Origin of the sequence: Acinetobacter courvalinii (genome assembly GCF_014635545.1) — a bacterium.
GTDB lineage: Bacteria > Pseudomonadota > Gammaproteobacteria > Pseudomonadales > Moraxellaceae > Acinetobacter > Acinetobacter courvalinii.
This window is the reverse complement of record NZ_BMDA01000001.1, coordinates 202,739-260,409: the sequence shown is the minus strand read 5'-3', so window position 1 is coordinate 260,409 and position 57,671 is coordinate 202,739. Positions and strand designations below refer to the sequence as shown.

Here is a 57,671-nt window from a genome sequence, read left to right as displayed (position 1 = left end):
TACCGAAAAGATTGGAGTCTTTCCAAGAAAGTTCTGATCGGTATGGTGGTGGGTATCATTTACGGCCTGGCGCTCAAAACCATTTATGGTGACGGTCAGATCATTGAACACTCAGTCGCGTGGTTCAACCTGGTAGGTAATGGTTATATCCAGCTGTTACAGATGGTGATCATGCCACTGATTTTCGTTTCAATCGTCAGTGCCGTAGTGAAATTGCATCAGACCACGTCGCTTGGAAAAATTAGTGTTCTGGTGATTGGTATCCTGTTAGCCACCACGGCAATTGCCGCACTCGTAGGCGCCACTATTACCAACCTGTTTGGTTTAACCGCTGAAGGTCTGGTACAAGGCACTCAAGAAGCTGCACGTTTAGCTGCGATCCAAAGTCAATATATTGGGCAAGTCACAGATCTCGACGTACCAAAACTTCTGCTTTCCCTACTTCCTCAAAATCCATTTGCTGATTTAACCGGTATTCGTCCTACTGCCATTATCAGTGTGGTGATTTTCGCTGCATTTTTAGGTGTTGCCGCTTTAAAGCTGATGGATAAAGACACGGTCAATGGCGAAAGAATCAAACATGGCATCGAAGCATTACAAGCTTTGGTGATTAGCCTTGTGCGTCTGGTGATGCAATTCACACCTTATGGTGTGCTGGCATTGATGGCCAAAATGGTTGCCACTGCCAATCTTGCCGATATCGTCAAACTTGGCGAGTTTCTGGTGGCCTCTTATCTTGGTCTTGCGATCATGTTTCTGGTTCACGCACTGATTCTGGTCTTCGTACGCATCAATCCGGTCGATTTTTTCAAGAAAGTCTTTCCGGTATTGAGCTTTGCCTTTATTAGCCGTTCAAGTGCTGCCAGCATTCCGCTGAATATTGAAGCGCAAACCAAGCAATTGGGTGTACCCGAAGGCATTGCCAGCTTTTCGGCTTCATTTGGCGCGACGATTGGTCAAAATGGTTGTGCAGGTTTATATCCGGCAATGCTTGCCGTCATGGTTGCGCCTACCGTCGGTATCAATCCGCTTGATCCCTTATGGATTGCCCAACTGGTGGTTGTGGTCACACTGAGTTCAATCGGTGTTGCTGGTGTGGGTGGCGGTGCAACCTTCGCGGCTTTAATTGTGCTGCCTGCGATGGGTTTACCGATTACCTTGGTGGCCTTGCTGATTTCAATCGAGCCATTGATTGATATGGGCCGTACCGCATTAAATGTGAACGGTTCAATGACGGCGGGTACAGCAACCAGTCAGTTATTGGGGGTCAGAAATCCTGACGCTGCGGATGATGCCTAAATTATCCTGAAAATAAAAAAGCCAACTTTTTATAGTTGGCTTTTTTATGGCTGGTCTACTTAAAGTTTTAATTGCTGCACGATTGAACCATCCTGTTTTGCAACTAAGAATTCACACAGCTGAATTCGCTCTTTGGTCTGATTCAAACCTCGCTCGACTCCAACCAGCTCTTTGGTACGTGGCGCAAAGAAAGTGTTGAGCTGTGTTGCTTGCTGTTGGGTACATGCCGCGCCACTAAACAAGGCCGGAAAACGTCCAGCAGAAGACTTGCCCAAGCGATCAAACACTGCCTCATGATTGTCCTCAAACCATGCCCATAAACCGCCTTGTTCTCCGCTATAGTTATTGATGGCGTTAATCACGGTACGTACTTCACCGACTTTCACCCGCGGATCTAAAACCAGTTGCTGTGCCAATGGACGTGTTTCAGTCTGGTTGGCTGAACCTAAAGCAGACAGAATGGCCAGACGTTGTGTCGGTTGGGTGACACGTTGTAATTCCCCAGCTAAACGATCAAACGCAGGCTTGCCCTTTTCTTGCAAACGGACTGCCAGAATCGTCGGTAATAACTCTGGCGTCAGCTGAGCAAAATTCAGTTGCTTCTGTTCAAATAAAGCATCAGATTGCTTTAACAGTTGCTGGCGTACTTCTGGTACCTGAATATCCAGTGCAAGGAACTGCGCCAACTCACTCCGCCATAAACTGTCTTCGGCAGACTCACCGGATTTACTGCTATAGCCCAATTGCTTCAACTTGGGCAGATATAAATTGTTGAGTGCTTTTCTAAAATGTTCACGTTCCGTCGCGGTTTTTAACACATGCCGATGAATCGTACTCAATTGCGGGAATAATGCAGTACTGATTTGCCGGCTGTCTGAAGCAGCAAATTTCTTGGCGACATCTACCACTGCCAATAAATTAATATCACCATGATTAAACGCGGCCGAAACTGCATAGGCATAGGCCAATTGTTCGCTGTTGGATAATTTCCCTGTCGCAGCAGTTAAACGTGCCAACTCTTTTTCCGGCAAACTGAACTGGTAATAGCCTGCCGCGCCGGCATTTGGAATATACCAGCTATTCACGGTTGCGCCTTTGAGCTCAATTTTGGCATGGGCCTGATCAATCAACTCACACTGAACTTTACTTGCACCATTCGGCACCTCGTAACGTACACATAAAGGTACGCCCCAAAGACTGTTGGCATCACCTTTAGAACCCACAGGGAGATAACGCGTTTGCTGCACATTTAAAAAGACTTTGTTCCCTTGTTGTTGTAAAGAGGTATTCAGCAAAGGTACGCCCGGTTGATCAATAAAACTTTTCATTGCCTTGGCAAAGCGCTCGCCTTGACCCGACTGCTCTGCTAACGCGCTGATTAAATCGTTGGCGGTAGCGCTGCCATATTGATGCTTTTTAATATAATTGCGCACCCCTTGTTTAAATTTTTCTTCTCCGAGATAGCTTTCAAACATATTTAAAACCGCCGCGCCTTTTTGATAGGTGATTCCGTCAAAAGCGGTTTGAATATCAGCATTGCTTAAAATCGGCTGGCGGATACGGCGTACACTGACCAGACTATCGCTTTTCATGGCACCCGCAGTATCAACGACACGTTCCAGATCTGCATTAAATTCAGGGTGCAATTGTTGAGTGATTTTACTTTGCATCCACGTCGCAAAAGATTCATTCAACCACAGGTCATCCCACCACGGCATCGTTACCACATCCCCGAACCATTGATGCGCCAACTCATGTGCATTGACATTAAATGAACTTTGTACAAATGACACAGGAGAGTCTTTATCCAGCAGCATCAGATAATCTCTGAAGGTGATCAACCCCGGATTTTCCATCGCCCCAGCAGCAAAGTCAGGTGCAGCAAGTAAGTCCAGCTTGTCGAACGGATAAGCAAAGGCAAAATAATTTTCTAATGTTGTTAAAATTGCTGGCGTTTCAGACAAGGCATGCTGCATTTTTTCAGCCTTGCCATCAGGTGCCAGTCCACGTAATTTGATCGCTTCTTTACGCCACGCTGTTGCACCAATATCAGGGCCTTGTTGTACTTGCCATGGTCCAACTGCCAGTGCCAGTAAATAGGTTGATAAGGGTTTTGTTGGAGCAAAACTGAGGGTTTTCCAACCTGATTTTTCGGTCTGTTCAGCAACCTGATTGGTATTGGCGAAGCCCGAATATTTACTTGGAATGGTTAAACGAATATTAAAGGGCGTTTTAAAACGTGGTTCATCAAATGAAGGAAAAGATTGACGCGCACTGATCGCTTCCATTTGAGTCATGACATAAGGTTTACCCTCAAATTCAATTTTATAAATACCATCCAGTTGCTGGTCATAATCGGCATTAAAATCCAGTACCAAGCTGTACTGACCTGCAGGTACAGCCTTGGCAAATTTAATTATACTCACTCCATCGACTTCTGACGCCTGCTCATATTGGGCCGTGGTTTTCTGCCCAGCTGCCGATAAGATATAGGTGTCTTTTACCGACAAGGATTTACCATGAATCCAGACATGATCGGTGGCTTGGGTCAGCTTTAAATGAATGGTGGTTTTACCGGTATAACTTTTTTGTGCAGGGTCAATTTTAAAATCCAGATCATAAGATTCCGGTATGGCCCATTCAGGTAATTTGCCGATAGGAATCTGTTCATTGCTGTTTGATGCAAAAATCTGTGTGGCAGATAAAGAAAGTAATGTTGTCAGTAGCAATTGTTTTTTAAATGAAGGTTTGACCAACATAGGAGATCTGTCCTCTGTAGTTTTTAAAATAAAAAGATGCAGCAAATGCTGTACCACTTCGCTGCATCCGTACATCGTTGTTAGAATTTGTAGTTAAACTCCAGCCAGGCCTGACGGCCGAATGGTGAATAAGATCCTACTGGATAATATGGCCAGCCGCCTGTGTCATCGTGTTTCACTTTGTCAAACAGGTTATTCACAATGATTGATGCAGAGGCTTGAGATGAAATTTGATAGCTTCCACTCCAGTTCACTAAATAAGTCGGGCTTAGATAAGCCGTTTGATTACCGTTTGGAATCTTGCCATAACGGTTGACGAGCACCGTTGATGACCAATCACCACGACTCCAGCCCAGACTGGTGTTAAAGCGGTCGCGCCAATCGGGAATGGTCAAATCTTTTAAATAGTTATCTTTCTCGCCATCTTTGGACTGTTGATATTCACGTTCAAGCACACGGCTATAATTCACAGTCCACAGGAAGTTACCCAGACGCTCTGTTTTCCAGCGCCATTTACTGGTGAAATCAATCCCGCGGGTATGATCTGAAGCCGCATTGATCGGAACAATGTTGATATTGTTGATCACATTTGGATCAACCACGGCATTTGCAGGGTTGCGCTCAACTCGTGCTAATGCATCGATACATGGCGCAGAATTGATATCTTGCGTACCTAAACGACACGCAGCTTCTTGACGTAGAATTTTATCTGGGCTGAGATTGGTCACCAGATTATCAATTTTGATATCCCAGTAGTCGACAGAGAGATCAAATTTATTACTTGGTGACCAGACGAAACCTGCCCCATAAGATTTACCCTCTTCAGGTTTTAGATCTTTATTGCCTGTTAAGGTGTAATTGGCACCCGGCGAATAATCTTTAAAACTACATTTATCTATAGGCTGGCCTGTTTGACTGCAACGTAAATAATCGGTGGTACTTGGAAAATATCCCTTCTGTTTATTTAAAAACAGATAATTCATATCTGGAGCGCGGAAACTGGTCGCATAGTTACCGCGAACCAATAAGGTTGGATGAGGCCTAAATTCTAGTCCCGAACCGAAGGTGAACTTATCAATACTGTTATCTGACAAGGCATAGCGGTCGTAACGTCCAGATAAGGTTAAATTTAATGGCTTGGCTAAAGGTAAGAACAACTCTGCACCCAAGGCTTGACGGGTACGTGCCCCACCATATTCACCACTGGAGGTCGCATTATAAAATTCACCATTTTCCAGCGCTTTATCCGGTTTAATAGAAAAACCTTGACGACCAATTTCTGCCACTGCCGCAAGCTTGGCAGTTCCGGCAGGTAATTCAAACACGTCGCCATTGGCACTCAGGGTTAAACTTTGTGCCCATGACTTATCCTTTTCCTCAGTTGTGCCTGAAATAGCTCTAAATTCACTGGCGCTCAGTGGTCGACTGATACGATCTAAATGCGGTGAATATATCGGAATGCCATCGGCATCTGTCCCCAATTGCCGGCCTAAGAAATATTCATCAACATTTGAACGGACCAGGCCTTGTTTGCGTAATTGACTGGTATAAATCGAGCCATTATAGGCTGCTTCATAGCTCCAACTGCTGTCCCCAATATCACCACGGATACCAAAGTTTAAATTGGAGGAGAGTTCCTTCCATTTTTTATTGGCTTGCTCAACGCCACCGAGTTCTTCTGGCGCAAAACGTCGCGTCCAGATTTCATAATTTCCTGTGTCTTGATTGAGGAAATAGCCACTACTTGCACCTAAGGATGTCCATGTCGGTCCACGGGTATTGTTTTCAATTTGATTGGCCCCAATCAAAACATCTGCGAATAACTGAGTTTTCTCATTGAGTTCATAATCCAGACCGAGATAACCATTCTGGCTGCGATTCTTGGTCTGTACTGTCCAATAGGTCGGTCGGGCCAAACCACTGGCACAATTATCGGCTCCCGCTTTTCCAATATTTTTTACTGAACCTTTAAATAGTCCATCAAATGCGTCACACCCACCAATAGAAAGATACTGGCCAGTGTTAGCATTTTTACGCCCAACAATCGTGTCGGGCTTTTCTCCCCGACGGGTTCGGCTGGTCATAAAGTCCCGGTCCGCTGCCCAGATCGGTTCACGTCCACTCAGCTCAAGTCCGTACACCAGATTGAGCTTATCCAGTGTTTTACTGCCACTCAGTTGCAGGCGTAGGTTCTCCCCACCTTCTTTGGTCCCACCTGCCTTGATATTGAATTGTGTGCCATCGGTTTTCTTTTTCAGGATGATATTCACGACTCCCGCAATCGCATCCGATCCATAAATCGCGGAAGCACCACCATTTAAGATCTCAATCCGGTCAATAATCGCCGTGGGAATATTGGCTAAATTGACAAAATTGACCGCACCGTCATAGGGGACAGGATAGTCAGCAACACGATGCCCGTTAATCAAGGTTAAGGTATGGTTCGGCCCTAGCCCGCGTAAACTGATCGCATTGGCTGCTGGCGTAAAGGTATTACCATAGTCAGCCCCTTGTACAAAGCCGGTATTTTGGGTCAGGTTATTTAATGCGTCGAAAGCATTGCTATAGCCGTGTTTTTCAATATCGGCCGCAGTAATCACCGTCACACTGGTCGGACCATCTTTTTGAGCTTTGGAAATACGTGAACCTGTCACTGCAACGCGTACCACTTTATCCGACTTTGTCTGGGTTTGTGGTTTTTCTACATTGGTCTCAGCATAGCTTTCTAATGGATGAAGGCATGCAAAGAAGACAAAAACAAAACAACCTTTGTTTTTCACGGCCCCAAGATATTTCAAGTAATTTAGATACATATTTATGGATGCATAAAATGAAGACCGACCTAATATATCCACTTTTATTTAGTTGATTTATACTCATTTTTTCTAGTGATATGTAGGATTAAGATATACCAAAAGGTTCATTCCTTATCATAAAAACTCAAAATAAATTAAAGCCTTTTTCCATAAAAAATTGGAGTGAACACAACATACCAGATTGGCAAACCAGCAAAATTTTTAAAACTCTGATCGAACAACAAAAATCTTTGTTTATTTTCTGATAACATAGCTCACAACTTGTGAATCATGGATCACAAAAAGCCAATCCACCCAGACAACTGACCTCACCCAAAATTTCAATCATTAATGCTATAACTCATGACTATGAATATCCAACAGGCGCTGAACCACATTACCAAAAACATTCATCTGACCCAGTCTCAAATGGAAGATGTCATGCGTAGCATCATGCAAGGCGAAGCAACTGAAGCCCAGATTGGTGCGCTGATGATGGGCCTGCGCATGAAAGGTGAAAGTATCGATGAAATGACGGCGGCTGCACGGATCATGCGTGAATTTGCCATCAAGATCGATGTCAGTGATCTGCCTCATCTGGTGGATATCGTGGGTACGGGGGGTGACGGCCAAAACCTGTTTAACGTTTCTACCGCTTCAAGCTTTGTGATTGCGGCCGCTGGGGCTACCATTGCCAAACATGGTAACCGTGGTGTGTCGAGTAAATCAGGTTCTTCAGACCTGCTCGAACAGGCCGGTATCCATCTTGACCTGGACATGCAACAAACCGAACGCTGTATCCGTGAAATTGGCGTCGGTTTCCTGTTTGCACCGAATCATCACAAAGCCATGAAATATGCCGCAGCACCCCGTCGTGAATTGGGGATCCGCAGTATTTTCAACCTGCTTGGACCATTGACCAATCCGGCGGGTGTCAACCGCTTTGTAATTGGCGTCTTCTCCGATGAATTATGTCGCCCGATTGCCGAAGTATTAAAACAGCTGGGTGCAGTGCATGTTCTGGTGGTGCACTCTAAAGATGGTCTGGATGAAATCAGTCTGGCTGCACCAACCACTGTTGCTGAACTGAAAGATGGTGAAGTGACCGAATGGACACTCAATCCGGATGATGTCGGTATTCCTTCTCAAACCTTGTCAGGTTTAGTGGTCAATAGTTCAGAAGAAAGCTTAAAACTGATTAAAGATGCATTAAGCCGTGACAAATCAGAGATTGGCGAAAAAGCTGCAAATATGATTGCATTGAATGCAGGTGCAGGAATTTATGTGGCAGGGATTACCAAAACCTATAAACAAGCGGTTGAGCTGGCTCAGGATATTCTTTATGGCGGACAAGCGCTCGAAAAAATGAGTATCCTGGCTGAATTTACCAAAACATTGAAACAATATCAGGCAGACTAAGGACTTCTCATGATCGATATTCAAAATACCATTTTAGGTAAAATTGTTGACCGCAAACATGAGGAGCTGGCAGCACGTTTAAAACAACGTAGCTTGCACGATGTTGAACAATGGGCAAGACAGGCAAGCCCTGTGCGTGGTTTTGCCAAGGCCTTGCAACATAAACGTCCAGCCGTGATTGCTGAAATAAAAAAAGCATCGCCGTCTAAAGGTGTGATTCGGGCGGATTTTAATCCGGCAGAAATTGCCCAGCAGTATGAACAGGCAGGCGCTGCTTGCCTGTCTGTATTAACGGATGTGGATTTCTTTCAGGGCGCCGATGAAAATATTGCCATTGCGCGTCAGCATTGTGCCCTGCCAGCTTTACGTAAAGACTTCTTGGTTGATCCTTATAACGTGGTTGAAGCACGTGCTTTACAAGCCGATTGTATTTTATTGATCGTGGCCTGCTTATCCGATCAACAGCTGGAAGAAATGTCGAAAACGGCCTTTGAGCAACAGCTGGATGTGTTGGTTGAAATGCATGATGAATATGAATTAGAACGTGCTTTAAAGCTGTCTGAACAGTGTATTTTGGGTGTCAACAACCGTAATCTTAAAACCTTTGATGTAGATTTAAATACCTCATTGCGTTTAAAGAAATTATTGCCTGCTTCTCGTATCTTGGTCACTGAAAGTGGCATCGCTACACCTGCAGATGTAGACATGATGCAAGCCCATGACATTCATACTTTCCTGGTCGGTGAAAGTTTTATGAAACAGCCTCGACCAGATCAGGCGTTTAATGAATTATTTGGACAACCTGTGCAAATTTAAGTGAATCAGGCTCAAGGTAAAATTCTACCTTGAGCCTCGATCTCTCTATGTATAACAAGAATAAGTGGACTACTTTTTCTCACTCAATGACCATCCAAATGCACTACTGATCCAGTTAGAAAACTCATTTGCCAGATGCCATTGATGTCCTGAAATAACGGTTGGTAAAATCAACAAAGGATATTCAACCGTTAATTTAGCCCTAAAACCATTTCCTTCGTTACGAAATTGATGCCGAACTCCACCAATGGCCAGGCCTTGACGTGATCTTGCAACACCTGCGATTTGCAAAGGAAAATCTGGATCAATATCAGAACGTAAGCTGGATAAGTTTTTGTAGTCGATATAGAAATGGGCCGCTAAAGGTGAACCGCCATTGGTTTCAATCACTTCATGCACACCATGTGCCGTTGAAATAAGGTAATGATCAGGCGTTCCAGCCAGCATCGCGTCTTCATCATTCTCTTTAGTACACGTTTCAAACCATTCAACAAACTGTTCTGCCTGCGCATTTTCTACAAATATTTCAGTCACACTTAATCGACGATAACCAAATGATAAACGGGCAATCAAATCCGCAAAAAAATCTGAAATTCTTAACTCATTTTTCAGACATGCTTTAATTCCCTCTTGCCCCAGTTCGCTCTTTCTTTTAAGTAAAAGCTGTCTGAGCACAATTAAATCATTGCTGTTAGAGCTGAGTCCCAGTTTTTTTAATACCAGACGAGCCCGTCGCGTTTCCCATTTAAGAATCGCGGTATTTGCTATGTTCTGACCGTTTATATAAACATGAATGTTAGAATACATTGGAAAATCACCCTTTAACCCACTAAAGCAACTATAGTTGCTTTAGTGGGTTGTATAAAGAACTAAATGCAGTTTTGGATGAATAGTCAGATGCCAAATACAGAATCAGAAGTCAAAAAACAAAGACGTCCCGGAGGACGTGCTGAAAAAATGGTGACAGCAATACATCAGGCAACTTATCAATTATTGCTGACAACAGATTATGAAAATATTGAAATATCAGACATTGCAAAATTGGCACAGGTCAATAAAACAACGATTTATCGCCGTTGGCCAACTAAAATTGAACTGATTCTGGATGTTGTATCCACACGAATCAAAGCCGATGTGGCGTTACCCAATACAGACAGTACCTTAAATGATCTATGTTCATTTTTAAAAACGATCCTCATTACCCTCTATAGCCCTTTTACTTTTAATATTTTAAAAGCCACCTTGAATTCTTCAAATGAACATGTGCAACAAGCCCGAAAGGATTTCTGGCATGAGCGTTTCTTATTAGCCGCCCCTCTGATTGACCGTGCCATTCAACGAGGTGAATTGTCTGCTTCAACACAGGTTCGTGATTTTTTTGAGCTCGCCGCCGCACCTATATTTTATCGAGTTTTCATTACTGGAGATGCGATATCAGATCAGGATATCGCTTTTTTTGCTCAAAGAGCGATGTCTTATTATCATCCGTGAGGAACATTAGCTTACAGCTTGATAGCACAAAAATATTATATTGAGGGTCTCGAAAGGTTTTACGATTTATCTTTTTAACTCATACAGTGACCATGCATACAATCGGTTCAAATTATCTCGGTTTCAGACTATAATTTCACACCTCTCTGGTATCTTGCCTATTGTTCTAAAATTATGAGTAAACATGATTCATCGCTTTCTAAAGATCAGTTTAATTTACTGAAAGCCTTTAAAAAGCAAATCTCTAATCCTCAATCCAGCGCGATTGCGAAGCAAGCCGAATCAAAAAAAGCTCAAGCTGCTGAAGAGCTGGAAGATACAGAACTGTTTAAAAAAGCCCTGCTTGGGGTCAAACCCATCGACAATAACAATATTGCCGATACCAAAGTGACACGTAGCAAAAAAGTTGATGCCCAAACGCTGGCAAAACGTGCTGCGGCAGAAGGTGGTGCCGAGCAAGAGCTGACCGAAATTTCAGATACCCAAGCGATCTTGAACCCGGTTGCAAGTCAGGCTGCTTTAAGCTATCGCATCGCCACCTTACAGCACAAAGTATTTGAAGACTTAAAAGCCGGTAAAATCCGTTGGTTTGAAGCAGTGGATCTACATGGCTGTACCGTTGAACAGGCGCGTGCAGCGGTTCTGCAAATCATTCAAATGGCCAAAGACGAAAACCAGAATGTCATCAAGATCGTGCACGGTAAAGGCCCCGAAGCGATTTTAAAAACCTATGTCAACGGCTGGCTCAGACAACACCGTGATGTATTGGCTTTTGTCAGCGCACCTGAAAATCAGGGGGGGACAGGAGCAGTTTTAGTCTTGCTCAAACGTGCTGAAAAGAACCCTAAATTCAAACAGTAATCGGCATTTATATCAAAATTAAGATTTTTAATCGTTTTCTGATACAATTGCCGTTTTTGTTCAACCCACCTAAGTGAACATTGTTATGTCTATGCAGCAATCGTACGCAAATATCTTAACTGCCGTTGGCGAAGACCTGAATCGCCCGGGCTTACAAGATACACCGATGCGTGCGGCGAAAGCTTTTTCTTTTTTAACTTCTGGTTATAGCAAAACGCTTGAAGAAGTTACGAATAGCGCACTCTTCCCTTCCGATAACCATGAAATGGTATTGGTTAAAAATATCGAATTTTATTCGCTTTGCGAACACCATTTATTGCCATTTTATGGCCGTGTGCATATCGCCTATTTACCTGAGGGTCAGGTACTGGGCCTATCAAAATTTGCCCGTATTACTGAAATGTTTGCACGTCGCTTACAAGTTCAGGAAAACCTGACCCAGCAGATTGCCGAAGCTGTTGCTCAGGTGACTCAGGCACGTGGTGTTGCCGTGGTGATTGACTCTGCACATATGTGCATGATGATGCGTGGTGTGGGCAAGCAAGAATCGACTACACGTACGGTTTCTTTTATTGGTGATTTTAAAACTGATAAAGACACACGTCGTGAGTTCTTGAGCGCTGTACCAGAAAGCTATTAATCCGGATTCTGCATATGTCATCCATTCAGCTCGCCGGCTTCGGTCATTTAATACAAAGTGAAGCCAGCATTGATTATCCTCGGCCAGATCGTCTGGTTCAGGGTAATCCTGAACGGCTCACCTATGGCCTATATGAACATCCGCATATGGACTGTGGCATCTGGCAGTGTGAAGTCGGTGCCTGGAAGATTCAATTTGCTGAAAACAAGCAAGAATTCTTTCAGATCATTGAAGGCATTGTGCGTATCCACGATGCGAAAACCAATTCTTTTATTGAAGTCACTGCGGGAAATGCAGGCATTATTCCACCTGCATTCGCCGGAACATTTGAAGTGGTGGAAGCTGTGAAAAAATACTATGTGATTGTAGAAGTCTGATCAGATATTTTCGAAAATACCTCTGGAAAACTTTGATATTGCGTCATTTCATTCAGGTCGATTTGATAAAGTTTACATAGAATTAAGGCCTCAAAGCGCCACTTTCCAAATAATGCAATGTGATGAAAAAACTTCTTTGACCAATATTTGCCTTGTTGCTGGTCCCGTTCGATCTGCTCTACATACTTCCCTATACTTGAAGCATCTACGCCTGTATTTAGGAGCTGATCGAGCTGTTGAAAGGGATAACTGACCGCGTAATCAGGACTAATTGATTCCACCTCAAGATAAGGATAACTGATCAGGTCAATTAAACAATCTGAGGGATAACCCAGCAATCCATCAATGAGTTTTACTATGTCGGTTTCATCGCCATAACAGATTGCACAGCACAGCAATAACAAGGCATGTGCATAGTCAGTGGCGAGTTGAATCGCAGTGATACCAGTCGAATGTCCCTGCTGTTGAATCAGAGAACGTAAGTCTGCATAGGCCAGCCAGAACGCATAGACAGACTGATAAATATTGCGGATCTGGTCAGCTGCCAGACCAAGGTCATAGCCGAGACGAATCAAATACGTTATCTCGAGACAGAAATTTTTAAAATAGATGTCCAGTTCTAATAATTGATAAATATCGATAGCTACTGAGGAAGAAGAATCAAAGAATAAATACTCGTTCTGTTTATATTCAATGATTTGCTCTTTAATACTATTCCAGTGATCTAAACAACCTGACTGTAGCACTCGCCAGTTCTGTACATCAGAAACCACGCCGTTTAGCGCTTCAAGGAGTTGTTGTAATTTTTCAAATTCATTAGCTTAATCAATATGATACATGATTAGAAAAACCGTATATAAGCTAAACCTACTTTATTCCAGTCTTTATGATCCTGCTGTTCAAAATCCCAATTCAAACGCATAGCATGATTGGCATTTAAACTATATTGAAGCTGGGTACCGACTCTTAGATTCCACTGACTTAAATCTTGCCAATAGGGTAATTCTACCTGTACCACACTGTTGATATTGTCTGACCATACATTCATACACCCCACTGTAGGCCCGACACCAACGCGCCAGCCTTTATCCAGCGCTTTGCCGCCTTGAATATGACTTTGCAGCTGACCATAGCATATATGTCGACGGTCATAATCTGCCAGACTATAGCCGGCTTGCATATTCAGGTTCATCACGCCATGTTGTTTATCTTCGCTAAACTGTCCGTTTTCAATGGCTTCCTGTTTCCAGCCCAGATTAAATCCCCAGCTTAAGGGCGATTTAAAAGGTTGAACCGGATTATATGAATTGACCGATAAAAAATCTAAGTGCTCAACTTTAAGCTTGTCATCGCGATACTGCACGCTACCATCCAGAAACAGTAATTGCGTACCTGTGCGATAGCCTGCTTGTGGATCAATCAAGTCGTGATAGGCCTGACGATGCCCAAGTTCGACAAAGCTCTGGCCTTGTACTTCACCTACATTGACTGAAATATTGCGTGCATGATGCCCTTCAACAGGCTGTTTCTGTGGTCGGGTCGGTTCCTGACGTTGTTTATCCACCTGAATCTGACTACGCTCAGCAAGGAGCTGGCGCAGTTGCGGTTGGGCAAAATCAGTATCAACTTTACGGCTAATAAATTGCAGATATAAATCGTCATAGGCCATTTCCAGAATTTTGGCCTGCTCAGACTGACTGTAATTTTTGAGAATTGGCTGTGTCTGTTCGACCTCGGTAAAAGCGACTTTATGTGCAACATTGGCCAAAGCTGTGCCATGCTGTTTGGCTTGAGCAAGTAACTGGGTTTCCAGCGCAGGTCGATAGACCACCTCTTTGACCAGATTTTGCTGATCCACAACCTTCAAGGTTTCAATCGGAATCGCAGCATAATTAAACTGCTGTTTTAAATTTAAATTCGGACGTACCAGATCAATCAAGCCAAGCAAACGGTAAGCACAGTTATCGCTGACGAAATAGTAGGGAAAACTGACGTGCTGCATTTCCCAGATATGCTCGACCAGAAAGCGGGTTTCTTCTGGTGTCAGATTGAGTTCATATTCCCACAAGTCACGGCTTTCAAAATCACCATACTCTTTCACTTTGCGGTAATACGGCATTAATGAATATTCACCGGGATACTGTCCAGTTAAACCTTTCCATGCATAGGACCAGTTGTCCTCACCTTTCACGGTTGCGGCATAATTGACTGCGTATGACACCAGATTGAGCTGCTTCTGGTCTTTTGGGTCTAGACGTAACAAGGTATGCCCAAACATCGAACTGGGATTTCCCATAAAATCCGTTGCGTAAATCAGGGTAGCTTTATGCGGTTTAATTTGATTAATCCATTCATCAAATTCCACACAATTTACTTTTGGCAGTTGTTGAGGGTCAATCTGAAGCTGCTGCATCAACCAATGGCTGCGTGCAGGGAATTTACAGCGGATCGACTGATTATCTGCAGCTTGCTGAAACAAGGCTTTGATATCAGCTTGTAATTCGCTATTTAAATTTGTTTTGCCATCTTTGGCATAAAAATAACCAGCATAACTGACTTCACTATTTTGTTTTTGATCGGCATACATCAGACGTTGCCATGTAATGTTTTGATCTAATTGTTTTTGTTGAGCAAGGTCCAAATATTGCTGTAAATCCGTTTCAATCGAGGCATGTGCAAAATGACACATTAAAGACGCTATCGTAAAAGTTATTAATTTCATTCAGCAGCAAATATTTTAAGTATAAGGAAAATAACGATAACAAAACCCTGCCATCAAGACAGGGTTTTATCATGCAGCAAATTAAACGTATGCTTTTAACACCGCATCTTTTGCCATTACACTTTGTAAAGAGTCTAATACCTGAAGGGTATTTTTGTTTTTGCTTGAGTAGATTTCAGCAAAGTTTGCTTTAGATACTGCAAAGAAACGTGCTTTATCATTGGCTTTGATCTGCATTAACTCAGCAAGTACATTCAGGCTCTCACCTTGACCAACTGACATATCACGCGCTAAAGATTCAGCATTTTCATTTGTAAACGTGACCACCTGAGCAGTCACTGTTCCACCCTGACGGCAACCTAAAGTACCAAATGTGATACCGAGTAACTGGTTAGTAAAGATACCATTAGTGGTAGCCGCAAGAATTTTCGGCACTACACCTTTTTGACCCGCCCAAACCTGTGTACCCACACCACAACCTACATCGTTATCAGCCATTGCTACACTTGAACCAGCGGCCAATAATGCAGCTAATGCAATTTTCTTTAACATAGGAACGATCTCCAGCATAAATTATTTAAATATTTGTTATCACTATTGTGTTGTGTAATTGTTTTACACACAAATTAAAATAACCAGCTTGGCTTGTTTTAGCAAATAAATTTTGAAATATATGTGAAATATTCATAATAAAATTTCAAATAATTGAAGATAGTGCCTTTAATTCAGCTGCCACGTCCCATTTTTATCACGATTACCCAAAATTTTTAACACTAAAACCAGACTGAGTAATAATAATAAATACCAAGATCCTAACTTACCCCAACCCACCATATGCCATGCATCCACCTGACTTGGATACAGCCAGATTTGATAGAAAGTACTAATATTTTCAGCAATCCAGATCAGGAATGCCAACAGCAGCAGAACCGGTAACATCGGCACTTTAAAACGATGTTGATGGAGCTGGAAATATAGTCGGGTCTTCCAGAAAATCAGCACACTCCAGATAAATAAAGCCACCCGGATATCTGGAATAAAAAACTTGGTCATAAAGTTTAAATACGATAAAACCGCCAGACACAACATTGTGCTAAAACGTGGCAAATCTGCCATTGAAACCTGATATAACCGTAACGAGCGTGCAAAAAAACTGCCCACAGCCGAATACATAAATCCTGCGAAAAGCGGCACAGTCCACAATTTAAATACGGCAGGCTGCGGATATTGCCAGGATGCAATTGCAGGATGGGTCAGAAAGATTTCCATCCCCATGGCCATGATATGAAACAAGGCAATGACCTTGGCTTCTGCCCATGACTCCAGTTTTAAATAGATCAGACAGACCTGAATGAGCAAGGCGTAAAACAGCAAATAGTCATAGCGAAAGAAGCCCCAGTATTCATGACTTCCCATCGGTGCCGTGACTGCAAATGCAATCAGCAGCAATAACCCAAATAAGGCAGCCGAAGCTGCCTTAGTGATAAAACTGAGTGGTAATACAATCAACTGCACGAAACTGATCCTAGCCTGTTTAACTTTAAATATCTGTTCAATATCAGCCTAGATATTTCGCACTGTATTCATGTACGGTATCCACAAAAATCTTCGGACGTGCCGGATCAACCCACTGGGTAATACCATGCCCCAGATTGGCGATATAACCTGTTTTCTCGCCATTGGCATAAGCATCATCCAGCATGGCCTTGACCGATTTCTCAATTGAAGCCACTGAACCATATAGTACCGCCGGATCTAAGTTACCTTGTAAGGCAGCACGTCCTGCAATAACATCACGTGCAGTGTAAAGTGGTGTGGTCCAGTCCAGTCCAAATGCATCTGCACCCGTAGTCAGCATATTTTCCAGCCACTGCCCGCCACCTTTGGTGAAGACAATAATCGGAATACGGCGACCGTCTTTTTCTCGCTGCAGCCCGGCAATGATTTTGCTCATATAGTTTAAGGAAAACTCAACATATTCCCTATGCGCCAGTGCACCGCCCCAACTGTCAAAAATCTGGATTGCCTGAGCACCGGCATCAATCTGTGCATTGAGATAATCAATCACTGAATCTGCCAGATGATCCAGTAATGCGTGCAAAACTTCTGGCTGCGCATACATCATATTTTTGGTAAAACGGAATTCTTTGCTTGAACCACCTTCAATCATATAAGTCGCTAAAGTCCAGGGACTGCCAGAAAAACCGATTAACGGTACCTGACCGCCTAAAGCAGAACGAATGGTCGAAACTGCATTCATGACATAGGCCAAATCGGACTTGGCATTGAGTTTAGGCAGATTGGCAACGTCTTGTTCAGTACGTACTGTTTTATGAAACTTTGGGCCTTCCCCTGTTTCAAAATATAAGCCTAAACCCAGCGCATCAGGAACCGTTAAAATATCCGAAAATAAAATCGCCGCATCAAGTTCATAACGACGCAATGGCTGTAATGTCACTTCACAAGCAAATTCAGTATTCTTGCATAAAGATAGGAAATCACCGGCCTGCGCACGTGTTTCCCGATATTCTGGTAAATAACGTCCTGCTTGACGCATCATCCATACGGGCGTGGTGTCTACAGGTTCACGTAATAAAGCTCGTAAAAAACGATCATTTTTCAACGTTGTCATTACCAATCTCTAAATTTTCATATATCGCGCATGATAACAAAGTTAGCCTGGAATTTATAATTTGAATGCCATACAAAATTTCAGGCTTAAAATAAATTTTCGCTTTGACACAAAACTGCTACTGCAAGCGCGCTCATTTTCTGTAATACTTGCAATATCTTATATCTCAATATGAATAATTCATAAGGTTGAATTACATGTTTGTTCGCTCATTACTCGCTATGAGTTTAAGTTGTATTCTTGCTAATGTTGCTTTTGCTGCTCCAACAACTGAGCAACCATTAAATCCCAAAAAAATTGCTGGTTCAGTACAAGATCCGATTGATCCTCTCGCCCTTGAGCGCCCTGCTTCAGCTGTTGCAGCTCAACCCGCTTCGAGTGTCGTCGCCCAAGCCGCATCTGAACCTCAGGTGAATACTGGCGCTGCTTCAGCTGTTTCGCAAAAATTAGAAAATACACCTGACTCAAGCACTACGACTGCTGCTCCTGCGGCGAAAGTTTCATGGACCCTGGATAGCATGAATAATGCTGAATGGCCTGAAAGTTTACCTAAAGGCCAGCTTCCAGCCTATGCCCGTGCGCACGTCATGCTCAACAATGCACATGCTTCACCGGGTGCCATTGATGGTTCAAATGGTAAAAATACCTTAAAAGCGATTGCATCATTCCAGCAAATGAACGGTATTACCCCTACAGGTCAATTAACCAAAGAAACCTGGGATGCACTGGTTGCCAAGCAAACCAAACCTGCTTATGTAGAATACACGCTGACCGAAGCAGACTTTAAAGGCCCGTATGCGGATTCAATCCCGTCAGACTATGCCTTACAGGCAAAAATGAAAGGCTTGTACTACACCCGTGTGACAGAAATGCTGGGTGAAAAATTCCACATGGACGAGGCTTTCTTGAAGAAGCTAAATCCTACTGCAACCTTTAAAAAACCAGGTGAAAAAATTATTGTGGCTAATGTCCGCAATGACTTGCCTGAAGATATTCATTTGATCGTGGCGCATAAAGGTGCACGTCAACTGTATTTATTCAACAGCAATAACCAGATGATTGCTTCATTTCCTGCAACAATTGGCAGTACTGATACGCCTTCTCCGGCAGGTACCTATAAAGTAGTGGGCGTAGCGAAAAACCCTTGGTATAGCTACTCACCATCAAACTTTGTACAAGGTAAAAACCTTAAACCGCTTTCTCTACCACCAGGTCCAAATGCGCCAGTCGGCAATATCTGGATCGGTTTGAGCAAGAAATCGTTTGGTATCCATGGTACGCCTAATCCGTCTTTAATTTCTAAGACTGCATCACATGGCTGTATCCGTTTGACCAACTGGGATGCCAATGATTTGGGCGCCAAAGTACGTTCAGGCGTGACTGTAAAATTCTTGGAATAATTCAGAATTGTTCTAGACAAAAACCGGATATCGCCTTGATATCCGGTTTTTTTATGTTCTAAATATTTTCTTCTACGACCGGTAATGGCTGATAGTAAATCTGGTTACGTCCCAGTTGCTTAGCACGGTATAACGCTTTATCAGCGGTATGGATCAGCATTTCCTGACTGATTTTTGCATTGCCGTTAAACACCGTAATCCCCAAACTGATGGTGACATAATGAGAAACCATCGATTTTTGATGCGGGATCATTAAGCGGTCAATCGCACGATAGATATTGGTCGCCACCGCATAGGCCCCTTGAGCTGAGGTTTCAGGAAGCAACACTACAAATTCTTCGCCACCATACCGCGCTACAAAGTCCATATGCCGAATCGAGCCTTTAATCGTTTTGGCAATTTCAGAAATGACCTGATCTCCCATTTGGTGACCATAAAAATCATTATAGTTTTTAAAATAATCAATATCGATAAACAGCACTGACAAGGCGGTATGTTCTGTACAGGCCTGCTGATAATAATAAGTGCACATTTCCTCAAAAGTACGGCGGTTTGAAACATTGGTCAGTTCATCATGCTGACTGAGATGTAACAGTTCAGAGGCCTGTAGGCGTAAAATCTGCTCATCAATTTCCGAAATTTTTGATTTGATAAAGATTTTTCTCTCTTTGGAGGTCAGCATCACACTAATTGAAAAACCCAATAATAAACTACCAATCAGGGTCCTGCCGATCATGAGAAAATCACAGGGAATATTCAATACATATAGAAATACAACAATGCCCAAGGCCGCAAAAGAACCAATCCACAGCATATGTAGCGGTCGAATACCACTCAGGATGAAACCTAACATGTACAGGAATGCCACCAGCACCATAGCCTGATTTTGCAAGACCACATTGGAGACACTCATCATTAACAATGAGGTCAATACGATGGTCAGAAAAACAATTACACAAACAGCTGGATAGAATAAGGAACTTAGTTGTTTAAAACGGGACACGGCCCAAAACAGGAACAGCGCAGCGCCGACCACAATCAGGCTGAGGATGCTATAAATAAAATCCAGAACAAAATTTTCACTGTTGCGTATTACAATGAAATTGGTGGGTAAAATCAGCAACACGAAAATCGTATAGGTAATGACACCCTGACCGAAAAATTGAATGGCATTCATCCGGGTCCGGTCGATATTGAAGTTCCAGAATTCATTTTCCAGATTTGGGGGTAAAGTTTGATGGGCATTTTTGGACTGGACATGTTGGGCAACAAGCTGCTCTAGATCTTCTTTTGACCTCCTTAATTGATCAAGATCATATTGCTTATCCATCCCGACGACTCTTTTTATAATGCACTGTTCTTGTGCCGCATAAAAATAACACAATTTCTCATTTTGTCATGTGCTTTGCTTAACCACTTATCCGTAATTGTAGTTACCATTTTCGCGGTTTATGCATTATTATTTGTATTATTTTTAAGTTTGAAGTAGACCTTGAATACTCTTACACTTTTACAACCCGATGATTGGCACGCTCATCTGCGTGATGGTTTAGCTTTAAAACGTACTGTCCCTGATTTAGCCAAACAATTTGCCCGCGCAATTTGCATGCCGAATCTTGTTCCACCCGTTAAAACTGTCGAAGAAGCTTTGGCATACCGTGAGCGTATTCTGGCTCATGTACCGGAAGGCCTGAATTTTGATCCACGCATGGTGCTTTATTTTACCGATCACACCTCTCCGGATGAAGTTCGTAAAATCAAAGAATCTGAATTCGTCAATGCAATCAAGCTCTATCCTGCCGGTGCAACCACCAACTCGGATAATGGTGTCAGTGATATCCGTAAGGTATATGGCGTGATTGAACAACTTGAGGAACATCAGGTTCCTTTATTGCTCCATGGTGAAGTAACACATAATCACGTCGATATTTTTGATCGTGAAAAAAGATTTCTGGATGAAGTCCTGTCACCACTGCTCAAGCAATTCCCGCAATTAAAAGTCGTGCTAGAACATATTACAACAAGCGATGCGGCTAATTTTGTGCTTGAACAGGATCGTAATGTTGCTGCAACAATTACCCCGCAACATTTACTGTTTAACCGTAATGACATGTTGGTCGGCGGTGTTAAACCGCACTTCTACTGTTTGCCAATTTTAAAACGTCAAACTCACCAAACCACGTTATTAGAAGTGGCAACCAGCGGTAATCCAAAATTCTTCCTCGGCACAGATAGCGCACCGCATGCGCAAAATGCCAAAGAGAATGCATGTGGCTGTGCAGGCTGCTATAGCGCACCCAATGCCATTGAGCTGTATGCACAGGCATTTGACCAGGTCGGCAAGCTGGAACGTCTGGAAGGTTTTGCCAGCATGTTCGGTGCTGATTTCTATGGTTTACCACGTAATACTTCAACCATCACCTTGGTGAAAGAAGAAAATACGGTTGCCGAGTCTTTTGATTATCTTGAAGATCAAAAAATCATTCCACTTCATGCAGGCAAAACGCTGCAATGGAGAAAAGTGTGACACAAGAAGAAAACAAAGCGCCTGTGATTGGTCAGCGTTTTCGTGGATTTTTGCCTGTTGTGGTCGATGTCGAAACAGCAGGTTTTAACTCACAAACCGATGCACTGCTTGAAATCGCGTGTATTCCAATTGTTTACGATGAAAACGGTCAATTTGTACCGGGCCCATCGTTTCAAGCGCATATCAATCCGTTCGAAGGTGCCAACCTGGATCGCCGCTCGCTGGATTTCATTGGTATTGACCCTTCTAACCCAATGCGTATCGCCATGGCTGAAGATGAACGTACTGCTTTACGCCGTATTTTCAAATCTTTAAATGAAGTCCGCAAAGCGCAACATTGTACCCATGCCGTGTTGGTGGGTCATAATGCACACTTCGATTTAGGTTTCCTGCAAGCTGCGATTGCACGTTCTGGAACGAAGAACCAGAATCCGTTCCATAGCTTTTCAGTCTTTGATACGGTGACGCTAAGCGCGGTGATGTTCGGACAAACCGTGTTGGCACGTGCCTGTATTCAGGCTGGAATCGAGTTTGATGGCAAAGAAGCGCACTCTGCGTTATACGATACCCAGAAAACTGCTGAACTGTTTTGCTATATTTTGAACAAACTGTCTCCTCACCTTCTTGACACTTTGGTGACAGAGCCCTAATATACACCCACCTCAAGAAGTCCCTATCGTCTAGAGGCCTAGGACATCGCCCTTTCACGGCGGTAACCGGGGTTCGAATCCCCGTAGGGACGCCAAATTTGAAAAAGCCACTGCATCTTAAGACAGTGGCTTTTTTATTTAATTAAAATATTTTCTACAATAATCAAAGTACTTTTTGTTCATGTGATTCAGTTTCAAAAATAAAAGCCTCTGAGACTAGAGCAGTCTTCTCTAGTGTTTCAGATTCAATTGTTGTGATTGCTATAGAAGTTATTCCAAAATCTTTTTTAACTTGATCTATATCAGGTGTTCTTTGATAGCGAATGATTCGATATCCTGCTTCAATAATTAAACTATCTCTTTCCGCATCTTTATCTTCTTTCCCTTTATGAGATGAGTCATCAAGTTCAACAATAGCTACAATGTTGAATTGTTTATCTAATACAACAAAATCAGCAACTTTACGATTAAATAAATTCCTGGTAGCGTAGCCCTGAGCTGTCATAAATGCACTAAATGAAACCTGCGCCAAAATAATATGCTCTGGTAATGCTTCTCTTAATCTGATGAAAGTTGGTTGTTCATTCATTGTTAGAATACGTTTACCTTTAATCGGATTACGCGCTCCACCTTTCTTTTCTTTTTTCACATTCCCTAAAATTAAAGCCAAAATTGTAAATACAACAATTAAAATAATGATCCACGTCATAAATATCTCCCCTTTAATAAAAAGAACATTCTAAATGTAATTATTAAAAGAATTCTACTACGACGTTATTGATTAGAAATAAAAAGGACTCCGAAGAGCCCTCACATAAATTACGCTGACTTACGCGAATTGACACGCCCTTTTACCACCGCCTTGATATTTCCTTTGGCATAATTCAAAAATACCAATAATGGGGATAGTTTTGGGTTTGGCTTTTTGCCTTGTCCAATCGCCTTAAATTGTGCTGCATACCAGATGATTTCCATGATGGCCATTTTATCGACAAATGGAATTCCTGTTTTAATCTGATTCACTGCATAACGGACATCATGTCCTGCGATTAAACGTTCAGGTAAATCAACTTCAACTGCCAACGGACGCGCAATTCCAATAAAATCACATGCACCACTTTGCAATGCAGCATTCATTCCTTCCACGGTACGGAAGCCACCAGTTACCATCAGCTTACATGACACATGCTCACGGATCTTTTCGGCGAATTCCAAGAAATAGGCTTCACGGGCAATGGTGCTGGCTTTGCGTTTTTCTGCTTTTGCACCTGCCATCGCAGGCGCTTCATAGGTACCGCCAGAGATTTCAATGATATCAACGCCAGCTGCATCAATTGCCTTAAATACGGTAATTACATCTTCTTCGGTAATTCCACCACGCTGGAAATCAGCGGAATTTAATTTGACCGAAATGATGAAGTTTTCGGAAGTGACTGCACGTACGGCCTTGTAGATTTCTAACAAGAAACGCATCCGGTTCTCAATGGAACCACCCCATTGATCAGTACGTTTATTGGTTAAAGGTGATAAAAACTGGCTGATCAAATAACCATGTGCACCATGGAATTGTACCCCTTCAAAACCTGCTTTTTCACACACCGCAGCAGCAGTTGCAAATCGCTGGATAATATCCAGAATTTCTGCATGCGTCAGCTCACGTGGCGTGCCAAACATGGTGGCCAATACAGGACTAAAAGGTACAGCCGAAGGTGCAACCGTTTCTTTATTTAAACCTTTAGGACACTGGCGACCTGGATGTGACAGTTGAATCAATTGCACCATCCCGTGTTTTTTACCCACGGCAGCCCATTGCTTTAACTTTTCCAAATCACGTTCGCTTTCGATTGCCACCACACCCGGCTCATTCTTGGCACCGATATTGACCATCACATTGCCTGTAATGGCACAGCCTAAACCACCTTTTGCCCAAGCTTCATATAATCCAATCAGCACATCATTGGGTTGTCCTGCATCATTGGCAAGCGCTTCACTCATTGCCCCTTTAATGATGCGATTCTTAAATGTGGTATTGCGTATCTGGATACTGTCTGCAATCTGACTCATGGTCATCCTCTGCTTTAATTAGAGTGTTTACTCTAATTTAATCTGATTATTATGGCTGTCAATAGTTGTTCCGACAAATTGACAATATCACATGTCAGTTTATTTACAATGCTCATATTGGCTGGCAGCAATGAGCTGACGGGTGTATTCAGTTTGAGGATGGGCAAATAAGGTCTCGGTTGCCTGATATTCCAAGGCTTTCCCTGCATGCATCACCAGCACTTGCTGACACAAGGCTTTTATGACTTGCAAGTCATGACTAATGAACACATAACTGATCTGCTCTTGCTGTTGCAAACGCCGCAATAACTGAACGATGGCAAGCTGGGTAGATCGATCCAGCGCTGAAGTAGGTTCATCTAGAATAATCAGTTTCGGCTGCACCACCAGTGCACGCGCCAGTGCGACCCTTTGTCGTTGCCCGCCCGAAAGCTGATGTGGATATTTATGTTTATCCTCTGGCGACAATTCAACCTTGAGTAAAACTTCTGCAATTTTTGCTGCGCATTGTTGTGGGGACATAGACTGTAATTCAAGTCCTTCGGCAATACTCTGCTCAACCGTCATTCGCGGATTTAAACTACTCAAAGGATCCTGAAATACAATTTGCAAGTCACGACGAACCGGTCGAAGCTGCTTCTGTTTAAGCTGGTTCAGGTCTTGGCTTTGAAAACTGATTTCACCTGTACTGGCAAGTAAACGGGCAATTGCCAAGGCAATCGAAGATTTGCCTGAACCACTTTCCCCGACAATGCCTAGCGCCTCACCTTGCATGAGCCTGAAGCTAATGGATTCAGCGGCAATTTTATAAGACTGAATCCGGTTCAATAAACCTCGTTTTAAGGGATATTTTACTGTGACCTGTTTCAGTTCAAGCACAGGCTCAGTCGCTTGTAAGGTCAAAGCTTGCCCAAAATCGTGATTCAATAAATTTTGTGTATAGACGGTCTGAGGACAGCTAAAGATTTCCGTGCTACCGCCCTGCTCTTCTACACGCCCTTGATTCAGCACCAGCACATGATCTGCATATTGCTGAACCAGACTAAGATCATGACTAATCAAAATCATTGCCATCTGGCGTTGTTGCTGTAGTTTTTTTAATAAGCTCAAGACCTGTGCCTGTAACACCACATCTAAAGCCGTGGTCGGCTCATCTGCAATTAAAATCTCGGGCTCTAAAGCCAAAGCCATGGCAATCATCACGCGTTGACGTTGACCGCCAGACAATTCATGAGGATAACGCTTTAAAATGTGTTCTGCTTCTGGCAGACCCACCTCATGTAATAAGCCTAGTGTGTGCAGTCTTAGCGTAGCTTTTGTCTCACCCTTTAAAAGCAGGCTTTCACCAAGCATTTTTTCCACGCTATGCAAAGGATTCAATGCCGTCATCGGCTCCTGAAAAATCATGGCAATTTTTTTGCCACGTATGTGCTGCAATTGCGGTTGGCTCAGTTTCAGTATATCCTGACCCTGAAAATGAACGACTCCTGTCACTTGCAAGGTCTTCGGCAATAACCCCAACAATGTCAGCCCAGTGATAGATTTACCGGAACCACTTTCCCCCACGATGGCAAGCGTCTGTGCAGGGTAAATTTTAAAACTGACCTGCTCAAGCAGCGTTTCTGAACCATGAGCAATACTGAGCTGCTGTACGTTGAGTAAAGGTTGATTTAGAGGCAAATTATCGTCTTGGGTCAAATGCATCACGTGCCGCCTCCCCAATATAAATCAGCAAAGACAAAACCATCGCCAAGCTAAAAAATCCCGACAACACCAGCCACGGCGCATCCAGATTATTTTTCCCTTGTAATAATAGTTCGCCAAGCGAAGCCGCATCCGGTGGCAAGCCATAACCCAAAAAATCCAGTGCAGTTAAGGCAATAATATTGGCCGTGAGCATAAAGGGAATTTGTGACAGGCTAGAACTCATCGCATTGGGTAAAATGTGTTTAAAGATAATCTTATGCTGACTAACACCCAAGGCTTGCGCTGCACGAACATAATCCAGATTGCGGGCACGTAGAAATTCGGCACGTACCAATCCCACAAGCTCGGTCCAGCCAAACAGCAGCATGATCACAAACAGCCAATACACACTCGGACTAAACATACTGACCAGAATCATCACAATGAAAAGCATCGGTAAGCCACCCCACACTTCCAGAATGCGCTGTCCAATCAAGTCAACCCAGCCACCATAGTAGCCCTGTATTGCCCCCACCATCATGCCGAGCACCGCAGAACAGAGTGTGAGTGCGAATCCAAACAGCAGCGAAACCCGCAGACCGTACAGGATGCGGGCAAATACATCCCGTCCCTGATCATCGGTGCCAAGCCAGTTCTGTGCGCTTGGAGCAGAAGGCACGGGTACAGCGAGGGACAGATTCGGAGATTGATAGGAAAAAGCCACCGGTGGAGAAATCATCCAGCCCTGCGCCTGTATCAACTGCTTGACCACGGGGTCTTGATAATCCGTAGCTGTTTCAAATTCCCCGCCAAAGGTGGTTTCCGGATAATCTGTCAGAATCGGAAAATAAAATGACTGCTGATAACGTACTAGCAAAGGTTTATCGTTGGCAATCAGTTCCGCCAGCAAAGACAGTACGAAAATAATCAAGAACAGGATCAGGCACCGAAAACCCAGCTTATTTTGCCGGAAGCGTTCCAATCGCGCTTGCATCAACGGTGACATCATTGTCCACCTCTTGATTCAAAATCAATTCGCGGATCGATGAGCTGATAAAGTAAATCACCCAGTAAACGTAAAAGCATGCCGAATAGGGTAAATAAAAATAAAGTGCCAAAAATAACCGGATAATCACGTTGAGTAATTGCCTCAAAGCCTAATAATCCGATCCCATCCAGATTAAAAATGATCTCGATAAATAAATTACCGACAAAGAAAATCCCCACCAGCGTTTCTGGCAAAGCAGCAACCACAATCAGAATGGCATTACGAAAGACATGTCCATACAGCACCTGATTTTCACTTAATCCTTTCGCTCGGGCTGTTAATACATAAGGCTTGTTCAGCTCTTCTACAAATGCATATTTTGTCAGGTAAGTCCGTGCGGCAAAGCTACCCAACAGCATACTCAGAATCGGCAAACACATGTGCCATAGATAATCTTTGATTTTTGCCAAAAAGCTTAACTGGGAGAAATTTTCAGACACCAACCCTTGCAATGGAAACCATTGCAGATAACTGCCACCCGCAAAAAAGACAATCAATAAAATGGCAAAAACAAACGATGGAATGGCATAACTGACCGCCAATAATAACGATGTGGATTGATCAAACAGCAAGCCATTATTTTTTGCTTTTTTAATCCCGAGTGGAATGGCAATCAGATAGATCAGGAAAGTACTCCACAATCCCAAAGACAAGGTCACAGGCAGCTTTTCATAGAGCAGTTGCGTGACAGGTTTATCTTTAAAAAAACTGGTGCCAAAATCCAGATGCATATAGCCCTTCAGCATCAGCCAGAAACGTTCTGCAACAGGACGATCAAAGCCATACTGAGCTTTGATTTTTTCAATCATTTCGGGGCTTAAACCCCGTGCACCCTGATATTGTGCCAGATTCGCCAAACTCGTCTGTCCACCTGCTCCTGCGCCTAAACCTTGCGCATTTTGAATGTGCTGAATGGCCTGTTCAACAGGCCCGCCAGGCGCAATTTGTACAATCAAAAAATTAATCAATAAAATCAAAAATAATGTCGGGATCATCAACAACATTCTTTTTAGAATATAGTGCATCATTGAAATCGAACCCTTATTCATTAATTTACTCAGTTTTTATAAAATCCAACATGAGATAAAATACGCGGAAACGTCATCCACAAGCTGCGTGTTTTCAACAAGTTCATGTTGTTGCGAAATAATAAAAGAGGTCCAATAAGTAAACAGGTTTTGGGGTGAGCTGCGATTATAGCAGCGCAACAAGCCTTGCTTCTGCAGCGTAGCTGGTTATTAGGCGAAGCCAAAGCCACTCCAGCTGAAGGCTTATCCTGAAATTAAGATGAGAACTCGGTAAGACACCGTCATATTAATATAACCACTTCATCAAACGCTAGTCAAAAGCATGCTAATTAATGCTTTTGAACAGACTGCCCCTGTTTCCTAGCCTTATCTGCATCCACCCACCAATATTCCCATCCCACAGAAAGCTTTGGCTTCACTGACGGTTGCTGATAAATATCCCAATAGGCAAACCAGCGTTCAGGTTTTCCATAGGTCAGAATCTGGTAATAACCTGCACGTAACAAACGATCAAGCACACGGGTATACAGCACAACTTCTTCACGTGTTTTGGCCCTGACAATTTTTTCAATCATCTGATCAATGACAGGATTTTTAATCCCTGAATAGTTATAGTTACCCGCTTCATCTGCTGCTGCACTCCCCCAGAATTGCGCCTGTTCTTTACCCGGCGTTAAGGTCTGTGGCAATTTCAATACCATCATATCAAAATCCTGACGGCGAATCCGTTCCATATATTGAGGAACATCGACCTGTCTCAGATTAACCTGAATCCCCAGTCTTTTCAGATTCCGCACAAAAGGCATCAGCTCACGTTGCGGATTTTCCTGCTGCATCAACAGTTCAATTTGAATGGCTTTGCCAGTGCGATCATATAATTTTCCGTCACGAATCACATAACCCGCAGCTTTTAAGAGCTTTTGTGCGATCAATAAATTGTTTCGGTTAAAGCCACTGGCATCGGAAACCGGATAACGCCAGTCTGCCAATACCCCTTGTTGCATCAACGGATTCAGTTGTGCCAAATAAGGTTTGAGTATGTTTAACTCCGCAGCACTCGGACGACCTGCAGCAGCCAGATCGGTATTGTCAAAATAACTTTGCAATCGCTGATTTTGATTAAAAAATAATGCTTTATTCTGCCATTCAAAATCATAGGCATAGGTCAATGCCTGACGTAGATGAATGTCATTTAAAGGCGCGCGACGGATATTAAATACCAGACTTTGAATATCAAGCGGTGTGGCTAAACGTGCTTTGTACTTTTTAACCAAGCCTGCTTTCGCAGCCGGGAAATCATAGGAGGTGACCCAATTCCGGATATTTTTTTCTTCGTATAAATTAAATTGCCGTGATTTAAAGCCTTCAAAACTGACCTCTAGATTTCGGTAATACACGTATTTCAATCGATCAAAATTATAACGGCCTTTATTCACAGCTAAATCTTTGGCCCAATAGTCCGGACTGCGTTTATAGGTAATACTGCGTCCGGCATCAATACGCTCCAGCATATAAGGCCCGGAGCCGACTATGGGATGCAGCGTGACACGGCTAAAATCTTTATTTTTCCAGTCCAGTTTTGAATAGATCGGTAAGCTCGCCACGATCAGGGGCATTTCGACATTATGTTTAGATTTAAAAATGAATTTCACCTGATGCCGAGACAACACTTCCGTTCTGGCCAGATCAGACAAATACATTTGAAAGCCAAGATTGGCTTTGGTCTGGTAGGTGTCAAAGGTAAATTTGACGTCTTCTGCCGTTAACGGCTGCCCATTATTAAAACGCGCTTTTGGATTTAGATGAAAGGTGATCGACTGTAAATGATCTGGATCATAACTGACCTTTTCTGCCAGTAAGGGATACATTACCCGAGGTTCATCCAGCGAACGATCCATCAGGCTATCAAACAGGTAATTCACCCCTTCGGTGGAACTGCCCTTGCCATTCATGCTATTTAAATTATCAAAGGTTCCCAGACTGGACTGACTCAGCACTCCACCTTTGGGCGCATTGGGATTGGCATAAGGCATTGCCTTGAGCTGGGCATATTTAGGCTGCACATGCATGGCCAAATAGGGTGTGGTGTGGATGACTGCAAAAGAAAGCGGAGCAAAAAGGCTTAGTCCATAGCATAGACTAAGCCTTTTTATGCAAAGCAATGAATTCATGCTGAATTACAGGCTAGGCACTTTAATCACATCACCAATGCGTAACTGAGTACTTGGGGTTAAGTCATTCATTTCTGCCAATGCATTGGTTTCCATGCCATAACGACTTGCTAAACCAATCAGCGTATCGCCACGTTTAACTTTGTACTCGGCAGTGGTTTTCGGTACCAAGATATTTTGTCCACGTTGCAGACTGGTATTGGCTTTCAGATTATTTAAATCGGCCAACTCACGGCCTGACATACCAAAACGATTGGCAATACTGTTCAGCGACTCGCCTGCTTTTACACTATAGCGCTCGGTATTGCGGCCTGGTGCTGCGGCTTTAGGGGCTGTTTTCGGCGTGTCTACGCTTGCTGTTTCAGCCTTAGGCGCATCTCCCGTAAGTTTCAAGCGTTGACCGATACGTACGTTACTGCTACGGGTTAAACCATTTAGGCCCGCCACATAATCCAGTTGTAAATTATAACGGTTGGCAATATTGCCTAAGGTGTCACCCGACTTGACGGTGTAGACTTCTGGTGTGCTGTCTTCTCTCGACTTTGTATTGCTGCTGGTCGCTGTTTTTGCAGGAACATCGCCTGTTAATTTCAAGCGTTGACCTACACGTACGCCCGCAGTTCGTTCCAGACCATTCAGGTCAGCCACATAGCTCAATTGCAGGTTATATTTGGCAGCAATCGCATTCAGGCTATCACCCGACTGGACCACATACTGGTCAGGCACGGTTGAACCAGCTGGAATCTTTAAACTTTGGCCTAAACGCACACCGCTATTTGCCTTTAAATTATTAAGTTCAGCCAGTTCACTCAAGCTGATTTTTGACTTGGTCGCAATACTGGATAAGGTATCACCCCGTTGCACGGTATAGTTTTCAGTTTTATAACTGGATGATGCCGTTACATTTTCATATTTAACCGTGTTTTTAGTCGGCTCGGCAGCTTCTTCTGTTTGCGAAACTTCATGTAATGGAACATTGATTTTCTGTCCCACAAATAAACTGCTGCCCGCAGTTAAGCCCGAGGTTAAAGACGCCAGTTCCTGATTCGACAATGCATAACGATCAGCAATCAGTTTCAAGTATTCGCCACGCTTAACCGTATAAGATTTTGTCGCGATCTTGGCTGTAGCAGACGCTTTGCTCTCGTTATTACGGGCGATTTGCTGGGTCGTACGTGCATTATTCTTAGGCTCAAGCAACGTAAGTCGTTGGCCAACGAATAAACCATCCGTCACTGACAGGTTATTGTAATCGGCAAGCTGCTTCAGGCTCAAATCAAAACGTGAAGCCAGATTGGTTAAGCTATCGCCCGATTGCACCACATAACTGTCAGGTTTCTCTGCGGCTTTCGGTGCTTCCGCTTGTGGTTTGGCATTGTATAAATACAAACTGGCGCCAACAAATAAAGTTCCGTTTGGATCAATCTGGTTCCATTGTGCAATATCGCGCCAGTTCACACCATTTTTCTGGGCAATAACCGCTAAGGTATCCCCAGGTTGTACCACATAGGTACTGCGTTTGCCCTTCGGTGCAGTTACAACGACATCAGTATCGGTCTTGATATAAGGCTTGCCCTGGTTACGTTTAGCATCTTCGCTATTTGCCGTGGCACTGTCTTCAAGCAGATTCTTTGGATACGCAAAGCCCTTACTGACTTCCTGCCCTTTTTCATCTGCAACCGATTGGCTGGTTTGAATCGCAGTTAATTTGATTTTGCCATCAAATGGATCGACAATCTCGGTCCCTTTCGGCGCAATTGCCTTAATTTCTGCAACCACCTGATCCCGTTCAGCCTGAGTGGCTTGTGGCTCTAAAGCCTGAGCAACGGTTTCCTTTTTACCCTCTTCCTTGATTGCAGCCGTGATCTGCTCACGCTCTTTCAGTGAAATTGGTGGCTCTGTTTTCACAGGTTTAACATTTGCAGCAGGCGTAATTGCCACAGGAATACGTGGTGCACTTGGCACATCTGCGGCGGCTGCAAATGAAGCCAGCGCATCCGATCCTCTAGGCGTATTGACCTTTGACTTTGGAATGGTTGGCGTGGTGGTACGCGTGCTATTGCTAGCCGTCAAATTAGGTGGTGTCTTGGTCGACGGGCTTACGTTTTGTGGCGTGCTGGTTGTAGTTCGAATAGTGGTCGATGTACTCGACGAACTGTTTGCCATTGGCGGTGGTGTTTTATTGCTGGCCCAGAAACCACCTGAACCTGATTTGCCTGAACGTAGCTTGGCATCAATTGATGGGCTCAAATCCGCTGGGATTAAAATTCGCATCGGGCTCATTGGATCAACCATTTCGCCACGATAGCCCGGGTTCAATGCATATAATTCGGCACGACTCAAACCGGTAATCGAAGCGATCTGGTTTAACTCGAGTGGTGCTGACAAACTGACTTCACGGAAGTGAGGACGGTTGGCAATCGGCGGTAAACTCACACCATACGCCCCCGGATTTTTAATAATTTGGGCTACTGCCAAGAAACGCGGTACATAGTTCATGGTTTCTTGCGGCAGTTTTAAAGACCAGTAATCGGTTGGCAGGCCCGCTGCGCGATTACGGTTAATCGCCTGCTGAATACGGCCAGGGCCAGCATTATAAGCAGCCAGCGCGAGTTCCCATGAACCAAACTGGTTATACAAGCTTCCAAAAAACTCATAAGCCGCACGGGTTGACTCTACAACGTCACGGCGACCATCATACAGGCTGGTTTGTTGCAAACCATAAATACGTCCCGTACTTGGAATAAACTGCCATAAGCCTGCAGCCGCAGCACTACTGGTTGCTGCCGGATCGTAAGAACTTTCAATAATCGGAAGTAAAGCTAGCTCGGTCGGCATACCGCGACGCTCTGCTTCTTTGACCGTGTGATATAAATATCGACTGGCACGGGCGCTCAAACGGTCTAGGTAAGGTTGACGTGAAATAAACCAGCTACGTTGTGCTTCAATACGGGAATCCCAATGATTCAGGTCCATCTTGAAACCGACTGTCATGCGTTTCCACACATCACCGTGTTTAAGCACCAGTAAACGATCCCCTTCCACAGCACGCATATCGGTTGCAGAAAGCAAGTCTTCCAGTGAATCTAAACTGCTTGCGTCCAGATAGCCTGAACCGACCTGTTTAGAAGATGAGGTTTTCCCTGATTGAGGTGTTGAAGAACAACCCGTGGTAATTCCCAACGCGGCTAGAGCAGAAGTGAGTACAGTGATTTTGAATAATGATGTTGCAGATGTTTGCGACATCAATTTGCCCGATTTATACATAAAAACTTCCAGTCAACTCACGCTAGTTTTACTTTAGATTTGCCATTGTATTAAAGCATGTCACTTAGACAAGGTAATAATTTAACGTGATTTGCATGGAAATGTTACAAGAAATTAAAAAAGATGAGTTTTGTAACGTTCAAAAACAGAATTTGGCTTTACAATACACCTTGACGCATGGGGATGCTAAAATTCTCAAATGATCTGAACTCAAGTAAAAATCTGGGTTCTGGTTCATTTGCTTAATCCGCAATTGAAGATTAGCTTTCATTTTCGGATTCTAAAACTCAGATTTTTCACGCTGCTTATTTTATTGTTCAGGTTCAGATATGTCACAAACAATCACGCTTTATGTTGATGGCGCATGCAAAGGAAACCCAGGTCTCGGTGGTTGGGGTGCGTATGTCATTACCGAACAAGGCGAACACAAGCTTTGTGGCGGTGAAGCGTTAACAACCAATAACCGCATGGAACTGCAAGCGGCAATTGAAGGCGTTTCCTTTTGCCCGGTAGATGCGCATCTGATTATCTGGACAGATTCCAACTATGTCAAACAAGGCATCACCGAGTGGATTCATGGCTGGAAAAAGAAAAACTGGAAAGATGTTAAAAATCCTGATTTATGGCAAAAACTGGATGCTGTCTGTGCCAATCGAAACATCGAGTGGAACTGGATCAAGGGACATGCCGGCCATGAAGGCAATGAAATGGCAGATCAGCTGGCAAATTTAGGCGCAGAACAGACGGCTCAACAATTAAAAAATGCAACGCAGGCTAACGCTGATACAAAAAAGCCTGAAGCTGACTGGCTCTTAAATGATCCTTTTGGCTTGGATATGGATGCAGAAGCGGATGATGTTGAGATGATCGAAGACACCGAAGATGATGTTGCAGATGAAATTGAAACTTCAGAAGAGACGTCCTCGGCACCGGTTTCCAGTCAACATCCACAGATTGTTGTCACTGAAGCAAAATTAAAGCTGCAAGGCCCCCGTCAACTGATTCTGGATACCGAGACCACCGGTTTTTACTTTCAGGATGGCGACCGGATTATCGAGGTCGGTGCGATTGAGATGATCAACCGTAAACTGACCGGTAGCTCGATTCATATTTATATCAATCCGGAAAAACCGGTTGGTGACTCTGAAAATGTCCACGGTATCAGCGATGACTTTTTAAAAGACAAGCCGAAGTACGCCGAAATTGCCGACGTTCTATTTGCTTACCTGAAGGGCGCTGAAATTATTGCGCATAACGCCACCTTCGATATGAACTTCCTGGATATGGAGTTCAAACGCACGGGATTACCTGCACTTTCAGAAGTCTGCGACGTCACCGATACCTTGGCAATGGCCAAAAACAAGCATCCTGGACAAAAGAACTCTCTGGATGCATTGGTACGCCGTTACGAAATTCCGGCACGCGATCGTACTTTCCACGGTGCGTTACTCGATGCTGAGATTCTGGCAGATGTGTACCTTGCCATGACCGGGGGGCAGGTCTCTTTTGATATGGATGCCCTGTCCCAGACCGAACAAAATCAGAATAAAACCACCCGTCAACGCGTAGAAGTCGATTTACCTGTGATCGAGCCTTCTGAACATGAGTTAAATGAACATGAGACCTGGGTCAAACAATTCGAGCAAAAACATGGAGAGCCTTGCCTTTTCGCAAAATAAATTTACTGCTCAATGTAACTTTTTGTATTTCAAGTTTTAAAACTTACGTTATATTAACTCTTAAAGAATCAGGCCTTCTTTTTCAGAAGGCCCATGGATATAACAACTCAGGAAAGGTGTAGGTCATATGTCTTACCAAACCTCGATTCACTTCGACCCAACGGCATTATTAATAATAAAAAATGAGATCGATAATTCGATTAAATTGGTAGAAACAGCCGTCAATACCCTTGCCGAAGAACAAGCCTTACCCTTCGGGATTGATGATGCACTCAACCAGTTTGAACAATGTACTCAAGTACTTGCTCTGATTGATATGCCTCACTTATCACAAATTACTCAATATTCTGCTGAGCTGATGCGTAAAATCATGGCCCAACCGCAACAGGTTCAGACCAGTGATGTGGTTGCCCTCAGTGAAGGCACCACCATGTTGAAGCGTTATATTGAGTTTATCTGCCTGCGCGAAGTGAAAGTGCCACAGTTCTTGCTGGACACACTCAATCGTCTGGAAAAAGCATTAGGTAGACCGCTTACCAAAGAAGGTCAGACCGTTCAGCCATTGCTAGAATTGATTACTCCAAGTTTTAATTTGCCGCAGGCACCTACGCTGGAGCAATCGCAATATATTCATCAGTTATATAAGCTTTGCCTGAACAAACTGATCAAACAATCTGAAACAGCGCTTGACCTGCAAGGCATTAAATTAGTGGGCGTTTATCTTGCTGGTTTAGCATCGGGCCAACCTAGCCAGCAGTACTGGCAACTGGTCAATGTTGGCTTAGGTCATATTGATGAGCTTTCGATTACCGAAGCACGTTTACGCACCCTCATCCAGATCGAAACCAATATCGGTCAATTTCTGGCACAACCCCATGCTTTCAAAAATAGCATTGCTGATCTGGCCGATATTTTATGTATCTGTATCAGTCAGGAAGATGAGATTTCTGAACATATTCGCGAACAGTTGAATATTGGTGATGAGTTACTCAGCGATACCCAGCTTCAGGTGCTGAGCCGCCATTTATACGGTCCTGACTATGAAACGGTACATACCATTAGCCAGTTAATGACCAATGAGATGGTGCAAATCCGTAATGAAATTGAATACAACCATCAGAATATGTCGCCTGAAAAGACGCAGGAAATTCAGCAAAAGCTGACGCAGCTTTGCAATGTTTTCAAGGTATTGAATCTCAACGAAGCCGCAAGAGAATTAACCCAGCAGGCGGAAAAACTGAGTTTGCCAAATACCTTGACCGATGCAACTTCAGTACAGCAGCTCATGAACAGCATTCTGGCATCGATGAACTCGATTGGGATTCTGGAACGGAATTACACCTCAAGCCGTTTACAGTTACGCGTCAACAATATGCAGATCTCGCTGGACCGTTTGGATGAAGCGCATCAGGCCTTATTGACTGAAACCAAAACACTGGTGGAAACCTTGACACAAACGTTAAGCTTGTATGTTCAAGACCCGGCCTCCCATAGTCTGGAAGCTTTGCCAGGCTATTTGAAAGAGCTTGCGGGTGCTGCCCTGTTCCTTGGAAGTTCGGCGCAACAAAATGCCTTAATCGGAGCTGCACAATTTGCCCAGCATCGTCTGGATCAACATCAGGCCTTCTCTGCGGACGAAATTAATTGTGTTTTAAATGTTGTTGCCGGCCTGGATTTACTGGTGGATAACTTGAAGAACAAGCAACCCGTCTTGCAATCTATGTTTGATGTGGCATTATCAAACAGTCAGCAATTACAATCTAAAGCCGCATAATGACTCAACTATCACTTGCTTATATTTTTCAACACCAGAAACTTTTAGTAGACGAAAACTTTCAACTGCCTCAGGTTGAAAAGTTGGCAAGTGACCTACCCATCCACCAGAATGATCAAGTCATCGCACGTGATCTTCTGGAAGATGAAGCCATTCCAGAAGGCTATCAACTGATTCCAATTCGGGAACTCATTCAAAGCTGGTCAAGCAGTGATTTTTTGCAAGCCAGCCGCGCCGTGCAATTACTGGAGTGGCGACGTAACCACAAGTTCTGTAGCCACTGTGGTCATGCAACCGAAGTGCATGCTAAAGAATATGCCATGGTCTGTCCTGCTTGCGCTTATCATCAATATCCACGTGTTCAGCCCTGTATCATCACGATTATCACCAAAGGTGACAATGAAGTGCTGCTGGCTAAATCAGCGCACAATAAAAGCAATATGTATGGACTGATCGCAGGCTTTGTTGAAGTCGGCGAAACCTTGGAAGAAGCCGTACAACGTGAGGCTTTTGAAGAGGTCGGTCTGAAACTGAAAAATATTCGCTATATGTCGAGCCAGCCTTGGCCATTTCCAAGCAACCTGATGATTGCCTTTCATGCGGAATATGAATCGGGTGATATCCAGCTGCAGCTTGAAGAAATCAGTGATGCACAATTCTTTAAATTTGATCAGCTGCCAGAAATTCCATTCAAAGGCAGTATTGCGCATAACATGATCATGCAAATGATCGACAGTAAAACCGAGACCTAATGGCTTTGATCAGGTTCTAGTCCATACACATAGCCTAATCAATGGATGTCCTTCATTCCGGCAATAATCCGCTGCATGTGCGCTGAATCAATCTGTAATGCTTCTGATAAATGCTTCAGCACATCACGCACCTGTTCATCTGACCATTGCCGGAAAAACATCAGACTCAGGGTCTGCTGAATTAACCAGCAATGCGTTTGCTGATCGAGTAGATGTGAAATACTCAATAATTGCGGGCCAATATGTTGCAATCGCATGCTGGAACTTGACTGAAGTATCCGTTGAACCAGCTTCTGCTGTGCATCAGGATAATGCTTAAACAGGCATTGAATGACTGGCACTAGTCTAGCTTCACATTGCCCTTTTTCATTACGGATCAAATAATGAAATAGATTTGCCAATGTTGCAGACACTACTTCTGGGGGAAATATCTCAGGATCAAGTGGTTGCGGCGCTAAAGACAACAGGTTTGGGGAAGACTTCTCTTTTAGCAATGCTTGAGCCCAATGTTGTATATCATTGTTGTAATTCATGTCCGCCATACCATTGCTCCTGTTCTCGCGCTCCCTTTTTCATCCAAGAAAACTCGCGGTAATGGCGGTTTTTTATAGTGACTGCCTAACATTCAATCCCCCTCAATCTGTGTAAATTTTTATTGATCTATGTCGCAACTTCAGATTTTTTTATGCCCAACCCGACATTAGTTTTGTACCTATTTTGGGTAATTGAGTTAATTTACCATAAATAGGTACAATGACAAGTAGTATTCATACCGATGAAATGAACATTTTGTGCCACTGGCTTAAACAGCAGCGCACAATGCAACAATTGACCATGCGTGAACTGGCCTCACGCATGGCTAAGCCACATTCATATGTACAAAAAGTGGAGCAAGGAGAACGGCGGCTGGATGTGGTGGAATATGTCTGGTACTGCACAGCGCTGAACATTGATCCACACACAGGGATTCATCTCATTCTGGATGCCATGCAATCACACAAAAAATAAAGGCAGATCACCGAGTTTCAGTAATCTGCCTTGAATATGCTGTGGATTGATCAGATGAGTCCTGTTTTAAGGCTCCAATGCCTCATCCAGAAAATGCAGGATAGTCCGCTTGGTCTTGAAATAATGGCTCATTAAGCTCGCCAGCGTCGCCACTATCGTGATATGACCTGTCTTTGGAATCACGGCGATATGACTATGATTCCCCTTCGCTCTTAGCGCCTTATCCAGATCAAAGCTATTTTCCTTCGCCACCAGTTGATCCTGTTCGGCCATCAATAAATAATGTTTAATCTGGTTCGGCTCAATAAAGTAATAAGGCATGACTTGCTGATAGGAGACTTTCTGGTCAAAAGCATGCTCTGCCAGCGGATCGCCCTTATAGTCGAAATGATAAGGACCAGCCATGCCGACAATGGCACGGATCTTGTCTTTATATTTAAAGTTTTGTGAGTAAGCAGAATACACCACAGACATCACATTAAAAGCGCCCGCCGAATGCCCCATCAAAATGATATTATCGGTAGAAATATTGAGCTTGTCCTGATTCTGGCTCAGGTAGTGAATTGCTTGCGCAATGTCATCGATAAAGGTGGGAAAGATATGAGCCGGAGCAAGATGATAATTGATCACCGCAACATCATAGCCCTCTCTGGCAAAACTTTCTCCAACAAATAAATAATCACGCTTATTGCCATGCTGCCACGAGCCACCATGCACAAAAACAATCAGTGGTCTTTGCTTTTTCGGGGTTTTGGTCCGATACAAATCCAGCCGCTGTCTTGACTTGAGCCCATAGGCCAAATGCTCGTGTTTTTCAAACGTATCTTTCGGGGTTAGATAATTAATCGAATAACTGGCAAAATCATAAAGGCGAAACTCCTGATAGAATGTTTTCGCCTTGATGACATTTTCTTGTACTTGTTGGATGAGTTGCTTCATAAATTAAGGATTAGTTGGAGTAATGGTCGCAGGGTCCGCCTGATCTGGATCAATTGCAACAGGTGTCTCAACTAAAGGCTGTGTCGTCGCAGTATCCACCATTGGTGTTGCTGCTGTTGAACTGGCGACAGTACCTGAAGGCTGGTCCACATTGTCAATGAGCGTCACAATTTTAGTCACATTTCCAACTTTTTGTAAGACATCATCCAAATCTCGTGATTCAGCTGTATTTAAACGTCCCATCACATACAGCACACCATTTTCGGTATGTACCAGTACTTTGCTATCCGACACTACTGGCGCTTTCATTAACAGGCCACGAGTATTTGCAGTCACCGTCGCATCTTGCATGATGGTGTTATAGCCGACTTTGTCGCCCACCGTAATATAGTTGTGTACTGCTTTAACATCTGTCATTGAGCGCAAGTTGTCTTCAGCCAACTGTTTTAAATACGGATCAGGAACCTGTCCTGTCAATAAAACATTGCTGTGAAAACTTTCAATGTTGATACGTGACTGTTTAAAACGGTGATCTAATTTATATAAATTGATATTTGCAGTACGCTTGATTGAAGAATCAATAAAAATCTGCCCCAGACTACGCTCACCACTATTTGTTCCGACTGGTGACGTTCCCGTACCCCCAGAAATAAAACTCGCACATCCCGATAAACTTGCAGCGCAAAGCAACGTAATCGTTAAACGTTTTAACACTTGGCAAGACTCCCTAACTACAAACACATTTGTTCAATTTCAATATTCAGCTTCAGACTCGTGCATTCACCCATCTAAAGTAAACGCATGTTCAATCCATTGCTGATCATACTGCAATTTTGAAAAATCTGGTTGTACTGTTTTTGCAAATTTCCGTGGAAAATCAAAACAAATCACATCAAAACGACAGTCAAAGTCATAATATTTAGGATATTTCTGTAAAAACAACTGAGCGGTTTTAATAATTTTTTGTTGTTGAGCTGGGGAAATCACCTCACAGGCTGCAGCATAACTCCCCGCCGATCTGGCTTTGACTTCGACAAAGACCAATTCATGCTGGCGCTGTACAATTAGGTCAATTTCACCATAACGTGAATGATAATTTCGCGCGACACACTCATAGTGATGGGATTGGAGCAAGGCAAGTGCTGTCTGTTCAGCCCATTGCCCTAGATCCTGACATGACGATTGCATGGATGGACCGTCTACTTCAACACCTGAATGCCATTTTTCTGTTGTTGATAACAATACGGCTGTCGGTAAATTTTACCGTCCTTCACCTCAATTGCCCCAGTACGGCCCTCAAAATTAAATTTCCGGTCCGGACTGTTTAGGAATTGCTGACTGATGCTCCAGGCATCGCCACCAAAAGCCAGTAAGCGCTGGAACGCCATATTTTCAGGCTGCTCTTTATAAGCCTTGATGACATCGGCCCACTGCCCATTATATAAGGCCGGTGTATCACAGAAACTTAATCCTGTAGGAATCGGTTTATCCTGCTCTATACTTAGCGCTGTGGCATAAATATTCTTTTCCGGCAGTGGGCCAAGTTGTTCTAGCCATTGCTGGTCTCCGAGCAATAATAGCCCTTCTTTACGTGCCAGTTTTTTCGGCAGTTCATTCACGACATGAATATCTGAACCAAACTCGGACATCAACGCCATCATAAACAGTTCTGTTGCCGACTCGGTTCCTGCCTGACGTAGCACCAGTAGCTTTTTGATTTTATCTTTTTTCAACAGTTGATTCAGTGCCAGTGCATCATGCTGTTTAGCCAGACTAAACTGCCAGACATTGGTCGCCTGAGTATTCACATCATTCAAGGCTAGCACCGGAATCGCCGGATTACGCTGCATCACATTTTCAATATCAGGTCGGGCCAATGGTCCAACAATCAAACGGGTCTTGTTATTAATCCGCTTTTTGAAAATGGTATCGATGTTATTTTTGGCGGAATCTACAAAAATGATTTTTTCTTTGCTACCAGATGCTGTATAAGCACTCAAGAAACCGCGTTTGATGTTCTGACCGGCTCGCGCCATCGCACCAGATTCGGGTAGAATCACCAGTACGTCCGCATAAACCGGACTCACAATTGCTGCCAAACTGAGTAGCAGCCAATATTTTTTGTAATACATGAGGGAGTTACCTTTTATGAGTGCTCAATTATTTGTTGTAGCAACCCCGATTGGGCACTTAGATGACATGACCTTTCGTGCAATTGATATATTAAAATCCGTTTCGGTGGTTGCCGCAGAAGACACTCGTCAATCTGCTCAATTATTCAAACACTATAATATCTCAACTCCACTAACCGCGTGTCATGATCACAACGAAAGTAACAAAATTGATCAACTTCTCCAAAAAATGTTAAATGGTGAAAGTGTTGCCTTAATTAGTGATGCTGGAACGCCCCTGATTAGCGACCCTGGTTTTAAACTGGTGCGTGCTGCACAAGAGCACGGCATTCGCGTGATTCCTGTGCCCGGTGCCTGTGCTGCGATTGCTGCATTAAGTGCGGTGGGTTTACCCAGTGACCGTTTTAGTTTTGAAGGTTTCTTGCCATCGAAAGCGTCGCAACGGATTAGCCAGCTGGAAAAGCTCAAAGATGAAACCCAGACCCTGATTTTCTATGAAGCACCACACCGTATTCTGGCCTGTATTCAGGATATGGTTCAGGTCTTTGGTGAAGATCGTCCTGTCGGTTTTGCCCGTGAAATTACCAAGACATTTGAAACCATCAAGAAAATGACCTTAAAACAACTGGTCACCTTGATTGAAAATGATCACAACCAGCAAAAAGGTGAAATCGTGGTGGTGGTCGGCGGTGCTTCTGCCGAAAAAGATATGGAACAGGATAAACTGGATGAGTTATTAAAGCGCTTATTACAGGACTTATCCGTCAAAGCGGCATCACAACTGGCTGCTGATTTGACCGGTATTAAAAAGAAAGTGGCTTATCAGCGTGCGTTGGAACTCACCCAACACGATCAATAAAACATAAGCGGGAGATTACAAAAAATCTCCCCTTTATCCGTTAAACATGAAATACCAACACTGTGTTTTAAGCCTTGGTAATGAGGTGAGCTTGATCCATTTTCCTCTCTGCTCTGGCCTGTTTAATCACGCTTAGACCCGAAGACACACCGAGATAAGCAATCACAAAAGCGACCAATAAATCAGGGAACATGGTTCCTGTGCCAAAAACGCCGACAGCGGCGATAATAATCGCAATATTGGCAATTGCATCATTCCGACTGCATAGCCACACTGAACGCATATTGGCATCACCATCACGGAATGCGTAAAGCATCAAGGCTGAAACCACATTCACGGTCAATGCCAGTACACCGATTGCACCCATGAGCATCGGCTCAGGGGTGATTCCCAGCCACCATGACCAGAACACTTTCACAATTACAAAAATACCAAAGGCCGCCATGGTCATCCCTTTCACTAAAGCTGCGGTCGCGCGCCAATACAAGCTCATAGAGAGTACGGCTAGAGAGATGGCATAGTTTGCTGCATCACCAGCAAAATCTAGCGCATCGGCCCATAAAGAAACCGAGCGTGCATGCGAACCACCAATAATCTCGACAAAGAACATCAATGCATTGAGTACTAATGCAATCCACAACGCTTTGCGAAACTTGGGGCTAATCTTTTGTGTTGGGGAACATGTTGTATTGCAACCACATCCTGCCATGACTTTTCTCACTTAATCTTTTATAGTGATTTAAAACCCTAGAGTAACTCCAGAGTCAAGCATGATAAATCTTACCATTGGGCAACTGGCAAAAAAGACGGGCGTATCAGTAGATACCATCCGTTATTATGAAAAAATTGGGCTGCTTGAGAAAGCCAAACGCACGGCAGGCAATTATCGGCATTATTCTGAACAGATGCTCTCCGAACTTCTGTTTCTCAAGCATTGCCGTGAACTGGGCATTACCTTACAGGATATCCAAAAGCTCAAGGATATGTCAGAGAACCCCAATCAAACCTGCATGGAAGTCGATCATCTGATTGATCAATATCTGGCTGAGGTTTCCCAGAAAATTAAAAATCTGGAACATCTCAAACAGGATCTAACCCATTTAAAACAGCAATGCTCACAACATCGTACCATTGAACAATGTGGAATTTTAAAAGAACTCCATCAGCCACTGGAGTGCGAACACGAATCCCACCAGCACAAAAAAGCACCACAATCGTGATGCTTTTTTGCAGTCTTTATTCGACTTAATCTTGATGTTCATCGGGTGGAACTTCGGTAATGCGTCCACCACGTGCAAGAAACGCAGCAACTTCATCTTCTAAAGCTTGGCGCTGTTTCTGCTTTGCCGTTACCGTTAAGGTTTCAGCCTCGGCAAGATCGGCATCATTGGCGCTCGATTCTTCGCTATCTGCACCAGTTTCTGCTGCTTTCGCCTCATCATCGTCTACAGCAGAATCTTCTGTGTTGTCGTCGTAATCATTCATTTCCGTCATATTAATCTCCCCACAATGACTAAACTTCTCATCATCGCTATTTGGTCATCAGAACTTGATGAAATTTAGCAAGCTCTTTTCATTTCGCAAAGTACAATATTGCTAAAATCGTATTTTTTGCGACCAAATTCACTCTGATTTATAAATGATTGTTTAAAAAATATCTACTCTTTTTTAGCAAGCGTAACGGGTGTCTTTTAACACACCTAATCCGTTGGCCTGTTGCATGAAACGATCCTTAAACCCGTCAAATTGTTCGACCTGTTTTAAGCCAAAATTTCGCGCCCAGACCAAAGGAAACAACTCCGAACTTTCCAGCCAACCAATCGCAGACATGCTATGCATCATGGCATCATTCTGACCTTTACGCTTATGCTCGTAACGCAACAAGGTCTGTTCATTGGCCCATGCACCACGTTTTAAATCATGCAGTAACACATCACAAAGCACCGCGGCATCCAGACAACCAATATTCACGCCTTGTCCCGCCAAAGGATGAATCACATGTGCTGCATCACCAATCAATGCCAGCCCCGATTTAATATAGCGCTGTGCAGCACGTGCCTTGAGTGGAAATTGCGCTCTGGAACGCACCTCAACCACCTCACCCAGCATTTGCAGGCTTTCCTGAGTCAGCAATTGCATAAACTCTTGATCATTGAGTGCCGAATATTCATCGGCATAGTCATCGGGCAATGTCCAGACGATCGATTGCCAGTAACCATTGTCCTGTGCATCCAGACTGGCCATCGGTAAATAAGCCAATGGGCCTGTTGGCAAGAAAATCTGGCGAGCCACATACTGATTCGGTTGTGTAGTTTTAATCGCACAACTGATGGCAGCCTGTTTGTAATCCAGTACATCTAGATCGATATAGGCTTGCTCACGGACAAAAGAGTTTGCGCCATCTGCACCAATCAGTAATTTGGTTTTTAAGGTCGTACCATCCGCCAGCTGAATCGACCAGCCTTGGGGAATCTGTTCAATCCGAATGACTTTGACCTGGGTACGGTAGTCTTTAAGCTGCTGCAACATCTTTTGTTGAATGGCAACATTGAGGACACTCGGCTCGACCATTGAACCCAATGCTTGATCTGAGTGTGGTGGCTGCTCAGAAGCATGGCCAAAATTGATTTCACCATAGCCATTTTTATTCCAGACCTGCATGCCTGAATAAGGCATTTGTCGTGCCAGATCATTCCATACATCAACCGTTTTGAGTAAGTGAATCGTCGCTTGGCTAAGTGCCAATACACGCGGATTCATGACCGCTAAAGTCTTGTCCTGATCAAGCACAGGTGCAGCATCCAGCACTGTGGCCTGTACCCCACCTTGGGCCAACAATAAAGCGCTTAGGCCACCTACCAGTCCACCACCAACGATGACCACATCTAACAGTTCACTCATGCTTTTAGCCCCATCGCATAATTGGCAACCAAAGGCTTAACCCCCGGAATCACATCAAAAGCAATCAGCCCAGTATTACGTAATAATTTAAGGATTGGATTCTGATTACTAAAACCACGCACCACCGAATCACAGAATTTGATCACACGTTGCTGATCCTTTAAACGGGATTGCTCATAGGCCAGTAAATTTTCAGGCGCGCCAATATCATCAGACTTCGCCAGTTGCTCCATCAGGAAACGAACCAGTACATCGGCATCACGCAAGCACAGGTTAAACCCTTGTCCTGCTACTGGGTGAATGGTATGTGCAGCATTCCCCATCAGCACCACACGTCCAACAGCCTGCTTATGCGCCAACACTTGTGACAATGGATAACTAAACCGCTTGCCGGTTTTTTCAAATTTACCCGCACGATCACCATAAGTTTGCTGCAACGCATCGAGGAAGTGCTGATCATTTTCCTCACCTAACCATTCTGCTTCTGTGCCTTTCTTCACCGGCCATACCACCGAACGACGATATTCCCCCGGTAAAGGCAACAATGCCAATGGCCCTAAGGCGCTAAAACGTTCAAAACCAACATGCTGATGCGGTTTAGAGGTTTGTACGGTCGTGACAATCGCGACCTGGTCATAATCATGCTCATCTACACCGACACCGATGGCTTGTCGACAGAAAGAATCACGACCATCTGCTGCAATCACCAACTTGGATTTCAAGGAATGAATATATTCACCATTGCGCATCGCTTCGATGTGAACCTCATCTTCATTTTGCGTGAGTGAGGTTACTTGCACCCCGTCAATCAGCTCAATCAACGGCTGCTGACGTACTTGGGTCAGTAATACACGACCTAACCATGCGTTTTCAATCACTTGTCCAAAGCTTTCTACTTTTTCTTGTTCAGCAACGAGGCGTGCCTTACCAAAACTGCCCTGCTCGGTAATATGCACTTGCAGAATTGGGGTGGCATGTTGTTGTAAAGCTTCCCATAAACCTAACTTTTGGTAAATCTGTACGCTACGACGTGACAAAGCGGTATTACGCGCATCAAAACTGGAATGATAAGGGGCAACATTTTCATCGTCATAATTCGGATATTTCACAGCTTCTAATAGCTTTACCGCGATATTAGATTTTGCCAACATTAAAGCAAGGCTGAGTCCAACCATACCTCCACCGACAATGATGACTTGTTGCTGCATAATATTATTCCTTATCAGTTTTTCATGACTTGATGTTAAGGGTCTGTTGATATTTCATCTATGGTTGCGTTGTAGGCTAAAACAACTTAAACGAGGCATGAAACGTAGGCAATGGCGAACTCCCTTGTCAAGTTTCATAACAAAGTTTAAGGAAGTTTTAGCCACAACCTGAGCAAGAGCAAAGCATTGCTTTGATCACAGCGCAAGGACAGGGACATTTTTTGACGCTACGGCGTTATGACTTATTTATTTAGAATGACTAAATTACATAAGCCATGCCTTGTATCACCTAAAAAATGTCCACTGTCGCAATGAGAGCTTTAGCTCGTAAGGTGAAATATCAACAGACCCTAGCCTATCTTACTCTAACTTAAATCAGGAAGGGAATTTGTACTTTGTTTGGCCTATGTTTTTAAAATATCTTCAAAAGTTGTTTTGAGCATCGATAGGAAAGAAACACGCTCATCTATCTTAATCAGGCTTCTCACCTTAGTAGGTCTTTCAGCAGGAAAGAAGATAGAAGTCACTAGATTAAATATATTTTCTTGGAAGATAGACGATAAAAACTGAACTCATCAAACAAAAATAAATAAAATACAAAGCCCACTCAATAGATCGATATTTCCCAACGTTATAAAAAATAGTATAGATAAACAATGCCGTTACACTGACAAAAAATATAAAAGAAATAAACAGCAAGGAAAGTATCTGTCGATCTTCATGCCACTCCCACCGTGTCAGATAAAAGTAATAATGATGAACCTTTAAATATACATAAATTAATAAAATCAAATAAATGTCAGTGACTATTCGATAAACACAGCTCGACAATTTCATATAAGTCTCTTATTTTTGTAAATATTATTATAATTTTTTGTTTGCCTCTTCATACATTATGAAGAGGCATTCATTAAAACTAAGGCTTCAATTCTGCAACTAGGCTGATTAGCGACTCGCCATCAAGCTTTCAATCTCTTCAACAGTTTTAACTACATTTTTGGTCAGAACCAATGGACCATTTTCTGTCACGACAATATCATCTTCAATACGAATACCAATACCACGCCATTTTGCATCAACCGTTTCATCATCTGGCGCAACATACAAACCTGGCTCAACGGTCACCACCATACCGGCTTCATAAGCACGCCAGTCTTCGCCATTCTTATAAGCGCCGACATCATGCACATCCATACCGAGCCAATGCCCTGTACCATGCATATAGAATTGACGGAATGCCTCATTTTCAACCAGCTCATCCACATTACCGTGCAGTAAACCAAGATCAACCAGCCCTTGGGTTAAAATCTTTACCGCCACTTCATGCGGATATTTATAGTGATTGCCGATACGGGTTGCATCAATCGCAGCCAGCTGTGCTGCAAGCACCACGTTATATAACGCTTTTTGTTCAGGGCTAAATTTACCATTTACCGGAAATGTACGGGTAATGTCCGATGCATAGAACTCATATTCACAGGCCGCATCGATCAGCACTAGATCACCATCTTTTAACGGCTTATTATTCTCAACGTAGTGCAAGATACAGGCATTTTCACCACCACCGACAATACTGTTATAGGCTGGCACACAGCCATTTTGACCAAAGATATAATTCAGTTCCGCTTCGAGTGCATATTCCATCATCTCAGCTTTAACCGTTTGCATGGCACGGGTATGCGCTTCTGCACTGATATCCGATGCAATCTGCATCAACTCAATTTCTTGTGCTGATTTTTTTAAACGCATTTCATCAACAATACGATCAAGCTGTACGACTTCTGCGGGCGCAGTACCCCCACGATGTGCATCCGTCTTCTGAATCCATTGGCTAACACGCGCATCAAACTCAGCATTCTGCCCAATACGATAGTAAAGACGTTGTTTATTTAATAACTTGTCGATGATTTCTTCATCAAGCAGATCAATTGCATAAGCTTCATCAGCTTCATAGATTTCAATCGCGCCATCAATTCCGGCACGATAGCCATTCCAGATTTCCATTTCACGATTGCGTTCACGACAGAATAAGCTATAGCTATATTCCTCACCTTCTTCAAAGGTTTCGATCACAGCAACCGCTTCTGGCTCTGCAAATCCAGTCAGATAATAAAAACTACTGTCGGCACGATATTTATAATCCGCATCGCGGTTACGATACATTTCTGCCCGCGTCGCAATAATTGCAATGCTATTGCTGCCGATATGTTGAGCGAGAAGATCACGACGTTGTTTAAAATCAGCCTGACTTAATTTCATATTGTCCTTCTGATGAAGATGAATGATTGTAAGTATGTTTATTTATAAAAGTTTAAGGCACCGCCCGAGTTAACTCGGACGATGTGGGGTAAACATTTCTACCACGGTTTGCGGATCGGAAGGATTGTCTGAATTTCTGCTTTTAGCATGAAAATTTTGTAACAAAGAACTTTCAGCCACAGCAATCTTTTTACGACCAATCGACAAGCTCACAGGAATCAGGCGTACAAACTCATACAATTCCTGATAGCTTTCTTCGCCTTCTTCATCATTGTCTGAGTCTTCAAACTCAACCGCTGCAACATCTTGTAAATGTTCAATCAGCTCTTGCTCCTCGCCACGAATATGACCCGAAGCCAAACCGAAACCCAGCACCACTCCGGCACACCAGTCAGCCAATGCCTGAACACGATCAACCAGCAAATGACTGTCATCCGGGAGCATCGGCAAATAGTCTAATTCATCATCAGATAAAGCATGCGCCACATCCTCTGCTTCATCCGTCAAACTGTCCAGTGCTTGGGGTTGTAAAGCAGGTACATTAAGGGTGTTTAAGATTTGTGACCATTCATCTGCGGTTGGCGCTTGTGTCACACAAACTATACCAGTGAGTAAACCATGTAACTCACTTGGACTTGAAATTTCTTCAATCCCATCAAAATGGGCATTCCATTCCGTCCAACCTGAAATATCGTCTTGCATTCGTTTATCCAATCTCTATACTGCTGTATATATTACCTTTGATTGCAACTCTGTGCGACCTTCGTTATGTTAGAACAATTACAGCGTCTACAAGCGCATATTGGTGTTTTAAAAACACGCCTACATCACTTTGAGCGAGAAAATACATCGCTCACTGAAGCTAAACAATTAGCTGAAACTGACCATCATGCACAAGTTGTGCAGAAAAATAGCATCATCACGCAAAAGCAGGAAGAAGTTGATAACTTAACTGAACAACTGACTCAGTTACAAGATCAATTTAAACAACTGAATCAAGATGCAACAACTTTAGCGGAACGTTATAGCCGTTTAGAGAAAAGCACCACCGATTTAAAAAATCGCTTTCAGGAAATTCTGGCTGAGCGTAATGACTTGCGTGTCAACAAAGAAAAATTACAGGCACAGCAACGTCATAGCCAACAAGAAATTCAGGATTTACAACAGGATCGCGATCGCTTGTTGCAAAAAAATGAACTTGCAAAATCTAAAGTGGAAGCCATTATCCAGCGTCTTTCTATTTTAGGTACGGCCCAAGATCAACATGCACAAGAAATTCAGCAACTTGCTCATCCAAATGCTGAAACTCACGAGGAGACCTGATCATGAGTGAATCCATTGTTGTCGAACTTCGCTTGATTGAACAGACTTTCCGTTTAAACACGACTGAAGATAAACGTGAAGAGCTGGAACGTGCGGCTGAATTGCTGAATCAGAAGTTTCATGACATGCGTCGCAATGCGCCACGTGTAGAACATAACAAACTGGTGATCATGGTGGCCCTGCAAATGGCGCAGGAAGTGTTTAGCCTGAATAAGTCTTTACAGGAATATGCCCATTGCGAACGTCTGCTCCAGAGCATTTTGGAAGATGTCGAACAAACTGTTGAGTAAAATTGCACAAAGCCCCATCAATTAGTAAGTATCTTTACAGATAACTGCCTTGCAAGGATTGTCATCGCGTAAAGATCAGTTATACTAAAACTGTCTCTAGGGTGTTCGCCAGTACGTCTAGTCCCCTGCCGATACTTATATTTATGGATGTGTTCTGTGTATTTTGAGTGTATGCCTGCCTCGAGTAGGAAACCCATTAAGTACGCGTCACCTCCACCTTGAACTCATCGGGTTCAGGGTAACGACCATGCAGCGGCACCTCTGGAGCATTATTTTTAATATAAAAATAATAACTAACATCGAACCATTTTTCTCTAAAACCTTTCTTTCTCTCCTCTATTTATCAAACATAGGCATATAGTAGGCGTTAAAGATATTCTTATAATAATTCATTACTATCGATTAAATATTGTTGTAAAAATGCTGTGAATGAATCTGCAATTTTTCTTTTTGTTGATCCTCCCACATGATATACAACACCATCCGAACCAATCTGATCGAGTAGTACTGCATACCCCCAACACCACACTAGATAGTCCGAAAATACAAAACAGTTAGGATATAAAAACTTATCTTTATCATAGTAGCTTGAAATACTTTCAACCGATTGAAATTCACCCAGCGACACGAACGTAAAATAATTATCATCCATATTTCGGTCAGCTATACCATTAAATTCTAAAAAGTAAGCTCTTAAAACTGGTGATAATTTAACTTGATGATTATATTCAAAAGCCAAAATTTCCTGCCACGTTGCTGGTTTATTCAAGCTTATATTCTGTTTCTGCAATTTACGTTTAATCTTATTAATTAAATCCATGATTTATCCTACTAGATATCAATCTAAATAAAGTAAATCATTCCTACAAACCAGATGATCAATTCTTTGGATATGGTTTATTACTCATCTTTCAAAGCACATTCATAATTGCTTGGCTCTTGTGAACAACGTACCTGCTTCAACAACTTCATCATATCTTTATCGTAAAAACCTTCTTTGGTCATTTGAATCCGCGCTTCACGCATCAAGCGTACATAGCCAGGCTTATCACTTTCATTCAGCTTTAACCAGAACTTGTCTGGAATCTTGGCTTCGATTTTATCGACAAATTCAAAGGCTGGATTCAACTGTTTGGAAATCACCTCACGAGCAATCGATCCCATCCCTGCCGGAAACTTATTGCGCTGCATAATCAAGGTTCCTGTCACCTGTATCACAGGAAATTTAATAATACCGCCAACAGCTTTACCTGATTTATCGGTCATGCCTTTTTGTAGTTCCAATGGCTCAAATAAAATCGCTGGTCCAGCCATGATATCGACTTCTTTATTATTAAACTTTCCGCCCACCGTCACCAGATCGACAGAAACCGGTTGTGCGCCAACATTCTGTACCAGTTTCTTTTGTGTTTCATCAAACTGGAATACCGCAACCTTTTTACCCGCAGCTTTTGCCAAAGTATTAATATTACGATCGGTCACCATGATATAGGCGGCACCTAAAGGAACGATTCCCACGACTTCATAATCTTTATTGACCATCTTTTCATCGAATTTTGGATTAGCCAAAACCTGAATGACAGAACTGAGCTGCTTATAGGTTTGTAATGCACCAATCGCATCAATACTGCCGACGAATTTATTAAATTGTTTGGCACGAAGGTTACTGATTCCTGCCCCATCACAGCGCTTGCTACGGAAATCCTCAGTAAGCACCGCTTCATTGGTATAAACCTTGAGATTGACTAAGGTTGAGGCCTGTTTTTTTAATTTGGGATAATCAAAATCCAGTTTAAATTGTAAATGCGAAGGCCGGGTCACATTCATATTGACGCCGAACTGTTTTGCAACACGAACCATGCGCGGGATTTCAGTGATATAACTGGTGGCCTGCTCAAAGGCTTCGCTATGCTCGCCATTAGGTGAAAACACACATAAAGTGACTTGCTTGGGAATCTGTTGCCAGGTTTTCTGATCATTGAGCAACTGTTTGATCTTATTCTGCGAATGTGTTGAAAGCGTCAAGTCCAGTTTGCCTTCGGGTGCTGCATAAGCTGTATTCATCAGCATAATTGAACTTGCCAAAGCACAATGAATCAAAAAGGATTTTGTAAATTTGATAAATTTATTATTTTGCATAGTCCTATCCATTTTTAGCTATTTCCCAACAGTTTTATTCAAGTTAAGGAGAAAAGACAAAAATAGAATTGACTGTATTTAGTTAGCCGATGTCAATTGAGTCAACATACATCAGACACTTAAATTTAAGCGCTAAAAGATGCTTGGCAATGCAAGGATGGGGTCTTGTAACAGGAATTGCGCGTTTATCGGATATTTTTATAAATCGGTAGATTTAACTAAAATATGGTAAATAAGCTGCTCTTTAGCGCATTGAAACCAGCAGCTTATCCAAGGCTTTTTAAATTAAATAAATGACCAGAGCACATTTTCATCCTGAGGTTTTAATAAAAAGCTAGTCTGAGCATCATCTTCAACCACGATATGCTGATTCGAAATCATTTTGACCTTGAGCAAAGTATCATTTTCATAAACCAGATCACGTTTACCTTCTTTTTTTAAGACAAGCATTTGATCCAGAACAATGAGATTTTTTGATTCAAACATGTTTTTCCCCTCGTAAGCGATACCCGGTGAATGACTTTTTCAAGCAGCTATTTCACGCCGTGCATTTTAGATCATTAATTAAGCACAACCGTATATTTTGTCTAACAGTTCACAAAAATTTAACTTTTTGCCTTATCAGAAGCAAAATTGATTCTGTTTGACTTAAAATGCTTGATGGTATCTAGCTGACTGATTTCATATAGAAATAAAAAATGGCCACTATTAAAGCAGCCATTTTTTTAAGATGAACTGGCTTACCAGCTTACGTTAACGCGTCGGTTTGGTGCCAAACAGCCCACAAGTTTAGCGTTGGCTTTGCTGCCTGCACATTGCTGATATAGGTCTGTCTGGCTATTTGCCTGAATCTGGATACGGTTTGCATCTACACCTTCATTTACCAGCAACTTCGCGACTGTATTGGCACGTTGTGCTGATAATTGATGGTTATACGCAAATTTACCCAATGGATCAGCAAAGCCAGAAACAAGGATTGGGCCTGTCGCATTGCTTTGTTTAATACGTTGTGCAATTGCTGATACTGAAGCCGAACCCTGTTCAATTGCATTGGCATTGAAACGGTCAAAGGCAAAGAATACGCTACCAGAACGTGCCGTATTTACGTTTGCATCGCTCGGCACCTGATTATTTGCACCCCAAGCCATTAAACCCTCACAGGCTTCACCTTTCCATGACAATCTTTCTGACAAATATTTTTTGTCAAAATCGACGCGGAGTTGGCAACGTAAATAGTCTTGGCTATTTGGCTGGCGGATATCTAAAACATAGTTCCAGGTTTTTACCAAGAATACGCCTTCGCTAAATTGAGGATTACCCAATAAATGACGGATCTGGTCTTTGGTTAAACCTGTATCTAAACGGGCAACGTCATCATATTCATAACGCTTTACCTGTTTTAAATAACTTTTTTCAACCGCAGGAAACTTGATTTCTTCCTGTTGAACTACCGCTGTATCTTCATCTGCATAAGTCGCTACCGAGAAACCGGCAAGAGCTGCTACTGCCAAGCATTGAATCGTTTTTTTCATTTCATAACTCTCTTGATATGTTGAGTAAGGAGAGCCTGCGCTCTCCCCGCCAGTTTCTTAGTTAATGACACCACTTACACCGATACGTACGCTTGGCTCACCTTGCGATGCTGCAGCAACACCACCGGTAATTGACCAGCGACCATTATCCGAGGTTTTACGCAAGGTGACGCCGACTGCATTTTCACCGCCGTGATAAGCAGCGCCCGCAGCATAGGTATATTTACCTGCAACAAATGGAGCTGCTTCCAGCGCCATTGCTGCTGCAATACCCGCATTGGCTTTTTTCTCTACGCTATCGATACGCTGGTTCGTGTCATAGAACGCTTGCTGTAACTGATCACCCAAGTTCGTAATACGGTTACCCAATTCCTGATTTGACTGGTTCAGGGTACCAATCGCATCATGGATATTGTCCTTACCTGTACCACCAATGTTGTTGGTTTTGATCGTACCGTCTTTTGGATCAATAGTCGTGTTACCACCAATGCTGTTCTTGATGCTGTCAGAGATATTATGGATCTGACCACCATTCACAGCCTCTTTAGAGTCTTTTGCAATGGTTCCATTATCGACGCCCTTAATGACACGATCGCCATCTTTACCTGCCATATTGATGCTGTTACCGCCAGTGTCTTTACCAACCGTGATTTCGCCCTTCGGATCCTGTTGCTGAACAAGACCAGACTTACCATTGTTGATGTTGTTGATATTGTTCTGGATGTTCTGGATATCATTGGTGTTCTTATCAACATTCTGTTTGACATCCCACAATTGACCGCCATTCACCGCATCTTTAGAACCTTGCTCAACCTTACCATCCGCAACATTCTTCAAGTTAGTGCCCTTATCGCCACCACCTAAAGTCACTGAGTTTTTATCAACATTGCCATCTTTGTCTTTGTCATACTTCACAGCATTATCAGACAAATCACCAATCTCTTTACCAATTTGGTCTTTCACATCATTGATTTGCTTGTCCAGCTGGCCTTTATTTACAGCATCTTTCGCATCGACACCGTCAGCAACATTGGTAATTTTCTTACCACCAGCATCAACACCATTGATGGTGATACTTGGGCCACCTTTAATTACCAAGCCATTGTTGTTCAATACGGTATTACCTGTGGTGATGCTGTCGAACTTCGCGTCTTTCAACAATTCGATTTTGATGCCATCTTCTGTGGTACGGGTAATGACATTTTCACCACTGGTCTTGTCTTCTGCTGTTGCTGCATCAGCACCACCCACGATGTTTAACTTGTCACCCAACTTACGATGAACATCTTTACCCGCATTGCCAGCAAAGTTGAGACCTTTATTGGTCAGGTCATTTACACCATTAGTCACCTTGTCATCGACTGACTTGATCGCATCATTGATGTTGTTTTTACCTGTACCACCAATGTTATTCGTGGTGATGCTACCGTCCGGATTAACCGTGGTGTTACCACCGATGCTGTTCTTGATGCTGTCAGAAATATTCTTGATCTGACCGCCATTCACGGCATCTTTAGAACCATTGGCAATTGAACCGTCAGCAACGTTGGTAATGACTTTATTACCTGCATTAATGCCATCTTTAGTGATGCTTGGGCCATCTTTAATGGTCAAGCCATTGTTGTTCAATACGCTGTCGCCAGTCGTTACGCTGCCTAAGGTCAGGTCTTTCTTGGTCGATACTTCATAGTTGGTACTGCCATCTTTATTGGTCGTTTCTTTAACAACAATGTTGTCGCCTTCAGTCACTGTGGTTTTCGCTTTGGTTGCAGCATCTTTCACATTGCTGATCGCATCATTGATGTTGTTTTTACCTGTACCACCAATGTTATTCGTGGTGATGCTGCCATCCGGATTAACCGTAGTGTTACCACCGATGCTGTTCTTGATGCTGTCAGAAATATGCTTGATCTGACCGCCATTCACGGCATCTTTAGAACCATTGGCAATTGAACCGTCAGCAACATTGGTAATGACTTTATTACCTGCATTGATGCCGTCTTTAGTGATGCTTGCACCATCTTTGATGGTTAAACCGTTGTTGTTGAGTACGCTGTCGCCAGTGGTGATGCTGTCGAACTTCGCATCTTTCAACAATTCGATCTTGATTCCATCTGCTGTCGTACGGGTAATGACGTTTTCACCGCTGGTCTTGTCTTCTGCTGTTGCAGCATCAGCGCCACCCACGATGTTGAGCTTGTCACCCAAGTTACGATGAACGTCTGCACCTGCATTGCCAGCAAAGTTCAAGCCCTTGTTTTGCAACTCGGTCTTGGTGTTGTCAATCTTGCTGTTTAGCTCAGTCTTGGTGTTATTGATCGTGTTATTTAACTCAGTTTTGGTATCGGTAATCTGAGTGGTTAACTGATCTTTAGTGTCATTTAACTTGTTATTGGTATCAGTAATCTTGTTATCCAGACCATCTTTGGTTTTGGTTAACTGATCAACATTGACTGCATCTTTACCATTTACACCATCAGCAACGTTAGTAATAACTTTATTACCTGCATTGATGCCGTCTTTAGTGATGCTTGCACCATCTTTGATGGTTAAACCATTGTTGTTGAGTACGCTATCGCCAGTGGTGATGCTGTCGAACTTCGCATCTTTCAACAATTCGATCTTGATACCATCTGCCGTTGTACGGGTAATGACATTTTCACCGCTGGTCTTGTCTTCTGCTATTGCAGCATCAGCACCACCCACGATGTTGAGCTTGTCACCCAAGTTACGGTGAACGTCTTTACCCGCATTGCCGGCAAAGTTCAAGCCCTTGTTTTGCAACTCGGTCTTGGTGTTGTCAATCTTGCTGTTTAGCTCAGTCTTGGTATCAGTAATCTGATTGGTTAACTGATCTTTAGTGTCATTTAACTTGTTATTGGTATCCGTGATCTGGTTACCCAAGTCTTTTTTAGCGTCGTCTAACTTGTTGTTGGTATCAGTAATCTTGTTATCCAGACCATCTTTGGTTTTGGTTAACTGATCAACATTAACTGCATCTTTACCATTTACACCGTCAGCAACATTGGTAATGACTTTATTACCTGCATTGATGCCATCTTTAGTGATGCTTGCACCATCTTTGATGGTTAAGCCATTGTTGTTGAGTACGCTGTCGCCAGTGGTAATACTGTCGAACTTCGCATCTTTCAACAATTCAATCTTGATGCCATCTGCTGTGGTACGGGTAATGACATTTTCACCGCTGGTCTTGTCTTCTGCTA

At 43.2% G+C, this 57,671-nt stretch carries 49 protein-coding genes, 1 tRNA gene, 1 other RNA gene and 1 pseudogene (1 of these 52 cut by a window edge); 20 read left to right on the top strand and 32 right to left on the bottom strand.

The annotated features are described in order from the left end of the window. On the top strand, positions 1 to 1,299 hold the 3' portion of the coding sequence (locus IEV39_RS01100) for an L-cystine transporter (protein ID WP_005287944.1). Its footprint begins 66 nt before the window's first position; the window shows 1,299 of its 1,365 coding nt (coding positions 67-1,365); its start codon lies beyond the left edge, outside the window; it ends in the stop codon at positions 1,297 to 1,299. Positions 1,300 to 1,358: 59 nt separating this feature from the next. On the opposite strand, the pseudogene IEV39_RS01095 reads toward IEV39_RS01100, so the two are convergent. Both IEV39_RS01095 and IEV39_RS01090 read right to left on the bottom strand, forming a co-directional pair. Further along, positions 1,359 to 4,125, bottom strand: a pseudogene (locus tag IEV39_RS01095) (M1 family metallopeptidase). Between the two features lie 13 nt (positions 4,126 to 4,138). Beyond that, positions 4,139 to 6,871 (bottom strand): TonB-dependent receptor plug domain-containing protein, encoded by a 2,733-nt coding sequence (locus IEV39_RS01090; protein ID WP_005287950.1) that lies wholly within the window; start codon positions 6,869 to 6,871, stop codon positions 4,139 to 4,141. Positions 6,872 to 7,222: 351 nt separating this feature from the next. Here IEV39_RS01090 and trpD point away from each other — a divergent pair, with 351 nt between their 5' ends. Both trpD and trpC read left to right on the top strand, forming a co-directional pair. After that, a complete protein-coding gene (gene trpD, locus IEV39_RS01085) occupies positions 7,223 to 8,272 on the top strand; it encodes an anthranilate phosphoribosyltransferase (RefSeq protein ID WP_009511060.1) in 1,050 nt (349 codons plus the stop codon). 9 nt (positions 8,273 to 8,281) lie between these two features. Further along, positions 8,282 to 9,088: an indole-3-glycerol phosphate synthase TrpC gene (gene trpC, locus IEV39_RS01080; RefSeq protein WP_005287953.1), complete on the top strand. Its 807-nt coding sequence runs from the start codon at positions 8,282 to 8,284 to the stop codon at positions 9,086 to 9,088. A gap of 69 nt (positions 9,089 to 9,157) precedes the next feature. On the opposite strand, the gene IEV39_RS01075 is transcribed toward trpC, so the two are convergent. Continuing rightward, positions 9,158 to 9,895 carry a hypothetical protein gene (locus tag IEV39_RS01075; RefSeq protein ID WP_005287956.1) on the bottom strand — a complete coding sequence of 246 codons (738 nt, stop codon included), beginning with the start codon at positions 9,893 to 9,895 and terminating at the stop codon, positions 9,158 to 9,160. Between the two features lie 90 nt (positions 9,896 to 9,985). Here IEV39_RS01075 and IEV39_RS01070 point away from each other — a divergent pair, with 90 nt between their 5' ends. The 4 genes from IEV39_RS01070 to IEV39_RS01055 all read left to right on the top strand — a co-directional run bounded on the left by IEV39_RS01070 (position 9,986) and on the right by IEV39_RS01055 (position 12,457). Continuing rightward, complete coding sequence (locus tag IEV39_RS01070; RefSeq protein ID WP_005287958.1) at positions 9,986 to 10,579, top strand: TetR/AcrR family transcriptional regulator; 594 nt, start codon at positions 9,986 to 9,988, stop codon at positions 10,577 to 10,579. Between the two features lie 174 nt (positions 10,580 to 10,753). Beyond that, positions 10,754 to 11,440: a Smr/MutS family protein gene (locus IEV39_RS01065; RefSeq protein WP_005287961.1), complete on the top strand. Its 687-nt coding sequence runs from the start codon at positions 10,754 to 10,756 to the stop codon at positions 11,438 to 11,440. A gap of 91 nt (positions 11,441 to 11,531) precedes the next feature. Further along, positions 11,532 to 12,080 carry a GTP cyclohydrolase I FolE gene (gene folE, locus IEV39_RS01060; protein WP_171062185.1) on the top strand — a complete coding sequence of 183 codons (549 nt, stop codon included), beginning with the start codon at positions 11,532 to 11,534 and terminating at the stop codon, positions 12,078 to 12,080. 14 nt (positions 12,081 to 12,094) lie between these two features. Further along, on the top strand, positions 12,095 to 12,457 hold the full coding sequence (locus tag IEV39_RS01055) for a cupin domain-containing protein (RefSeq protein ID WP_005287964.1): 363 nt from the start codon (positions 12,095 to 12,097) through the stop codon (positions 12,455 to 12,457). Here IEV39_RS01055 and IEV39_RS01050 read toward each other — a convergent pair. The 5 genes from IEV39_RS01050 to hemE all read right to left on the bottom strand — a co-directional run bounded on the left by IEV39_RS01050 (position 12,436) and on the right by hemE (position 17,811). Beyond that, positions 12,436 to 13,230, bottom strand: coding sequence for a PoNe immunity protein domain-containing protein (locus IEV39_RS01050; protein WP_005287967.1), 795 nt, complete (start codon positions 13,228 to 13,230; stop codon positions 12,436 to 12,438). The genes IEV39_RS01055 and IEV39_RS01050 overlap by 22 nt on opposite strands. Before the next feature lie 68 nt (positions 13,231 to 13,298). Next, positions 13,299 to 15,179 (bottom strand): Lnb N-terminal periplasmic domain-containing protein, encoded by a 1,881-nt coding sequence (locus IEV39_RS01045; RefSeq protein WP_032883182.1) that lies wholly within the window; start codon positions 15,177 to 15,179, stop codon positions 13,299 to 13,301. Between the two features lie 81 nt (positions 15,180 to 15,260). Continuing rightward, a complete protein-coding gene (locus IEV39_RS01040) occupies positions 15,261 to 15,731 on the bottom strand; it encodes a DUF3015 family protein (RefSeq protein WP_005231668.1) in 471 nt (156 codons plus the stop codon). 168 nt (positions 15,732 to 15,899) lie between these two features. Continuing rightward, on the bottom strand, positions 15,900 to 16,694 hold the full coding sequence (locus tag IEV39_RS01035; RefSeq protein ID WP_005287971.1) for a DUF817 family protein: 795 nt from the start codon (positions 16,692 to 16,694) through the stop codon (positions 15,900 to 15,902). Between the two features lie 43 nt (positions 16,695 to 16,737). After that, positions 16,738 to 17,811: a uroporphyrinogen decarboxylase gene (gene hemE, locus IEV39_RS01030; protein ID WP_005287974.1), complete on the bottom strand. Its 1,074-nt coding sequence runs from the start codon at positions 17,809 to 17,811 to the stop codon at positions 16,738 to 16,740. A 197-nt stretch (positions 17,812 to 18,008) separates the two neighbouring features. On the opposite strand from hemE, the gene IEV39_RS01025 reads away from it, so the two are divergent. After that, positions 18,009 to 19,211 carry a L,D-transpeptidase family protein gene (locus tag IEV39_RS01025; protein ID WP_005287977.1) on the top strand — a complete coding sequence of 401 codons (1,203 nt, stop codon included), beginning with the start codon at positions 18,009 to 18,011 and terminating at the stop codon, positions 19,209 to 19,211. 58 nt (positions 19,212 to 19,269) lie between these two features. On the opposite strand, the gene IEV39_RS01020 is transcribed toward IEV39_RS01025, so the two are convergent. Then, positions 19,270 to 20,541, bottom strand: a complete 1,272-nt coding sequence (locus IEV39_RS01020; protein WP_005287980.1) for a GGDEF domain-containing protein — start codon at positions 20,539 to 20,541, stop codon at positions 19,270 to 19,272. Positions 20,542 to 20,703: 162 nt separating this feature from the next. Here IEV39_RS01020 and pyrC point away from each other — a divergent pair, with 162 nt between their 5' ends. The 3 genes from pyrC (at position 20,704) to IEV39_RS01005 (ending at position 22,483) form a co-directional block, all read left to right on the top strand. Next, entirely contained in the window at positions 20,704 to 21,738 is a 1,035-nt protein-coding gene (gene pyrC, locus IEV39_RS01015; protein ID WP_004773730.1) for a dihydroorotase, read from the top strand. Then, entirely contained in the window at positions 21,723 to 22,388 is a 666-nt protein-coding gene (gene rnt / locus IEV39_RS01010) for a ribonuclease T (protein WP_032871505.1), read from the top strand. Before pyrC ends, rnt begins: the two co-directional genes overlap by 16 nt. Before the next feature lie 19 nt (positions 22,389 to 22,407). Beyond that, a tRNA-Glu gene (locus tag IEV39_RS01005) sits at positions 22,408 to 22,483 on the top strand. Positions 22,484 to 22,551: 68 nt separating this feature from the next. Here IEV39_RS01005 and IEV39_RS01000 read toward each other — a convergent pair. The 7 genes from IEV39_RS01000 to IEV39_RS00970 all read right to left on the bottom strand — a co-directional run bounded on the left by IEV39_RS01000 (position 22,552) and on the right by IEV39_RS00970 (position 33,652). Next, positions 22,552 to 23,097, bottom strand: a complete 546-nt coding sequence (locus tag IEV39_RS01000; protein WP_005287985.1) for a DUF2726 domain-containing protein — start codon at positions 23,095 to 23,097, stop codon at positions 22,552 to 22,554. Positions 23,098 to 23,207: 110 nt separating this feature from the next. Then, positions 23,208 to 24,452: an NADH:flavin oxidoreductase/NADH oxidase family protein gene (locus IEV39_RS00995; protein WP_005231675.1), complete on the bottom strand. Its 1,245-nt coding sequence runs from the start codon at positions 24,450 to 24,452 to the stop codon at positions 23,208 to 23,210. 99 nt (positions 24,453 to 24,551) lie between these two features. After that, on the bottom strand, positions 24,552 to 26,156 hold the full coding sequence (locus IEV39_RS00990) for a dipeptide ABC transporter ATP-binding protein (RefSeq protein WP_005287989.1): 1,605 nt from the start codon (positions 26,154 to 26,156) through the stop codon (positions 24,552 to 24,554). Then, positions 26,134 to 27,144 carry an ABC transporter permease gene (locus IEV39_RS00985; protein ID WP_032883183.1) on the bottom strand — a complete coding sequence of 337 codons (1,011 nt, stop codon included), beginning with the start codon at positions 27,142 to 27,144 and terminating at the stop codon, positions 26,134 to 26,136. The genes IEV39_RS00990 and IEV39_RS00985 overlap by 23 nt, the downstream gene beginning before the upstream one ends. Further along, positions 27,144 to 28,214, bottom strand: coding sequence for a microcin C ABC transporter permease YejB (yejB, locus tag IEV39_RS00980; RefSeq protein ID WP_032883279.1), 1,071 nt, complete (start codon positions 28,212 to 28,214; stop codon positions 27,144 to 27,146). The genes IEV39_RS00985 and yejB overlap by 1 nt, the downstream gene beginning before the upstream one ends. A gap of 329 nt (positions 28,215 to 28,543) precedes the next feature. Continuing rightward, positions 28,544 to 30,385 carry an extracellular solute-binding protein gene (locus tag IEV39_RS00975; protein WP_032883184.1) on the bottom strand — a complete coding sequence of 614 codons (1,842 nt, stop codon included), beginning with the start codon at positions 30,383 to 30,385 and terminating at the stop codon, positions 28,544 to 28,546. Between the two features lie 6 nt (positions 30,386 to 30,391). Beyond that, complete coding sequence (locus tag IEV39_RS00970) at positions 30,392 to 33,652, bottom strand: lytic transglycosylase (protein WP_005287999.1); 3,261 nt, start codon at positions 33,650 to 33,652, stop codon at positions 30,392 to 30,394. A gap of 329 nt (positions 33,653 to 33,981) precedes the next feature. Here IEV39_RS00970 and dnaQ point away from each other — a divergent pair, with 329 nt between their 5' ends. The 3 genes from dnaQ to nudC all read left to right on the top strand — a co-directional run bounded on the left by dnaQ (position 33,982) and on the right by nudC (position 37,857). Then, complete coding sequence (dnaQ, locus tag IEV39_RS00965) at positions 33,982 to 35,331, top strand: DNA polymerase III subunit epsilon (protein WP_005288002.1); 1,350 nt, start codon at positions 33,982 to 33,984, stop codon at positions 35,329 to 35,331. Positions 35,332 to 35,458: 127 nt separating this feature from the next. After that, entirely contained in the window at positions 35,459 to 37,105 is a 1,647-nt protein-coding gene (locus tag IEV39_RS00960) for a hypothetical protein (protein WP_005288005.1), read from the top strand. Next, the gene (gene nudC, locus IEV39_RS00955) at positions 37,105 to 37,857 is read left to right on the top strand and encodes an NAD(+) diphosphatase (protein WP_005288008.1); all 753 of its coding nucleotides are present in this window, start codon (positions 37,105 to 37,107) and stop codon (positions 37,855 to 37,857) included. The genes IEV39_RS00960 and nudC overlap by 1 nt, the downstream gene beginning before the upstream one ends. A gap of 38 nt (positions 37,858 to 37,895) precedes the next feature. Here nudC and IEV39_RS00950 read toward each other — a convergent pair whose 3' ends face one another. Then, entirely contained in the window at positions 37,896 to 38,399 is a 504-nt protein-coding gene (locus IEV39_RS00950) for a hypothetical protein (protein ID WP_005288011.1), read from the bottom strand. Positions 38,400 to 38,610: 211 nt separating this feature from the next. Between IEV39_RS00950 and IEV39_RS00945 the strand changes: the two genes are divergently transcribed. Next, a complete protein-coding gene (locus IEV39_RS00945; protein ID WP_005288014.1) occupies positions 38,611 to 38,865 on the top strand; it encodes a helix-turn-helix domain-containing protein in 255 nt (84 codons plus the stop codon). Between the two features lie 66 nt (positions 38,866 to 38,931). On the opposite strand, the gene IEV39_RS00940 is transcribed toward IEV39_RS00945, so the two are convergent. From IEV39_RS00940 to IEV39_RS00925, 4 genes are all read right to left on the bottom strand, one after another. Beyond that, a complete protein-coding gene (locus IEV39_RS00940) occupies positions 38,932 to 39,804 on the bottom strand; it encodes an alpha/beta hydrolase (protein WP_005288016.1) in 873 nt (290 codons plus the stop codon). 3 nt (positions 39,805 to 39,807) lie between these two features. Then, positions 39,808 to 40,518, bottom strand: coding sequence for a BON domain-containing protein (locus IEV39_RS00935; RefSeq protein WP_005288019.1), 711 nt, complete (start codon positions 40,516 to 40,518; stop codon positions 39,808 to 39,810). Between the two features lie 66 nt (positions 40,519 to 40,584). After that, positions 40,585 to 40,992 carry a YraN family protein gene (locus IEV39_RS00930; protein ID WP_005288022.1) on the bottom strand — a complete coding sequence of 136 codons (408 nt, stop codon included), beginning with the start codon at positions 40,990 to 40,992 and terminating at the stop codon, positions 40,585 to 40,587. An 11-nt stretch (positions 40,993 to 41,003) separates the two neighbouring features. Beyond that, complete coding sequence (locus IEV39_RS00925) at positions 41,004 to 41,936, bottom strand: penicillin-binding protein activator (protein ID WP_005288025.1); 933 nt, start codon at positions 41,934 to 41,936, stop codon at positions 41,004 to 41,006. 16 nt (positions 41,937 to 41,952) lie between these two features. On the opposite strand from IEV39_RS00925, the gene rsmI reads away from it, so the two are divergent. Continuing rightward, on the top strand, positions 41,953 to 42,795 hold the full coding sequence (rsmI, locus tag IEV39_RS00920; protein WP_005288028.1) for a 16S rRNA (cytidine(1402)-2'-O)-methyltransferase: 843 nt from the start codon (positions 41,953 to 41,955) through the stop codon (positions 42,793 to 42,795). A gap of 67 nt (positions 42,796 to 42,862) precedes the next feature. On the opposite strand, the gene IEV39_RS00915 is transcribed toward rsmI, so the two are convergent. After that, positions 42,863 to 43,504 carry a cation efflux transmembrane domain-containing protein gene (locus IEV39_RS00915; RefSeq protein WP_005288031.1) on the bottom strand — a complete coding sequence of 214 codons (642 nt, stop codon included), beginning with the start codon at positions 43,502 to 43,504 and terminating at the stop codon, positions 42,863 to 42,865. Between the two features lie 61 nt (positions 43,505 to 43,565). On the opposite strand from IEV39_RS00915, the gene IEV39_RS00910 reads away from it, so the two are divergent. Then, positions 43,566 to 44,015 (top strand): MerR family transcriptional regulator, encoded by a 450-nt coding sequence (locus tag IEV39_RS00910; protein WP_005288033.1) that lies wholly within the window; start codon positions 43,566 to 43,568, stop codon positions 44,013 to 44,015. Positions 44,016 to 44,040: 25 nt separating this feature from the next. Here the strand turns inward: IEV39_RS00910 and IEV39_RS00905 are convergent, their stop codons facing one another. The 5 genes from IEV39_RS00905 to IEV39_RS00885 all read right to left on the bottom strand — a co-directional run bounded on the left by IEV39_RS00905 (position 44,041) and on the right by IEV39_RS00885 (position 49,865). Then, a complete protein-coding gene (locus tag IEV39_RS00905; protein WP_005231697.1) occupies positions 44,041 to 44,289 on the bottom strand; it encodes a hypothetical protein in 249 nt (82 codons plus the stop codon). A 174-nt stretch (positions 44,290 to 44,463) separates the two neighbouring features. Further along, complete coding sequence (locus IEV39_RS00900) at positions 44,464 to 45,696, bottom strand: FAD-dependent monooxygenase (protein ID WP_005288036.1); 1,233 nt, start codon at positions 45,694 to 45,696, stop codon at positions 44,464 to 44,466. After that, entirely contained in the window at positions 45,693 to 46,904 is a 1,212-nt protein-coding gene (ubiH, locus tag IEV39_RS00895) for a 2-octaprenyl-6-methoxyphenyl hydroxylase (protein ID WP_005288039.1), read from the bottom strand. The genes IEV39_RS00900 and ubiH overlap by 4 nt, the downstream gene beginning before the upstream one ends. 945 nt (positions 46,905 to 47,849) lie before the next feature. Continuing rightward, positions 47,850 to 49,163, bottom strand: coding sequence for an aminopeptidase P N-terminal domain-containing protein (locus IEV39_RS00890; protein ID WP_005288046.1), 1,314 nt, complete (start codon positions 49,161 to 49,163; stop codon positions 47,850 to 47,852). Positions 49,164 to 49,232: 69 nt separating this feature from the next. Next, positions 49,233 to 49,865: a UPF0149 family protein gene (locus IEV39_RS00885; protein WP_005231702.1), complete on the bottom strand. Its 633-nt coding sequence runs from the start codon at positions 49,863 to 49,865 to the stop codon at positions 49,233 to 49,235. 66 nt (positions 49,866 to 49,931) lie between these two features. Between IEV39_RS00885 and IEV39_RS00880 the strand changes: the two genes are divergently transcribed. The 3 genes from IEV39_RS00880 (at position 49,932) to ssrS (ending at position 51,048) form a co-directional block, all read left to right on the top strand. Continuing rightward, positions 49,932 to 50,486 (top strand): hypothetical protein, encoded by a 555-nt coding sequence (locus IEV39_RS00880; RefSeq protein ID WP_004773773.1) that lies wholly within the window; start codon positions 49,932 to 49,934, stop codon positions 50,484 to 50,486. A gap of 2 nt (positions 50,487 to 50,488) precedes the next feature. Beyond that, the gene (locus tag IEV39_RS00875; RefSeq protein ID WP_005288050.1) at positions 50,489 to 50,776 is read left to right on the top strand and encodes a cell division protein ZapA; all 288 of its coding nucleotides are present in this window, start codon (positions 50,489 to 50,491) and stop codon (positions 50,774 to 50,776) included. A gap of 90 nt (positions 50,777 to 50,866) precedes the next feature. Next, positions 50,867 to 51,048, top strand: a non-coding RNA gene (gene ssrS / locus IEV39_RS00870) — 6S RNA. 107 nt (positions 51,049 to 51,155) lie between these two features. On the opposite strand, the gene IEV39_RS00865 is transcribed toward ssrS, so the two are convergent. The 5 genes from IEV39_RS00865 to IEV39_RS18420 all read right to left on the bottom strand — a co-directional run. Next, positions 51,156 to 51,596 carry an SMI1/KNR4 family protein gene (locus tag IEV39_RS00865; RefSeq protein WP_005288053.1) on the bottom strand — a complete coding sequence of 147 codons (441 nt, stop codon included), beginning with the start codon at positions 51,594 to 51,596 and terminating at the stop codon, positions 51,156 to 51,158. A gap of 80 nt (positions 51,597 to 51,676) precedes the next feature. Continuing rightward, positions 51,677 to 52,915, bottom strand: a complete 1,239-nt coding sequence (locus IEV39_RS00860) for a putative solute-binding protein (RefSeq protein WP_005288057.1) — start codon at positions 52,913 to 52,915, stop codon at positions 51,677 to 51,679. A 285-nt stretch (positions 52,916 to 53,200) separates the two neighbouring features. Beyond that, positions 53,201 to 53,401 (bottom strand): hypothetical protein, encoded by a 201-nt coding sequence (locus IEV39_RS00855; RefSeq protein ID WP_005231707.1) that lies wholly within the window; start codon positions 53,399 to 53,401, stop codon positions 53,201 to 53,203. Positions 53,402 to 53,655: 254 nt separating this feature from the next. Then, complete coding sequence (gene tpgA / locus IEV39_RS00850; RefSeq protein ID WP_005231708.1) at positions 53,656 to 54,447, bottom strand: trimeric autotransporter adhesin/peptidogylcan-associated protein TpgA; 792 nt, start codon at positions 54,445 to 54,447, stop codon at positions 53,656 to 53,658. A gap of 57 nt (positions 54,448 to 54,504) precedes the next feature. Next, positions 54,505 to 57,671, bottom strand: a 3,167-nt coding sequence (locus IEV39_RS18420; RefSeq protein WP_227554493.1) for a YadA-like family protein, incomplete at its 5' end; no start/stop codon positions are given.

Coding starts and splice junctions, on each gene's coding strand:
- trpD (WP_009511060.1), top strand. CDS start 7,223: ATGAATATCCAACAGGCGCTGAACCACATTACCAAAAACATTCATCTG.
- IEV39_RS00905 (WP_005231697.1), bottom strand. CDS start 44,289: ATGACGGAAATGAATGATTACGACGACAACACAGAAGATTCTGCTGTA.
- dnaQ (WP_005288002.1), top strand. CDS start 33,982: ATGTCACAAACAATCACGCTTTATGTTGATGGCGCATGCAAAGGAAAC.
- IEV39_RS00960 (WP_005288005.1), top strand. CDS start 35,459: ATGTCTTACCAAACCTCGATTCACTTCGACCCAACGGCATTATTAATA.
- IEV39_RS00985 (WP_032883183.1), bottom strand. CDS start 27,144: ATGTCACCGTTGATGCAAGCGCGATTGGAACGCTTCCGGCAAAATAAG.
- IEV39_RS00925 (WP_005288025.1), bottom strand. CDS start 41,936: ATGTATTACAAAAAATATTGGCTGCTACTCAGTTTGGCAGCAATTGTG.
- IEV39_RS01055 (WP_005287964.1), top strand. CDS start 12,095: ATGTCATCCATTCAGCTCGCCGGCTTCGGTCATTTAATACAAAGTGAA.
- IEV39_RS01090 (WP_005287950.1), bottom strand. CDS start 6,871: ATGTATCTAAATTACTTGAAATATCTTGGGGCCGTGAAAAACAAAGGT.
- IEV39_RS01065 (WP_005287961.1), top strand. CDS start 10,754: ATGAGTAAACATGATTCATCGCTTTCTAAAGATCAGTTTAATTTACTG.
- IEV39_RS00945 (WP_005288014.1), top strand. CDS start 38,611: ATGACAAGTAGTATTCATACCGATGAAATGAACATTTTGTGCCACTGG.
- IEV39_RS00910 (WP_005288033.1), top strand. CDS start 43,566: ATGATAAATCTTACCATTGGGCAACTGGCAAAAAAGACGGGCGTATCA.
- IEV39_RS00865 (WP_005288053.1), bottom strand. CDS start 51,596: ATGGATTTAATTAATAAGATTAAACGTAAATTGCAGAAACAGAATATA.
- IEV39_RS00950 (WP_005288011.1), bottom strand. CDS start 38,399: ATGGCGGACATGAATTACAACAATGATATACAACATTGGGCTCAAGCA.
- IEV39_RS00880 (WP_004773773.1), top strand. CDS start 49,932: ATGTTAGAACAATTACAGCGTCTACAAGCGCATATTGGTGTTTTAAAA.
- IEV39_RS00940 (WP_005288016.1), bottom strand. CDS start 39,804: ATGAAGCAACTCATCCAACAAGTACAAGAAAATGTCATCAAGGCGAAA.
- IEV39_RS00890 (WP_005288046.1), bottom strand. CDS start 49,163: ATGAAATTAAGTCAGGCTGATTTTAAACAACGTCGTGATCTTCTCGCT.
- ubiH (WP_005288039.1), bottom strand. CDS start 46,904: ATGCAGCAACAAGTCATCATTGTCGGTGGAGGTATGGTTGGACTCAGC.
- IEV39_RS00990 (WP_005287989.1), bottom strand. CDS start 26,156: ATGCATTTGACCCAAGACGATAATTTGCCTCTAAATCAACCTTTACTC.
- trpC (WP_005287953.1), top strand. CDS start 8,282: ATGATCGATATTCAAAATACCATTTTAGGTAAAATTGTTGACCGCAAA.
- IEV39_RS00930 (WP_005288022.1), bottom strand. CDS start 40,992: ATGCAATCGTCATGTCAGGATCTAGGGCAATGGGCTGAACAGACAGCA.
- folE (WP_171062185.1), top strand. CDS start 11,532: ATGCAGCAATCGTACGCAAATATCTTAACTGCCGTTGGCGAAGACCTG.
- IEV39_RS01070 (WP_005287958.1), top strand. CDS start 9,986: ATGCCAAATACAGAATCAGAAGTCAAAAAACAAAGACGTCCCGGAGGA.
- IEV39_RS01025 (WP_005287977.1), top strand. CDS start 18,009: ATGTTTGTTCGCTCATTACTCGCTATGAGTTTAAGTTGTATTCTTGCT.
- IEV39_RS00970 (WP_005287999.1), bottom strand. CDS start 33,652: ATGTATAAATCGGGCAAATTGATGTCGCAAACATCTGCAACATCATTA.
- nudC (WP_005288008.1), top strand. CDS start 37,105: ATGACTCAACTATCACTTGCTTATATTTTTCAACACCAGAAACTTTTA.
- yejB (WP_032883279.1), bottom strand. CDS start 28,214: ATGATGCACTATATTCTAAAAAGAATGTTGTTGATGATCCCGACATTA.
- IEV39_RS00995 (WP_005231675.1), bottom strand. CDS start 24,452: ATGAGTCAGATTGCAGACAGTATCCAGATACGCAATACCACATTTAAG.
- IEV39_RS00915 (WP_005288031.1), bottom strand. CDS start 43,504: ATGGCAGGATGTGGTTGCAATACAACATGTTCCCCAACACAAAAGATT.
- IEV39_RS00875 (WP_005288050.1), top strand. CDS start 50,489: ATGAGTGAATCCATTGTTGTCGAACTTCGCTTGATTGAACAGACTTTC.
- IEV39_RS00975 (WP_032883184.1), bottom strand. CDS start 30,385: ATGAATTCATTGCTTTGCATAAAAAGGCTTAGTCTATGCTATGGACTA.
- IEV39_RS01000 (WP_005287985.1), bottom strand. CDS start 23,097: ATGACGTGGATCATTATTTTAATTGTTGTATTTACAATTTTGGCTTTA.
- IEV39_RS00885 (WP_005231702.1), bottom strand. CDS start 49,865: ATGCAAGACGATATTTCAGGTTGGACGGAATGGAATGCCCATTTTGAT.
- rnt (WP_032871505.1), top strand. CDS start 21,723: ATGGAGAAAAGTGTGACACAAGAAGAAAACAAAGCGCCTGTGATTGGT.
- hemE (WP_005287974.1), bottom strand. CDS start 17,811: ATGACAACGTTGAAAAATGATCGTTTTTTACGAGCTTTATTACGTGAA.
- IEV39_RS01040 (WP_005231668.1), bottom strand. CDS start 15,731: ATGTTAAAGAAAATTGCATTAGCTGCATTATTGGCCGCTGGTTCAAGT.
- IEV39_RS01020 (WP_005287980.1), bottom strand. CDS start 20,541: ATGGATAAGCAATATGATCTTGATCAATTAAGGAGGTCAAAAGAAGAT.
- IEV39_RS00855 (WP_005231707.1), bottom strand. CDS start 53,401: ATGTTTGAATCAAAAAATCTCATTGTTCTGGATCAAATGCTTGTCTTA.
- IEV39_RS01045 (WP_032883182.1), bottom strand. CDS start 15,179: ATGAAATTAATAACTTTTACGATAGCGTCTTTAATGTGTCATTTTGCA.
- tpgA (WP_005231708.1), bottom strand. CDS start 54,447: ATGAAAAAAACGATTCAATGCTTGGCAGTAGCAGCTCTTGCCGGTTTC.
- IEV39_RS01075 (WP_005287956.1), bottom strand. CDS start 9,895: ATGTATTCTAACATTCATGTTTATATAAACGGTCAGAACATAGCAAAT.
- IEV39_RS00860 (WP_005288057.1), bottom strand. CDS start 52,915: ATGCAAAATAATAAATTTATCAAATTTACAAAATCCTTTTTGATTCAT.
- rsmI (WP_005288028.1), top strand. CDS start 41,953: ATGAGTGCTCAATTATTTGTTGTAGCAACCCCGATTGGGCACTTAGAT.
- IEV39_RS00900 (WP_005288036.1), bottom strand. CDS start 45,696: ATGAGTGAACTGTTAGATGTGGTCATCGTTGGTGGTGGACTGGTAGGT.